The sequence below is a fragment of the Pseudomonas rubra genome (genome assembly GCF_028656935.1).
Lineage (GTDB): Bacteria > Pseudomonadota > Gammaproteobacteria > Pseudomonadales > Pseudomonadaceae > Aquipseudomonas > Aquipseudomonas rubra.
In genome coordinates this window covers 1-57,671 of record NZ_JAMDGZ010000052.1, presented here as the reverse complement: position 1 = coordinate 57,671, position 57,671 = coordinate 1, and the positions used below count along the sequence as shown (strand labels likewise).

Sequence of the window (57,671 nt, the reverse complement as noted above, 5' to 3'; positions counted from 1 at the left end):
ACCCTGCTGCGGATCACCGGGTTGGACGAGGCGCGGTTGCGCCAGTTACACCTGGAGAATGCCCCGGCACCTTCGCGTCTGGGCGATGCCCTGGATCGCTACCAGTTGCATGAGCAGGCCAGTGCGGAACTGTTCGAGCAACGCTATGCAGCCTTGCAAGGCACAGGCGATGCTGCCAGCCAGCTGCTGCGCCGGCACTTTCCGGGGCTTTCAGGGCGCGGCGCGGCGCATTTGGCGGCGTTAGCCGACAGCCAGGAGCGTGCGGTGCTGAGCACGGGCAAGGTGCCCCTGGCGCTGGCCGAGCAGGCGCGTTGGTTACTGCGTGAAGGCCGGCTGGATCGGGCCTGCGCGGGTTTTGAGCAAGCGGCAGCGGTCAATGACGACACTGTCAGGTTGGCGCTGGGGCTGATCGACACGCTTGCGCCCTGGCCGAGCCAGGTCGCCGTCGAGGTGCGAGATGCCTCCCTGGCAGATGCGATCGTCGCGCGCCGGGGGCCGAAGGACGCGAGCGCAAGCAAGGGATTGTCCAGGGGCGTGCAGGGTTACCTGGCCGTTGATGCCAGTGGCAACGCCCTGTCTTCGGCGCGTGCGGACAACAGCCTATTCGAAGCCTTGTTACTGCTGCTGGATGACGGGCAGAAGGCCGCGCTGAGCGATAGTTCATTGACGGCCACCGAGTTGGCGCGCGTGCTTGCGGTTGGTGCAGCCGGGCAGCGTGAAGCGAGTGCCGAGCTGATTGGCCTGGTGCCTCTGCGCGGCGGTTTCCAGCCTCCCATGCGATTGGCTGACGGACGTCTGGGGTATCCATTGGGCGGTGCCGGGGCATGGGAGCACGAATGGGTAAAGGATGCCGTGCGCAATAATTTTCCCGACTTCACCGAGCAGGAGGTCGATGACTATGTCGATCAGTTGGTTCGTTCTGGTGTCGATGTCTGGACGCATTTCTTGCGTCAGCCGCAACTGGCTGCACTCAGGCGTACTCTGCTTGACTGGGTGCCACAAGGCGTGGACACGGCTCAGATTGCCAGTCGCCAACGGGTGGCTGAGGCGCTGATAGAGGCGGTCAGCAGCGGACTGCTCAGGTGGCGTGGCGGCTATGCCGTAGCCATCAGCGCTGAACCCATTGGCAGCCTGCCGTTGCTGCCGTTGCATCAGGTGTTCGGTCATGTCACCTCGCTGAGTTTGCGCAACATGGGGCTGCGGGACATTCCGGATACCTTCTTGTCCTGCTTCCCGGGCCTGCGTCGGGTAGACCTGTCCGATAACCAGCTGACTGAAGTGCCTGCCGATATCTGGCACTTGCCACACCTCAACGAGGTCAACCTGGCGGGTAATCTGCTGTCTGCAGAAAGCCATGCCAGGCTGGCCAGTGCTTTTCCTGAGGATGAGGCAGTGGCGCAGACACAACCCGCTACTCCCACAGAGGAGCAAGTGCCACAGCCAGGCCCGACCCGGGCCACAGCCAGGGAGGCGTGGCTGCAGCAGGTTGACCAGGCCAATCAGGCCCGTCGCCAGGCGCAATGGGACAAGCTGGCAGAGCACGCCAATGCCCAGGACTTCATTCAACTGTTGTCCGACCTGCGCGGCACTGACGACTATGCGGCGCGGCGCGCCTGGCTCGCTCGCCGGGTCTGGCGCATGGTCGAGAGCTGCGAGCAGCATGCCCAGTTGCGCGCAACGGTGTTCGATCTTGCCGCCAGTTCCCGTGGACGCACTGCGTCTTCGCGTTTTGACTGGTTGGAGGTGCAGGTACTGGCGACGGCGGCCGTAGGTGAGCGCCAGGGGGTGGTTGCCGAAACCGAGCTGGTGCGCCTGGGCCGTTCACTGTTTCGCCTGGGGGAGTTGGACAGTATTGCCGAACGCGACATTCTCGAACGCGCGCAAGCAGGCCAGGAACTCAATGCCGCTGCCATACGCCAGACCTATCGTGCGCGTTTGGCCACGGTCCTGGAGTTGCCGGTTTCATTGCTCGATGTGCCAGCGCGGGACGCCGCTGCAGTCACTTCGTTGCAACTGGTCGTTGCCCGAACCCAGGTGCTGGTTGCCGAGCAGGGTGAGCGCTTGGCTGCTTCGCTCAATGAGCGACTGTTCTGGCGCGAGCATCTGCGTCGTACCTACCCCGGGGTCCTGCAACCCGTCGAGCACCAGGCCTCCCTGCATCGCAAGACGCTGGAGCAGCGCTTGCGCAGTGGCAGGATCAACGCCGTGGAGTTTGCTCGTGAAGTGCACCGCGTGCAGCAGCAACAACACGCAGACACCCAGCGGCTTATGTTGCGCCTGAGCCGTGAAGCCCTGGCGCGCTACCTGGGACGATCGAAGCAGGGTTGAAGGTAAATCCCTACTTGAGGAATGGGCATTGCTGAACTTAACTGCTCAGGGTGCAGTGCATTCCCATAACCACTACAAGAGGCAATGCAATGGGAAATTCGACCAAAGCGGGTAAGCCTGACAGCAGTGTCGATGCCTGGGCGATACTCTGTCTGATCATCCTGGTAGTTGTGACCGCCGTGTACTGGGTCAGCCACCAGTGACATCACGCGATGGGTAACAGTGAACCGCCCGCAGAACGGATATCTGCGGGCGGACTGCATTTCAGCGGGCGGTAAGGTGCATAGCCAGTTGCACCAGCCCAACCAGGACGAGAATGAAGATCAAGGTGAATACGGTGCCCAGCGCAATGAAATGGCTGGCCTTGCCGTAGGTAAAGTCGCGGGCGCGGTTTTTGCCGCTCTGCACCCCGAACGCCGCTGCCAGAATGCTTTGCAGCATCTGCCAGAAGGTCGGGGGTTTGCCTTGGGCGGGTTCGTCCATGAGGGGCTCCTGAAAGGCACTCTAGCCTTGAGTGTATACCCTTTGCCAGAAACCGCCGGTGAGGATGTTTCCCGCACGGAAAGTCAAAATGTATTGCGTTCACCTAGGAGCGAACAGGCTGACCGACAGGCTTGGGCTGCGATTTACTGTGCCTCTTACCCAAGGAGCTAGGTCATGTACACGATCGATTACAACAGCTATCGCGCCGTCAAGGGATTCAGCCGACGAGTTCGCACATTGGTTATCCATTACACCGCAGCCAACTTTGCCAGCTCCGTCGCCTCGCTTGCAGGCGCCGGTAAAGTCAGCGCCCACTACCTCATCCCCGACCCCACCGACAGCAGCTACAGTGCAGCGGGGTTCAATGAACTGCGGATCTTCAACCTGGTCGATGAACAGGAGCGCGCCTGGCACGCGGGGCAAAGTGCCTGGGCAAAACGAAGCAACGTGAACGACACCTCGATTGGCATAGAGATCGTCAACCAGGCCAGGGACACACCCACGGGGATTGTCTTCCCAGCGTACCAGCCCGAGCAGATCGAGGCTGTGATCGCCCTGGCCCTGAACATTATCCAGCGCTATCCGGACATGGGGCCTACGCAGATAGTCGGCCACGCGGACATTGCCCCGGGGCGCAAAAGTGATCCCGGCCCCGCGTTCCCATGGCAAACCCTGTACAAGGCTGGTGTCGGCGCCTGGTACGACGACAATACCAAGGCTGGCTACCTTGCAACCTTCAGTCAGAGCTTGCCAACGCGCCAGGATATCGTGGCGAAGCTGGAACAGTACGGTTATGACACTTGCCTTGCGTCAAGCGAAGCGGGGCTGCGCAACCTGCTCAGGGCCTTGCAGATGCACTTTCGGCCATCCTCCTATGATGGAGTGCTGGACCCTGAAACGGCGGCAATCCTGTACGCGTTGGTAGACAAGTACTGCTGATCCGGTGGGAGCTGCTCCCACCTCATGGGGTCAGTTGTCATAGCCGAGGTTGGGCGCCAGCCAGCGCTCGCTCACGCTCAACTCCTGGCCTTTGCGCGCGGTGTAGCTCTGCACCTGGTCCTTGTCGACCTTGCCCACGGCAAAGTATTGCGCCTGTGGGTGGGCGAAGTACCAGCCACTGACCGCCGCCGCCGGGAACATGGCGAAGTGCTCGGTGAGGAACACGCCGCTGGGCCCGGTTTCGCCGATGGCCGTGCCATCGAGCAGGCGGAACAGCGTCTCTTTCTCGGTATGGTCCGGGCAGGCCGGGTAGCCCGGGGCAGGGCGGATACCCGAGTACTGCTCCTTGATCAGCGCCTCGTTGTCCAGGTGCTCGTCCTTGGCGTAACCCCAGTAATCCTTACGCACCTGCTCGTGCAGCCACTCGGCGCAGGCCTCGGCCAGGCGGTCGGCGAGGGCCTTGACCATGATCGAATTGTAGTCGTCGCCCTTGTCCTGGTAGGCCTTGGCCACTTCTTCGGCGCCGATGCCGGCGGTGGTGATGAAGCCACCGACGTAATCGATGATGCCGGACTCTTTTGGCGCGACGAAGTCGGCCAGGGAGAAGTTCGGCTTGTTGTCCGGCTTGATGGTCTGCTGGCGCAGGTGGTGCAGCTGTGCCAGCGGCTGGCCATCAGCACCATAGACGTCGATGTCGTCATGGTTGACCTGGTTGGCCGGCCAGAAGCCGAACACCGCACGGGCGCTGATCAGCTTTTCGTCGATCAGCTTGGCGAGCATTTCCTGCGCGTCCTTGAACAGCGCAGTGGCCGCTTCGCCGACCACTTCGTCGCTGAGGATGCGCGGGTACTTGCCGGCCAGGTCCCAGGAGATGAAGAACGGCGTCCAGTCGATGTATTCGGCCAATACCTTGAGGTCGATGTTTTCCAGCACTTTGACGCCGGTGAAGCTTGGCACCACCGGCTGATAACCGGCCCAGTCGTACTGTGGCTTGGCGGCAATCGCCTGGGCGTAGCTCAGGCGTTCGGTGCGGGCGCTGCGGTTGGCGGTGCGCTCGCGTACCTCGATGTAGTCCAGGCGGGTTTTTTCGACGAAACCGGGTTTGAGTTCCTTGGACAGCAATTGGGTGGCGACCCCCACCGCACGCGAGGCGTCGGTGACGTAGATCACCGCATCGTTGCTGTACTTGGGTTCGATCTTCACCGCCGTGTGGGCCTTGGAGGTGGTGGCGCCGCCGATCATCAATGGCAGGTGAAAGTCCTGGCGCTGCATCTCGCGGGCAACATGTACCATCTCGTCCAGCGACGGGGTGATCAGCCCGGACAAGCCGATGATGTCGCACTTCTGCTCGCGGGCAGTCTGCAAAATCTTCTCGGCCGGGACCATGACGCCGAGGTCGACAATGTCATAGCCGTTGCAACCGAGCACCACACCCACGATGTTCTTGCCGATGTCGTGCACGTCACCCTTGACCGTGGCCATCAGAATCTTGCCCTTGGCCTCGGGCTTGTCGCCTTTTTCCAGTTCGATGAAGGGGATCAGGTGGGCCACCGCCTGCTTCATGACCCGCGCCGACTTGACCACCTGGGGCAGGAACATCTTGCCCGCGCCAAACAGGTCACCGACCACGTTCATGCCGCTCATCAACGGGCCTTCGATGACCTCGATGGGGCGTGCGCACTGCTGGCGGCATTCTTCGGTGTCTTCGACGATAAAGGCCGTGATGCCCTTGACCAGTGCATGTTCCAGGCGCTTGCCAACCGGCAGCGAGCGCCACTCTTCGTTCTCGACTTCCTTGACCGCGCCACCGCCTTTGTAATCGTCGGCAATCGCCAACAGGGCGTCGGTGCCTTCCGGGGTGCGGTTGAGCACCACGTCCTCGACCTTCTCGCGCAGGGCTTGCGGGATCTCGTCGTAGATCTCCAGCTGGCCGGCGTTGACGATACCCATGGTCAGGCCATTCTGGATCGCGTGGTAGAGGAACACCGAGTGAATCGCCTCGCGCACCGGGTTGTTGCCGCGGAACGAGAACGACACGTTGGACACCCCGCCCGAGGTCAGGGCGTAGGGCAGATGATCGCGGATGTAGGCGCAGGCCTCGATGAAGTCGACCGCGTAGTTGTTGTGCTCCTCGATGCCGGTGGCGACGGCGAAGATGTTCGGGTCGAAGATGATGTCTTCGGGCGGGAAGCCCACTTCATTGACCAGAATGTCGTAGCTGCGCTGGCAGATCTCGCGTTTGCGCGCGGCGGTGTCGGCCTGGCCGACCTCGTCGAAGGCCATCACCACCACGGCGGCGCCGTAGCGCTTGCACAGCTTGGCGTGATGCTTGAAGGCTTCGACGCCTTCCTTCATCGAGATCGAGTTGACGATACCCTTGCCCTGGATGCACTTGAGGCCCGCCTCGATCACTTCCCACTTGGAGGAGTCGATCATGATCGGTACACGGGAGATGTCCGGTTCACCGGCGATCAGGTTGAGGAACTTGACCATGGCCGCCTGGGAATCGAGCATCCCTTCGTCCATGTTGATGTCGATCACCTGGGCGCCGGCCTCGACCTGTTGCAGGGCGACTTCCAGGGCTTCGGTGTAGTTCTCTTCGCGGATCAGCCGGGCGAACTTGGCCGAGCCGGTAATGTTGGTGCGCTCACCGACGTTGACGAACAACGAGTTGCGATCGATGGTGAACGGCTCCAGGCCCGACAACCGGCAGGCCTTGGGGATGTCTGGGATGGCCCGTGGCGGGTACTTGGCCACCGCTTCGGCAATCGCCTGGATATGCCCCGGGGTGGTGCCGCAGCAACCACCGATAATGTTCAGAAAACCGCTGGCCGCGAACTCTTCAACCACTGCGGCCATCTCGGCCGGGGTTTCGTCGTATTCACCGAAGGCGTTCGGCAGGCCGGCGTTGGGGTGCGCTGAAACATGAGTACCGGCTTTGGTCGACAGCTCTTCGAGGTATGGACGCAGGTCCTTGGCACCCAGAGCGCAGTTCAGGCCCACCGAGATCGGATTGGCATGGCGCACCGAGTTCCAGAAGGCTTCGGTGGTCTGCCCGGACAGGGTGCGGCCGGAGGCGTCGGTGATGGTTCCGGAAATCATGATCGGCAATTCGACGCTGTCTTCCTCGAACACCTGCTGCACGGCGAAGATCGCCGCCTTGGCATTGAGGGTGTCGAAGATGGTCTCGATCAGGATCAGGTCGGCGCCACCCTCGATCAGGCCACGGGTGGCCTCGATGTAATTTTCTACCAACAGATCGAAGGTGACGTTGCGGTAGCCTGGATCGTTGACGTCAGGGGAAATCGAGCAGGTGCGGCTGGTCGGGCCGAGCACACCGGCGACGAAGCGCGGCTTGTCCGGGGTCTCCAGGGTCTTGGCGTCGGCCACCTGGCGGGCAACGCGCGCGCCTTGCACGTTCAGCTCGTACGCCAGCGATTGCATGCCGTAGTCGGCCTGGGAAATCTGCGTGGCGTTGAAGGTGTTGGTTTCCAGAATGTCGGCGCCAGCGTCCAGGTAGGCCTTTTCGATCGCGGCGATGATGTCGGGGCGCGACAGCAGCAACAGGTCGTTGTTGCCTTTGACATCGCTTGGCCAATCGGCGAAGCGCGTGCCACGATAGTCGTGTTCCTCGAGGCGGTAGCTTTGGATCATAGTACCCATGCCGCCATCGAGAATCAGAATGCGCTCTTTGAGTGCTTGCTGAAGTGCTTGGAAACGAGCGCTGCGGTCAGACATAGGACTACCTGGTCGGGCAAAAACAAAAGTTGCGGAATAATAACAAAGCTGCGCGGTTTTTAGACGTGTTGAAGATTTACATGAATTTCATTCATGTTGACACGCCGTCAGCACCGGTAGAATCGTGAAGCTATCAATACCCAGGACATTCGGCACATGGTGCATCGCTTACTTGCCGGCGCTTTCGCTCTGCTCATCAGCGGCGTGGCGTTGGGGCAAGCCCCTCAACAGAGCTCGGCTATTTCGTATACCCGGGACATCCAACCGATCTTTACCGAAAAATGCGTGGCCTGCCATGCCTGCAACGATGCGGCCTGCCAGCTGAACCTGGGCAGTGCCGAGGGCGCCGCGCGCGGTGCTTCGAAAGTGCCGGTGTACCAGGGCGAGCGCAGTAAGGCGGTAGCGCCGACGCGGCTGTTCTACGACGCCGACAGCGCCCAGGGCTGGCAGCGCAAGGGCTTCTACTCGGTGCTCGACAACCAGGGCAGCCAGGCCGCATTGATGGCGCGGATGCTCGAGCTGGGGCACAAGACCCCGCTGACACCTAACGCCAAGTTGCCAGAAGAGATCGTCCTGGGCCTGAACCGCAATAACCTGTGCCCGCTGCCCGGCGAGTTTGACGCCTATGCCGGCGCTCATCCGAAAGAGGGCATGCCGCTGGCGGTCACCGGCCTCACCGATGCCCAGTACCAGACCCTGCAACGCTGGCTGGCCGCCGGTGCGCCGGTGGAGCACAACCCGATTCAGCCCAGCGCCAGGGAGGCGGCGCAGATCGCCGACTGGGAAGCGCTGCTCAACCGTCCGGGCTCGACCGAAGCGCTGGTTGGCCGCTGGCTGTACGAGCACCTGTTCCTCGCCCACATTCACTTTGTTGGCGGCGAGCAGGGGCACTTCTTCCAGTGGGTGCGTTCGCGCACGCCAAGTGGCCAGCCGATCGACCTGATCGCCACGCGCCGGCCCAACGACCCGCCCGGTACCGACTTCTATTACCGGCTGATGCCGGTGCAGGGCGTGATCGTGCATAAAACCCACATCACCTACCCGATGGGCCCGCAGAAGCTCAAGCGCGTCAAACAGCTGTTCTACAGCGGCGACTGGCATGCCAATGCATTGCCTGGCTACGGTCCGCGCCACCGCGCCAACCCTTTCGAGACGTTCGAGGCGATCCCGGCGCTGGCCCGTTACCAGTTCATGCTTGATAACGCCGAGTACTTCGTGCGCACCTTTATCCGTGGCCCGGTTTGCCGTGGCCAGATCGCCACCGATGTGATCCGCGATAACTTCTGGACGCTGTTCCAGGAGCCGGCTCACGATCGCTACCTGACCGATGCCGAGTACCGCGGCAAGGCCACACCGTTGCTGGCCATGCCCGGGCAGATCGATGACGTCGGCAGCATCCTGAGCCTCTGGCATGCCTACCGCGACAAGCGCAACGAGTACGAAAAACTGCGCCACGATGCCTACGCCGAAGTACCGCCGCCGAGTTGGTCGACCCTGTGGGCCGGCAACGACAATGCGCTGCTGACCATCTTCCGCCACTTCGACAGCGCCTCGGTGACCAAGGGCCTGATTGGTGATGTGCCCAAGACCCTGTGGCTGTTCGACTATCCCCTGTTCGAACGCACTTACTACCAGTTGGCGGTCAACTTCGACGTCTATGGCAACGTCTCGCATCAGGCGCAGACACGGCTTTACTTCGACCTGATCCGCAACGGCGCCGAGGTCAACTTTCTGCGCCTGATGCCGGCCGATGCCCGCAGTGCGATCCTCAGTGACTGGTACCAGAACAGCGGCAAGGTGAAGATGTGGATGGACTACGAGGACATCGACACCGACACCCCGAGCGCGCTGAAGCTGGACCCGCAAGACCCCAAGCGTGACTTTGGCCTCAAGCTGATCCAGCGCACCGGTAGCCTTAACGCTGCGCCAGACCCGATCAACCGCTGCCAGGGCGCGTATTGCTCAAGGCCGCAGATGAACGAGGAGTTCCGTGACGTCGAGCAGTCGCTGAGCCGCCTGGTCTCGCGTCCGGCCGCAGGCCTGAAGGTGATCGGTCAGTTGCCCGAAGCAACCTTGCTGCGCATCGAAGGGCAGGGTGGCCAGCGCCAGGTCTACAGCCTGCTGCGCAACCGCGCCCACAGCAACGTCGCCTTCATGCTCGGCGAGGCCTACCGCTACCAGCCGGGCCTGGACACCCTGACCCTGGTCCCGGGGGTGCTCAGCAGCTACCCCAACTTCATGTTCAACGTGCCGGCCAGCGATGTGCCGGAGTTCGTCGAGGACCTGGAAGCGGCCCGTGACGACACGGCGAAATTCGAGCGCATCGTCATGCGCTGGGGCGTGCGCCGCAGCCACCCGCAGTTTTGGCAGTACTTCCACGACCTCAACAGTTACATCAAGGAGACCGAGCCGCTGGAGTCGGGGGTGCTCGACATGAACCGCTACGAGAACCTTTGAGAAACTATCTTGACAAAAATACTAGGACTTTGTTCGGCGGCCAGGTTGGCGTAAACTGCCGGCAAGTCTGTGAGGAACTTCCATGAGCGCCATAACTATTACCGACGCCGCGCATGATTACCTGGCCGATCTGCTGGAAAAGCAGAACACCCCGGGTATTGGCATTCGCATTTTCATTACCCAGCCGGGCACCACCTACGCTGAAACCTGCATCGCCTATTGCAAGCCGGGCGAAGAGAAGCCGGAAGACGAAGCGGTGGGCCTGAAATCCTTCACCGCCTATCTCGACGCGGTCAGCGTGCCGTTTCTTGAGGACGCCGTGGTCGACTACGCCACCGACCGCATGGGCGGCCAGTTGACCATCAAAGCACCCAACGCCAAGGTGCCGATGGTCAATGAAGACAGCCCGATCAACGAGCGCATCAACTACTACCTGCAAACCGAGATCAACCCGGGGCTGGCCAGCCACGGCGGCCAGGTCAGCCTGATCGAAGTGGTCGAGGACGGCATCGCCGTGCTGCAGTTCGGCGGCGGCTGCCAGGGCTGCGGCCAGGCCGACGTGACCTTGAGGGAAGGCATCGAGCGGACCTTGCTCGAGCGTATCCCGCAGCTCAAGGGTGTGCGTGATGTGACTGACCACAGTCAGAAAGAAAACGCCTACTACTAAAGCCTGATCGCGGGGCGATGCGGCGACCCGACTTGCCCCGCGATTACTTTCCCGCCCACTCAAGCCGACCGCCAGGGCGCACCCTGGGCGAAACGCGCCTCGATCCACTGCTTGAAAGCCAGGGTCGCGGCACTGTTGTAGCGGGCTCCAGGGCGGACGAAATAGATCCCGGCCTCGGCATCCAGTTGCCAGTTGGGCAGCACCCGCACCAGGCGGCCGCTGTCCAGATCCTGCTGCATCAACCAATCCCCACCCGCCAGAATCCCCACTCCGGCGCAGGCGGCGCCAAGCAGTGCCTCATTGTCGTTGCTGACCAGCGAACCTTGTACTTTGACGGAATGCTGCCAGCCCTCGCAGGCCAGGTGCCATTGCGGGTAGGAACGCAGCCCGGTGAAGCCCAGGCAGTTGTGGTTGGCAAGCTCGGCGGGTGTCTGCGGTTCGCCATGGCGTTGCAAGTAGGCGGGCGCTGCGCACAGGATGCGCCGATGCTCGCACAGCTTGCGCGCCACCAGGCGACTGTCGGCCAGTTCGCCAATGCGGATGGCGGCATCGAAGCCTTCAGCGACGATATCGACGAAGCGCTCGGCGTACTCGGCATGCAGCGACACTTGCGGATACGCCAGGGCAAATTCGGCGAGCATCGGGCTCAGCCACAAGCGCCCCATGGACGAGGGCAGGGCGATGCGCAGCCGGCCACGGACCTGGGTCGCCCCTTCGGCGGCTTCGCTGATCAGGCTCGCGGCCTGGCGCAGTTGCTCCACCAGCCGTGCGCCTTCGTCGGTAAAGCGCAACTGGCGGGTGGTGCGCTCGACCAGGCGAATCCCTAAACGCTGTTCCAGCGTCCCCAGGCGTTTGGACAGTACCGAGGGGTGGCGCTGCAGCAGGCGCCCGGCAGCGGCAAACGAGCCGTGTTCGAACAACGCCAACAAGGTGGCAAATTCATCGGCCTGGCGACTGTCGAACGGGTCCATGGGTTACCTCGGTGGGTCAGGGCGTCAGGATGATCGCGCCCTGTGAGTCTCCTGACTGCAGGGCTTGATGCGCCGCAGCGGCATCGGCCAGCGCATAGCGCTGCCAGATTGCGGGGCGGATGATACCTGCCGTCACCGCCCGCAGCACCTCCTGGGCGCGGTGCTGGTACTCGGCAACGGTGGCTGTGTGCGCGGCCAGAGATGGGCGAGTGACAAACAGCGAGCCCTTTGCGTTGAGGGTGCTGAGCTCAAGGGCGGGCGGTGCGCCCGAGGCCATGCCGCAGGACACCAGCAGACCGCGTGGCCGCAGGCTGTCCAGCGATGCCGCAAAGGACGCCCGGCCAATCGGGTCGTAGACCACATCGACCTTCTGCCCTTGGGTCAGCTCCAGGACCTGTGCGGCTAGGGTGGCGGCATCGAACACCAGTACCTCGTCGCAGCCGGCGGCCTTTGCGCGGGCGACGCTTTGCGGCTTCGACACCACGCCGACGACAAACGCACCCAGGTGCTTGGCCCAGGGCACCATCAACTGCCCCAAGGCACCGGCGGCGCCGTAAATCATCACGCGGGTGCCGGGGCCGACCGGGTAAGTGCTGTGCAGCAGGTACTGGGCGGTGATGCCCTTGAACAGCAGCGCTGCGGCGTCGTTCAGGCCGAGGTTATCCGGCAGTTTGACCAGGCGTTCGGCGGGGTACAGCCGGGCGCTGGCATAGGCGCCCAGCGGACCGGTGGCATAGCCGACGCGGTCACCGACTTTGACTCCGTCGACACCCGCGCCGATCGCCGCCACGGTGCCGGCGCCTTCCAGGCCAAGGCCAGAGGGCAAGGGGATTGGCACATCGCCCTTGCGCTGGCTGAGGTCCAGCGGGTTCACGCCGATCGCTGCCTGCTCAAGCCAGACTTCGCCGGGGCCGGGGGCTTGTGCGGTGGTCGGTTGGCAGTGCAAGACCTGCGGGGCGCCGGTGTGTTGGAGGCGGATGTGCATGACCATGATCGGGTTCCTGGATCGCAGTGGGGGTGTGATCGAGGATAGGTATTGGTCATTGGTGCAGCAATTGGGTTTGTTGCAGGAGATTGATGCTTTAGGTGCATCAGTTGTGGAGCATCGCGGGGCAAGCCCGCTCCTACAGAGGGTGTAAGTAGGGTCTGATGCCGGCCGTTTATAACACACGCTCCCATGCGCCATCCTGGCCCGCTATGTGCTTTGCCTCTGCTGTCGATTGCTGATCGATTGGTCAAACCTGCAAGTCGCTGCACTCGTTTGAGCGCGTAGGTTGTTTCTTGCAAATGCGTCTGCCGCCGTATCGGTGCAGCGTTTACTGGAACCTGAGGCATGTCGCTCCCCGAATCCCCCGACCTGGTTACCGCTGATGCCGGCTGGCGCGCCGAGCTGAGGCTACGTTTCGTTCGGGGCGAGACCAGGACCTGTATTGGTGCGCGGCAACATTTCGGTCCTCTTTTGGTGCAGCGACCGTTCTACCCCGAGGGCGCGCCGTGCCATGTCTATGTGCTGCATCCGCCAGGTGGTGTGGTCGGTGGCGACAAACTGGTGCTCGACGTACACCTGGAACCGGGCAGCCATGCGCTGCTGACCATGCCCGGCGCCACCAAGTTCTACCGCAGTGGTGGTCCGACCTCGACCCTCCAGCAGCATTTTTACCTGGCGCAAAACAGCACGCTGGAATGGCTGCCCCAGGGCAACATCTGCTTTGCCGGTGCCAAGGTACGCCTGGAAAACCGCTTTACCCTGACGCCCGGCGCCCGCTTGCTGGCCTGGGAAACCCTGTGCCTGGGGCGCCCGGTGATGGGTGAGACGTTCAGCCACGGCGCGCTCGACAGCCGTCTGCATATCCAGGTGCCCGATGACCCGGGCCTGCATGAGCGCCTGCGTATCGACGGTGGGCAGTTGCACAAGCTCGCAGGCTTGCCCCTGCAAGCAACCTTTTGCGCCTACCCGGCCAGCCCCGAACTGCTTGAACACAGCCGCGCCCTGATCGAAGACCTTGGCACCCCGGCAGGCGCAACCTTGCTCGGTCAACTGCTGGTGGTGCGCCTGCTCGACCACGACAACCAACGCCTGCAATCCACCTTGCAGCGGCTCTGGCATGCCTTGCGACCCGCCGTGGTCGGCCTGGCGCCATGCCCGCCGCGTATCTGGGCCACTTGAGAGAAGACCATGGAGCTGACCCCACGAGAGAAAGACAAATTGCTGCTGTTCACCGCCGCGCTGCTGGCCGAGCGGCGCCTGGCCCGAGGTCTTACGCTCAACTACCCGGAGGCGGTGGCGCTGATCAGCGCCACGGTAATGGAAGGCGCACGTGACGGGCGCACCGTGGCCGAACTGATGAGCCTGGGCCGCGAGGTGCTGCGTCGTGACCAGGTGATGCCAGGGGTCAGTGAAATGATCCCTGATGTGCAGGTGGAAGCGACCTTTCCCGACGGCACCAAGCTGGTCACCGTCCATGAGCCGATCGTCTAGGAGCGCAGGATGATTCCCGGAGAAATACAGGTCGCCGACGGCGACATCGAACTCAATGCAGGCCTTGAGCGGATCAGCGTCACCGTTGCCAACCACGGCGACCGGCCGGTGCAGGTCGGCTCGCACTATCACTTCTATGAAGTGAACACCGCCCTGGTGTTCGAACGTGAGCCGACCCGTGGCTTTCGCCTGGACATCGCCGCCGGCACCGCGGTGCGTTTCGAGCCGGGCCAGGCGCGCACCGTTAACCTGGTGCCCTACCGCGGCAAGCGTGAGGTCTATGGCTTTCAGGCCAAGGTGATGGGCCCGCTGGAGGCGCAGGCATGAGCCGGATCTCGCGCAGGGCCTATGCCGATATGTTCGGCCCGACAGTGGGCGATCGCGTGCGCCTGGCCGACACCGAACTGTGGGTCGAGGTCGAGAAGGACTTCACGGTCTATGGCGAGGAGGTCAAGTTTGGTGGCGGCAAGGTCATCCGCGACGGCATGGGCCAGGGCCAGATGCTCGCCGCGCAAGCACTGGACCTGGTGCTGACCAATGCGCTGATCATCGACCACTGGGGGATCGTCAAGGCCGACATCGGCATCAAGGATGGACGCATTGTCGGCGTCGGCAAGGCCGGCAACCCCGATGTCCAGCCGGGGGTGACCCTGCCAGTGGGGCCGGGCACCGAGGTGATTGCCGCCGAGGGCAAGATCGTCACCGCCGGTGGCATCGACTCGCACATTCACTTCATCTGCCCGCAGCAGGTGGAAGAAGCGCTGACCTCGGGCATCACCACCTTCATTGGCGGCGGCACCGGGCCGGCCACTGGCACCAACGCCACCACCTGCACCTCGGGGACCTGGTACCTGGCGCGCATGCTCCAGGCCGCCGACCAATTGCCAATCAACATCGGCCTGCTGGGCAAGGGCAACGCCTCGCGGCCTGAAGCCCTGCGCGAACAGATCGAGGCGGGTGCGGTGGGGCTGAAGCTGCACGAGGACTGGGGCTCGACCCCGGCGGCCATCGATTGCTGCCTGAGCGTGGCCGAAGCGCTTGACGTGCAGGTGGCAATCCACACCGACACCCTCAACGAGTCCGGCTGCATCGAGGACACCCTGGCGGCCATTGGCGAGCGCACCATTCACACCTTTCATACCGAAGGAGCGGGCGGCGGCCATGCGCCGGACATCATCCGCGCTGCCGCCTTCGCCAACGTGCTGCCGTCCTCGACCAACCCGACCTTGCCCTACACCCGCAACACTGTCGATGAACACCTGGACATGCTCATGGTCTGTCATCACCTGGACCCGGGCATTGCCGAGGACGTGGCCTTCGCCGAATCGCGCATCCGCCGCGAGACGATTGCCGCCGAAGACATCCTCCATGACCTGGGCGCGTTCTCCATGACCTCATCCGACTCTCAGGCCATGGGCCGGGTCGGCGAGGTGGTGCTGCGCACCTGGCAGGTGGCGCACCAGATGAAGCTGCGTCGTGGCCCCTTGGCGCCAGACACTGCCCGCAGCGACAACTTCCGGGTCAAACGCTACATCGCCAAGTACACCATCAACCCGGCCCTGACCCACGGCATTGCTCACGAAGTGGGCTCGGTGGAAGCCGGCAAGCTGGCCGACCTGGTGCTCTGGGCGCCAGCGTTCTTCGGGGTCAAGCCTGCACTGGTGATCAAGGGCGGGATGATCGCCATGGCGCCCATGGGCGATATCAACGGCTCAATCCCGACCCCGCAACCGGTGCACTACCGGTCGATGTTCGGCGCTCTCGGGGCCGCGCGCCATGCCACGCGCATGACCTTCCTGTCCAGGGCTGCGATCGACCGCGGCGTGCACCGGCAATTGGGGCTGCACAGCCTGATCGGCGAGGCCCGCGGCTGCCGCACGGTGCGCAAGGGCGACATGGTCCATAACGGCCTGCTGCCGATGATCGAAGTCGATTCGCAAACCTACCAGGTACGCGCCGACGGTGAGCTGCTGGTGTGTGAGCCGGCCACGGTGCTGCCGATGGCCCAGCGTTATTTTCTGTTTTAAGGAGCGAGCATGATTCTGTTGACCCGTCGCCTGAGCGATGCCTCTACGGTAAGCGGCACTGTCACCCTCACCATCGACACACGGATCAAGAGCCGCGTGCGCGTCACCCTCGACGATGGCCGCGAGGCCGGCCTGATGCTCGAACGCGGCCAGTTGCTGCGCGGTGGCGAATTGCTCGGCGAGGAGCAGGGCGGTGAGGTGATTCGCGTACTGGCGGCAGCCGAGCAGGTGTCCAGTGTGCGCTGCGTCGACCCGCTGCTATTGACCCGCGCCGCCTATCACCTGGGCAACCGCCATGTCCCGCTGCAGGTCGAGGCCGGCTTGCTGCGCTATCAGCACGACCCTGTGCTGGATGAGATGGTCCGCGGCCTGGGCCTTGAGGTGATGCTTGAAAAGGCGCCGTTTGAGCCTGAGGCCGGCGCCTACCAGAGTGCCCCGCACAGCCATGCCCACAGTGACCACCTGTTCGTTCGCGTTGCACACCACTGATTGTTGATAAGGAGATTGCTCGATGAAAAAACTCATGACCCTTGCGTTGCTGCTGATTGCCGTGCCGGCCTTTGCCCACCCAGGCCATGACGCCAACCCGCTGCAGGATGGCTTGTTGCACCCGCTGACGGGCCTTGATCACTTGCTGATGTTGCTCGGCACCGGCGTACTCGCCGCCCTGACCGGGCGTAGCCTGGCGCTGCCGTTGCTGACCCTGGGCGCGATGTTCGGCGGGGCGCTGATGGGCCACCTGTTCGGCGGCGTGATCGGCATGGAAGCAATGATCATCGGCTCGCTGCTGGTGGCCGCCGCCGCGCTGCTGTTGCCCAACCGCCAAGTAGCGTTGGCCCTGGCCATGCCACTGTTCGCCCTGTTCCACGGGTGGGCCCACGGTATTGAAGCCAGTCCGGGCGCGTTCTGGGTGTTCAGCGCAGGCTTTGTCAGCGTCAGTGGCCTGCTGTTGCTGGCAGGCTTTGCTGGCGGTTGCCTGTTGCGTCGCCATAAAGGGCTGCAGAAAGCCTTCGGTGGCGGCCTGCTGGCCGGTGCCGCCTTCGTGCTGGCGGGCTGATGAGCAACGAACTGAAGCTGCTGCGCCTGCTGCAACTGGCCAGCCCTAGCCTGCCGGTGGGTGGTTTTACCTACTCGCAAGGCCTGGAGTGGGCGGTGGAGGCCGGTTGGGTGCAAGGCGCCGAAGGTTTTCGCGCCTGGCAGCGCCAGCAGATCGAGGACACCCTGGGCCACCTCGACTGGCCGTTGTTGGCGCGGCTGTATCAGGCGTGCCTGGAGGGTGACGCCGAAGCGTTTGCGCGCTGGAGCCTTTTCTTGCTGGCCAACCGCGAAACCGCCGAACTGCGCCTGGAAGAGCGCCAGCGCGGCATGGCCCTGACTCGCCTGCTTGACGGCTGGCAACTGGGCCAGGCGCCCGAGTGGCGTGCCTCGCTTGAGCTTACCCAGCTCAGCGGCATGGCCTGGTTGGCCGTGCACTGGGATATCCGCTTGCCTGACCTGGCCCTCGCTCACGGCTATGCCTGGCTTGAGGGCGCGGTGATGGCCGGGGTCAAGCTGGTGCCGTTCGGCCAGCAAGCGGCGCAGACCCTGCTGCGTGACCTGAGCGAAGCCTTGCCCGATGTCCTGGCAGCGGCCCTGACCCTTGGAGATGACCAGCTCGGCGGCGGCCTGCCATTGCTCGCCATCGCCTCGGCATGCCACGAAACCCAATACACCCGATTGTTCCGATCTTGAGGAAGCCCTATGCAAAGTTATCAGCAACCCCTGCGCGTTGGTGTCGGCGGCCCGGTCGGTTCCGGCAAGACCGCGCTGCTTGAAGCCCTGTGCAAGGCCATGCGCGACCAGTATGAAATCGCCGTGGTGACCAACGACATCTACACCAAGGAAGACCAGCGTATCCTCACCGAAGCCGGCGCCCTGGCCGCCGAACGCATCGTCGGCGTGGAAACCGGCGGTTGTCCGCACACTGCGATCCGCGAAGATGCGTCGATGAACCTGGCGGCGGTGGAAGAATTGGCGCGCAAGTTCGGCAACCTGGAAGTGATCTTCGTCGAGAGCGGCGGCGACAACCTGAGCGCCACCTTCAGCCCGGAGTTGGCGGACCTGACCGTCTACGTGATCGATGTTGCCGAAGGTGAGAAGATCCCGCGCAAGGGCGGGCCGGGGATCACCAAGTCGGACTTTCTGGTAATCAACAAGATCGACCTTGCGCCTTACGTGGGGGCTTCGCTGGAGGTGATGGAAAAGGACACCCAGCGCATGCGTCCGGAGCGGCCCTGGACCTTTACCAACCTCAAGACCGGGCAGGGGTTGCAGCGGGTGATCGATTTTATTGTCGAGCGCGGCATGTTGAAGGCGTCGGTGTAACCAAAAAGCATCGCGGGGCTTGCCCCGCGATCAATCTACCTGCGCCGCAGAAACGGCAACAACATTCCTACCCGGCGCTGGTACTGTCGATATTGCTCGCCAAACAGCTGCTGCAGATCTTTTTCCTCCAGCAGCGTGCCAATCAGGATGTACACGGTACTCACTCCGGCAAACAGCAAATGCCCGACCGTCATGTGCGGGGTCGCCCAGAAGGTCATGAGAAAACCCAGGTATAGGGGGTGACGCACCAGTTTGTACAACCACGGCGTCTTGAAGGTGAACGCTTCGCTCCCGTGCGGGCGAAAAGCATCCAGGGCCTGCTTGAGGCCGAACAGTTCGAAGTGGCTGAGCAGGAAGGTGGCCAGCAAGACGATGATCCAGCCGAGCCAGTAGAGGCCATTGATCAGTCCGCGAGCCACAGGCGCCTGGATATCCCACAACGTCAGCGCGATCGGTTGCCAGAGCAGGAACATCAGGCTCAGCGCCAGGCTGCTGAACAGTACATAGGTGGCCCTTTCGATAGGCGCTGCCACCCATTGCAACCAGAATGATTTGAAGCCTTTGCGGGCCATGCCGCTGTGTTGCAGGGCGAACAGGCTGATCAGTGCTACGTCAATCAAAGCGGCAAAATACCAGGTAGTCGTCGGCCCCGAGTTGATGTCCTTGGGCACCTGTGGCGGCCCGATAAAACCGACGAAATACACCAGCACCAGCATCGAAAAGACATAGCAGAACAGGCTGTAGAGTAGTCCGAGGCATTTGTGCAGCAGCGGTTTCTCGTCCATGAGGCATTCCTTTGAGTAAGCACCTGAGCGTCCTGCGCAGGTGGGTTGCAAGGGCTGAACCCTTAACCATAGACCAGAAAAACCGCGGTTAGACGGTTGGGGCAATCAGCCGCAGCTCAACTTTGCCCTGCGAGCCTGATAGAGTCGCCATCCCAAACGACTCGATCTATTGCAGGAGGCAGCTTTGAACACGTGCAGTCAGTGCGGCGCGGACCATGCGCATGACCCAGGGGAACTGGCGTTTCGGCGACCCGATGCGTTGTTCGCGTTAAGCCCCGAGGAACGCGAACACAACGCCAGGCACAACAACGACTGGTGCGTGATCGCCGGCGAACGGTTTTTCCTGCGGGCATTGCTGCCACTGGCTGTGGCGCAGCAAAACGACAACTACTGCATCGGCATCTGGGTCGAACTGCAGGCGCGGGATTTCGAGCGCGTCTGCGAACTGTGGCGTGATGAGCACCAGGCGGGCGAGCCGCCCTTTGCCGTGAGCCTGGCCAACAGCATCCCCAACCTGCCACAGACCCTGGGGCTCGAAGGTCAACTGCAACTCAGCGGCCCGACCTCGCGGCCCAGCGTGACGCTAAGCGCCAGCAGCCACCCGTTGGCGGTGGAGCAAGCCGACGGGATTTCCCTGCACCGTGCCCATGAGTACAGCGTGGTTTTCGCTTGAGTTCCAGCGCCATACTGCCCCCCCCAGCCACACCTCGGCCTGGCTCTCGTCTGGTTACACATTGTGGTTTAAGGTGAGCACCTGCTTCTCATGACAGGGATCGATCATGAAACACCCGCTTTTGCAGCCCCTCGTTGTCGCGCTGTTGCTGGGCGCTGCCCTGCCATCCTTGGCGGCGTTGCCCAGCGCACCGTCCTATATCGACGATAGTGGTTACCTGCCGGCTGCCAAGCAGCGCATTTTGCCGCCGATGTTTGCCCAGACCCTGACCAGCATCCGCTACCTTGCCAAACCGGACAACCCGCTGATCACCCAGGCTGAGGCCAGCGCATTCCGCCAGACCAGCAACTACGACGAAACCCGCGCCTACATGACCCGCCTGGCCGCTGCCTCCGGGGGTAGTATCGTGCTCAATGACCTGCCGGAAAAAAGTGCCGAAGGTCACCCGATGTTGATGGCGATCGCTTCCCTTGAGGTCGACAAATCGCCCGCCGGGCTCAACGAGTCGGGCAAACCGACGATATTCGTCGAGGCTGAAATCCACCCGGGTGAGGCCAATGGCAAGGACGCGATGTTCATGCTCTTGCGTGACATGACCAGCGGTGACAAACCGCTAGCCGCCTTGCTGCAGAAGGTCAACATCCTGTTCATTCCCACCGTTAATGTCGACGGCGACCTGCGCCGCAGCGCCTACGGGCGGATCAACCAGAATGGCCCGGATGAAACCGGCTGGCGGGTCAATGGCCTGAACTACAACCTCAACCGTGATTTCACCAAACTCGACAGTGCCGAGATCCGCAATGTTGCCTGGGTGTTCAACACCTATGACCTGAGTTTCTTTGCCGACACCCATTCCACCGACGGCGCCATGTACCCCTACGACAGCTCCTATTGCCATAACGGCAATGGCTGGTCGCCGGCCAGCAGCGCCTGGATGGACAAGGTCATGCGCGCGCCGGTGTACCAGGCGCTGGAAGCCGACGGTCATGTAGTGCACGAGTGCATCAGCCTCAACAGCAACCAGGACCCCAGCCAGGGTTACTACCCATACCGCACTGACTTGGCGCGTTTTTCCAACCAGTACGGCGACATCCGCAATGTACCCTCGATCCTGATCGAGCAACACGCCTTGCACCCGTACCAGACCCAGGTGCTGGGCAATTACGTGATGCTCAAGAGCATGTTCCAGGTGATCGGCGATCAGGCGCTGTCGCTCAACGAAGCCATCCGTCAGGACCGCGAGCGCCTTGAAGCCCAGGAGCAGGTGACCCTGACCTGGAAACCGGGCAAGGCACAGGCCACGGCATTTACTGTCGGTGATTACCGCTACGAGCAGTCGCCAATCACCGGCGCCAGGACCATTGTCTGGAGCAACACCGCGAAAAAGCTCAATGTGCCAGTCACTGGTAACACCGAGCCGGACCTTATGGTCAAACGGCCCCGCCAGTACGTGGTGCCGGGGCAGTGGCGCGAGGTGATTGCCCGGCTCAAGGCCCATGGCATCCGCATGACCACCCTCGACAAGCCGACGCCGATTGCGGTGACGCTGTATCGCATGGACGAGGTCAAGGTGGCGGGCGGCTTTGAGCCTGATCGCACGCAAAGCAACCAGATCCCGGGGTACGAAGGGCGCTTATTGGTCAGCGGTGTGGCCAAACCGCTGGAGCGTTTGCAGACCTTCCCAGCAGGCTCGGTGCTGATCGATACCGACCAGCCGTTGGGTGTGCTGGCAGTCAACCTGCTGTACCCCGAAAGCCCGGACTCGTTCTGGGCCTGGGGCTTTTTCAACTCAACCCTGGTGGCAGCCGAGGAGCCTGAGGAATACGTGATGGAGCCGATGGCGCGCAAGATGCTCGCCGAAAGCCCGCAGCTCAAGGCCGAATTCGATAAGAAACTCAAGAGCGACAAGGCCTTCGCCGCCAGCCCCAGCGCTCGCCTGCATTGGTTCTATGAGCGCACGCCGTTCTATGACGTCAATGCGTTCGTCTATCCGGTGGGCGCGGTGTACTGATCAGGTATCAATCGGTCTGAAATCGGTATTGGTCATACACAAAAACCGTAATCTATAAAGGCTCTGGTCCTCCCGCCCGAGCCTTGATTGCATGAACATCCGCCGCCGTTCACTGTTTGCCGCCAGCCTGGCCCACGCCGTGCACGATGGCCTCACCGATGTCATCTATGTCTTGCTGCCGCTGTGGCAGGCGCAGTTTGCCCTGAGCTTTACCCAGGTTGGCCTGCTGCGCGGTGCCTATGCCGGGATGATGGCCGGCCTGCAGTTGCTGGCCAGCCGTGCGGCGAAACGCTGGGGGCGCGAGCGCCTGCTGGTCGGCGGTACCGCCCTGGCCGGGCTGGCCTACCTGGTTGCCGGGCAGGCCAGTGGCCTGGGTGTACTGCTGGTCGCGCTGTTGCTGGGCGGCCTGGGCGCCAGTACTCAGCACCCGCTGGCCTCGTCGTTGGTCAGCGATAGCCATGAGGCCGGCGGTGGGGTCAAGCAGGCGCTGGCGCAGTACAACTTTGCTGGCGATATTGGCAAGATGCTGGTGCCTGCCGGTGTCGGCTTGCTGTTGCTGGTGGCCAGTTGGCAAACCAGCGTCACTGTACTGGGCCTGCTTGGCCTGGCTGCTGCCGCCGTGCTCTGGTGGCTGATTGCGCCGCGAGCATCGTCGGTGGCGCGAGCGCAAAAAAGAGTCACTGGCAGTGGCAACGACTCCAGCAGCGGCCTGGTCGCCTTGCTGCTGACCGGCACTCTCGACAGTGCGGTACGCATGGGTTTTCTCACCTTTCTGCCGTTCCTGCTGCAAGGCAAGGGTACAGGCTCTGCCGGTATCGGCCTGGCGTTGATGCTGCTGTTCATTGGTGGCGCCTTCGGCAAGCTGCTGTGTGGCTACCTCGGTGCACGCATCGGCACGATGAAAACCGTTTGGCTCACCGAGTCGCTGACTGCGCTGCTGATCGTGTTGGTGCTGTTTTTGCCGCTGACGCCGATGCTGGCGCTGTTGCCACTGTTGGGCCTGGTGCTCAATGGCACCTCGTCGGTGCTGTACGGTGTAGTGCCGCAGCTGGTGGGGGCGGGCAAGCGTGATCGGGCCTTCGCCTTGTTCTACACCGGTACCATTGGCGGTGGTGCGCTGGCACCGCTGGTGTTCGGGCGAATAGGCGATGGCGCGGGCATCACGGCGGCAGTGATGGGCCTGGCGGCAATCCTGCTATTGACCTTGCCGTTGTCCTGGTGGATAGCGCGACAACTGCAATCCGGCTTGCCTGGGAAATTTGGATCTACCTATAATGAATGAGATTCATTACCAGATAACTTTCCCCAGGCCGTCTCCATGTCCAGCGCTGACCCTTCGCTGCAACTCGCCGTGCATACGCTGTATGAGGAGCATCACCCCTGGTTGTGCGGCTGGCTGCGCAAACGCCTGAGTTGCCGCGAGCATGCCGCGGACCTTGCCCAGGACACCTTCATCCGCGTCCTGACCCTGCGCAAGGCCCCTGAACTGCGTGAGCCGCGGGCGTACCTGAGCACCGTGGCGCGTAGCCTGATGATCGACCTGTTCCGCCGCCGCGCGTTGGAGCAGGCTTACCTGGAAACCCTCGCCGCACGCCCCGAGCTACTCGACATCTCGCCGGAAACCCGTGCCCTGGTGATCGAGGCCCTGATGGAAATCGACGCCATGCTCGACGGTCTGGGCCGCAAGACCCGCGAGATCTTCCTGATGGCCCAGCTCGATGGCCTGAGCTATGTGGAAATCGCCCGGCGCCAGAACCTGGCGGTGAACACGGTGAAGAAGCACGCCGTGCGCGCACTGACCCATTGCCTGCTGCTGGCCGAGGACTGAGCCGTGAACGCCCAGCGCCTGGATCGCGCCACCCTTGAAGCGGCAGCCCACTGGTTTGTCGAACTGCGCTGCGAAGCGCCGGCCCCGGCAACCCGCCTTGCCCACCAGCAATGGCTGGCGGGTGATCCGCGCCACCGCCAGGCTTGGGAGCGCTTGCAGCGGGTGCAAGGCGCCTTTGCCCAGGTCAGCCCGGGTGTCGCCCGGCCGATGTTGGCCAGCGCCCAGGCCAAGCGCCGCGAAGTGCTCAAGGTGCTGTCGATCCTGCTGGCCGCAGGTGGGGCAGGGACCCTGGCCTGGCACAGCACACCCTTACCGACCTTGATGGCCGACCAGCGCACCGGTACCGGCGAGCGTCGCCGCGTGCGTCTGCAGGACGGCAGCCAGTTGCACCTGAACACCGCCACTGCGGTGGATATCCGCTACAGCGATCAGTTGCGCGAACTGCGCCTGCTCAGCGGCGAGATCCTCATCGAGACGGCAAAAGATACCCTGGCTCGGCCCTTCATGGTGCATACCAGCGAAGGCAGCATTCGCGCGTTGGGCACGCGCTTTATCGTCCGTCGCGACGCCGAGCGCACCCAGGTGAGCGTACAGGCGCATGCTGTGGAAGTACGCTGCAGTGCTGATCTGCACAGGCCTGTGCGGGTCGAAGCCGGCCAGCAACTGAGCTTTGATCGCGCCACGATCAGCCCTTTGCAAATGGCCAACCCCGACGCCGATGCCTGGCTGCGCGACCTGCTGGTGGTGCACGACTGGCGCCTGGACGACTTCATCAGCGAACTGCAGCGCTATCGCCCCGGGCACTTGGGCTGTGCCCAGGCGGTGGCCGATCTGAGGATCTCCGGGGCGTTCCAACTGGGCAACAGCGATCACATTCTCGCCAACCTGAGCAGCACCTTGCCGGTGCGCATTCGTCAGTTCAGCCGCTTCTGGGTCCGGGTGGAACCTGCCTGAGCCACAGCGGAGAATTATTTTCACAAGGGGGGTGTTGATTCAGATTCTCATTCGACTTGTAGGTAGAGGCGCCTCAGACGCCACCCACCACTGCCAACGGGCGAAAGGAAACTGCATGTCCCTTTGTAATCCAGACTCCACCCGCAACCTCCGCGCATTCACCCCTTTGCGCCGTGCTGTCCAGGCTGCGCTGTTCGGTTCCGCCCTGGCAGGGGCCGGCGCCACCCTGATGGTCGCGGCACCCGCTTGGGCTGACACCCGGGTTGAAAGCCAGTTCGATATCCCCGCAGGCTCCCTGGAGTCGGTATTGACCCGCTTTGCCGCCAGCGCCGGGGTGACCGTGTCGTTCCAGCCCAATGATACCCGTGGCCGGCAATCGCCAGGCTTGCATGGCCGCTACAGCGTCGAGGCCGGCTTGCGCCAGCTGTTGGCCGGCAGCAACCTGCAACTGGTGCGCCAGGACAGCGGCAGCTACTCGTTGCTGCCAGGTGCCGGCGATGACACCAGCGTGCAACTGGATGCCACCAGCATCAACGGCAAGGCCGTCGAGTCCGCCTACGGGCCGGTCGACGGCTATGTCGCCACCCGCAGTGCCACCGGCACCAAGACCGACACACCGCTCCTGGAAATCCCCCAGGCGGTCAACGTGATCACCGCCGCCCAGGTCGAAACCCAGGGCGCGCGCAACCTGACCCAGGCCCTGCGCTACACCCCGGGCCTGAGCGTCAACGGCTTTACCGACCGCAACAATATTGCCGACGAGATCACCAGCCGCGGCTTCGCCCCGACACCGTTGTACCTGGATGGCGCTTACCTGCCATACGCTGGCAGCCTGGGCGGCGCACCGCAGATCGACCCCTACACCCTCGAGCGCATCGAAGTACTCAAGGGCCCGTCGTCGGTGCTGTACGGGCAGAACCAGCCGGGTGGCCTGATCAATATGGTCTCCAAACGGCCGACCCGCGAGCAACGCAACCAGGTCAAGTTCGGCCTGGGCAGCTACAGCCGGGTCAACGGTGCCATTGATCTCAGCGGCCCGCTGGATGAGGCTGGCACCCTCAGCTACCGCCTGATCGGCGTGGCGAAAAAGGGCAACGACCAGCTCGATCACACCAATAGCCAGCGCATGCTGCTGGCGCCGAGCCTGACTTGGGCGCCGAACGAAGACACGGCGCTGACCCTGTATGCCCAGGTGCAGCGCGATGACGGCCTGGCCGACTACCAGTCCTTGCCGAAAATCGGTTCGCTCGATCGCGGCCCCAACGGCCAGCGCATCGACCGCGACGCGTTTCTGGGCGACTCCCATTACAACGACTACCGGCGCGACCAGTATGTGCTGGGCTACGACTTCAGCCACGCCTTCAGCGACGACCTCAAGTACCGCCAGACCGCGCGTTACATTGACATTCGCGACCGCTACAAGGGCTTCTATCTGCGTGGCTTCGTCAGCGATGCTGCCGGTGTGATCGACCAGACCCACGCCACCCGCACCAAGCTCGACTGGCGCCAGCACAACACCGCCTACACCCTCGATAACAATCTGGAGTACAAGTTCGACACCGGCCGCCTGCAGCACACCACGCTGGTGGGCCTGGACTACCGCCGCTTCAACCGCACCTACACCGGCTACAACGCCTACGGCGTGGCCCCGGTCGATCTGTACAACCCGAGCAACTACCCCACGGACGATGTGGTGCCGGAACTGACCACCAAGTGGGACAACACCATCGGCCAGACTGGCCTGTATGTGCAGGACCAGATCAAGCTTGACCAGTGGATCCTCACCATCGGCGGGCGCCAGGACTGGGCCAAGGTCGAGAACAAAGACCTGCTGGCGCACAGCATCGTCGAACAGAACGACCAGAAGTTCACCGGCCGGGTAGGGCTGACCTATGTGACGGAGTTTGGTCTGGCGCCTTATGTCAGCTACTCGCAGTCGTTCCTGCCGACGATTGGCACCAGCGCACCGCAGCGCGGCGCCAAGGCCTTCGAACCGACCGAGGGCGAGCAGTATGAAATCGGCGTCAAGTACCAGCCGCTGGACAAGACCCTGATCACCGCCTCGGTGTTCGAGCTGACCCAGAAAAACGTCAAGACAGGCGACAAGGTCTACCCCGAGTATGAAAGCCAGGACGGCGAAGTGCGCTCGCGCGGCGTGGAGCTGGAGCTCAAGACTAGCCTGGACAATCTCGACGTATTGGCAGCAGCCACCTACATCGATTCGTTCTACACCAAGAGCAACTATGGCGATGAGGGCAACCGTTCCGAGGCGCAAGCGCCAGTGTCGGCAACCCTGTGGGCGGACTACCACTTCACCCAGGCCGCGCTCAACGGCCTGACCGTCGGTGCGGGAGCGCGCTACACCGGGCGCAAGCCGGGGGATTCGGCCAACTCGTTCGATGTGCCGTCGTTCGTTGTCTACGACACCACCATCAGCTACGACCTGGGCAAGCTCGACCCGAGCCTGCGCGGGCTGCAGACCAGCCTGAATGTGCAGAACCTGTTTGACCGCGAGTATGTCTCGGACTGTAACTACTCGTTTGGTTGCTACTACGGGCAGGAGCGGGTGGCGTCGCTTGAGATGACCTACGACTGGTAATCCATTTCGGGTCAACCCGGCCCCCACAGGTCTGCGCGACCCTGTAGGAGCGGGCTTGACCCGCGATCGTATCCAGCCGCTGGCTCGCCAGTGGCCCGCTCTGCTCAGATAAAGATCGTTCCGCGCATGTACAGCGCAGCCTGACCACTGATGATCACTCGGCCGTTGTCCAGCACTTCACAGTGCAACTGGCCCTTGCGTGCGCCACCTTGCTCGGCGGTGAGCGTGCGCTTGCCCAGGCGCCCGGCCCAGTAAGGTGCCAGCGAGGTGTGGGCAGAGCCGGTTACCGGGTCTTCATTGACGCCCACCCGTGGGCCGAACCAGCGCGAAACGAAGTCGAAGTGCGTGCCGGGGGCGGTGACTGCAATGCCGCGCACGTCAAAGGCGGCCAGCGCTGTAAAGTCCGGCTGCAGGTCGGCGATCAGCGCCGGGTCCTCGACAACCACCAAGTAATCATCGGTACGGTACAACGCCTCGATCCGCTCCAGGCCCAGGGCCTCCAACAAACCGTCTGGCACGGCGACAGGCACGGGCTGCCTGGCCGGGAAATCCATGGCCAGGCGAGCGCCATCACGCCGCACCCGCAGCTCGCCGCTGCGGGTGGCAAAACGCAGTATCTGGCACTGTTCGCCCAGTTGTTCGAACAGCACCCAGGCGCTCGCCAGGGTGGCGTGGCCGCACAGGTCGACTTCTACCGTCGGGGTAAACCAGCGCAGCTCGAACAGCTCGCCATTGCGCACTACGTAAGCGGTTTCCGACAGGTTGTTTTCGGCGGCGATCTGTTGCAACGTCGCGTCGGGCAACCATGCCTCGAGCGGGCACACCGCCGCCGGGTTGCCGCCGAACGCGCTGTCAGAGAAGGCGTCTACCTGGAAGATTTCAAGTTGCATGCTGATCATTCCTGTCCGTTGTCTGTCGCCCGGATCTGCTCCAGGTAGTTGTAGATGGTGTAGCGGGTTACGCCGAGCGAGGCGGCGGCCTTCTCGATACCGCCCTTGACGATGAACAGCCCGCGTTCCTGCATCTGCCGCACGGCGTCCAGTTTCTGCGCTTTCTTCATGCCCAGCACGCCGCCGGGGCAGGCGTCCTGGATGATCTGTGCCATCAGCTGCTCCATGCCCCTGGATTCGTCCGGTACTGGCGCAGGTGTCGCGGCCAGTCCCAGCAGCCCGCCGAGCACTTGATGGGCGGTGGTGATGGCGCTGAGGTCGGCATTGATGCACAGGCTGGCAAACGGCTGCCCGCTGCTGTCGCGATAGACCACGGTTGAGCTGCGCAACGGCCGGCCATCGGGGGCGAGGGTAGGGTAGTTCTCGACCACGATCGGCTCGCTACTGGAACGGTCGCTCATGGCCCGACGCACCGCGGCGAAGCCCAGGTCATGGAGCGGCCCGCCGAGCACGGAGTCACCAACCCTGCGCCCGGTGACATGACCATTGGCGATGGCGAGGATGGAGCGCTGCGGGTTGAGCACGTCATGCAGGACGATTTCAGTATGGGCACCGAGCACCTGGCCGAGCATTTTCAGCGTGCTGTGCAGCATGCCGAGGATCAGTTGGTGTTCGCTGTGCAAGGGGCGGGAAACCTTCATGAGACGCTCGTGAGGCGTTGAGTGATGAATATCAGGCTATCAACGTAAAATTGAATAATCAACAAAGTGTAGATATTTTCTGATTCGTTCCTGCGCAGGAGGGCCCTTGAGGATTGCATCCGTCCGCCCAGGCCACTTAAGATATAACCATTCTCATTTAATGCCCGTACCGATGAAAGCGCCTCCTCCTGCCGACAGTCTCGACACCTTGTACAAGGGCTATCACGGCTGGTTGCTGGGGTGGCTGCGGCGCCGCCTGGAGTGTCCGCACAATGCTGCCGACATGGCCCAGGACACTTTCGTGCGCTTGCTCAGTGCCGGTGCCTACGTAGCACCGCGCGAGCCGCGGGCGTTTCTGGCCACGGTGGCGCGGCGCCTGCTGGTTGACCGCAGCCGCCGGCAAAAGCTCGAACAGGCTTACCGTGAAGAACTCGCGCGGCACGTCGAGCACCTCGATCAGGCGCCGTCGCCCGAACAACTGCTGGCGGCGGTCAATGCTCTTGAACACATTGCCCGCGCCCTTGAGCAGATGAGCTCACGGGTTCGCCAGGTGTTCATCCTGCGTCACCTGGAAGGCCTGAGCCACGCGCAGATCGCCGAGCGCTTTCAGGTCTCGAGCAAAACCGTGCAGAACGATCTGGTCCAGGCCTTGCTGCAGTGCCACGCCGCCCGCGAGTCGGCACTGTGAGCCCGTCACCTAGCGCCGCAGTGCTGCGCGAGGCTGCGCAATGGTTGGTGCGCCTGGACGATGAGCCCAGTGCTGCCGAGCAGCAGGCGTTCAGCGCCTGGCTGGCCGAAGCCGACGAACACCGGGATGCCGTGCAACGCTTGCAAGGCAGCCTTGCGCCGTTGCGCGAACTACCGCGTGCCCCGGCCCGAGCGGCCCTGCAACGGGTGACTGCAGCACAGCCCGGCAAGCGTGCCCTCAAGGCGTTGGCCATCAGCCTGGCGCTAGTGCTGCCCAGCGCTGCCTTGCTCCAGCATTACCCGCCTGCGTATCTGCTGGCCGATCTGCGTACCGGCAGCGGTCAGTGGCGCAGCGAGCAATTGCCTGACGGCAGCCGCATCAGCCTGGATGGCCGTTCGGCGGTCGACTTGCAGTTCGATGCCCATAGCCGCACCTTGCACCTGGTCAGTGGCGAGATTCTGGTGCAGGTGGCCAAGGATGCCGAGCGGCCGTTCCGGGTGGTCACCGAGCACGGCAGCATTCGTGCGCTGGGCACGCGCTTTGTGGTGGAGCGCCTGGGCGATAGCACGCGTCTGATGATGATCGAGTCGAGCACCGAAGTGCGCAGCGGCGCCAGCACCCTTACGGTGCATGCCGGGCAGCAGGTGCAGTTCGGCGCCTCGGGCCTGCAGGCAGTGCAACCGGTGGATGCGCCGGGCCTAGAACAGGCGTGGGGCCGGCAGCAGATGCTGGTGCGCGAACAGCCCTTGAGCGAGGTGCTCGAACGCCTGTCGCGCAATCACCAGGGCTACCTGCTGTACGACGCCAAGGCGCTGGCACACCTGAAGGTCACCGCCGTGCTGCCGGTCGACGACAGCCAGCGGGCCTTGCGTTTGCTGGCGCGCAGTTTCCCGATCCGGGTCGAGCAATACACGCCATGGCTGACCCGTGTCGTCCTCGAATAAAAATTATTATCAAACGCTTCCAGTTCCTGTTGCCCGAGCGTCCTTGTATTAGCCCAATACATCGGAGAGTCGGGAACATGCTTTCACCCAAGCCATTCAAACCTTGCCGCGCGCTGACCCTGGCGGTCCATTTTGCCCTTGGCGGCTTGCCGTTGCTGGTAGCTCAACCCCTGCAAGCACAGCAACAGGTACAGCGTTATGCCATTCCCGGCGGCCCGCTGGGCGATGTGTTGAGCCGCTATGCTCGGGAGTCAGGCCTGGCCATCTCGTTCAATGCCGGGCAGGTGGCGGGCCTGAGCAGCGCCGGTTTGCAGGGCAGTTACGCGGTACAGGAAGGTTTCGCCAAGGTTTTGCAGGGCCATGCGTTGCAGGCCCGGGCGAGCAGCGACGGTTATGTGTTGGTGGACGTGCCCGCCGCCAACGGCGCCCTGGAGTTGGGCGCTACCAGCATCAATGGCGCGGTGCTGGGGAGCATCACCGAAGACAGCGGCTCCTACACCACCGGGCCGATGCAGACCGCGACCAAGCTGGCGCTGACCAACCGCGAGACCCCGCAGTCGGTGACGGTGATCACCCGCCAGCGCATGGACGACCAGAATATGCGCAGCCTTGAAGATGTGCTCAAGAGCACCCCCGGCATGTCGATGACCAAGGACGGCCCGCATCGCCCGACCTTCTATGCGCGCGGGTTCATCGTGGAAAACCTGATGAACGACGGGCTGTCGAGCGATCTGTCGCATTACCTGTCGCGGGACATGAACTCGACCCCCGACATGGCCATCTACGACCACGTCGAAGTGGTCCGCGGTGCCACCGGGTTGATGCAGGGCGCGGGCACGCCGTCGGCGGCCATCAACATGGTGCGCAAGCGCCCGACGGCGGACCCGCGTTTGAGCTTCACCGGCAGCGCCGGCAGTTGGGACAACTACCGCAGCGAAGTGGATGCTTCCGGGCCGCTCAACGACAACGCCACCTTGCGCGGGCGGGTGGTCACGGCCTACCAGACCCGCAACAGCTTCCAGGACGTTACCGACAGCGAGCGTTCGGTGTTCTACGCCATTGGCGAGGCCGACCTCAATGACAACAGCACCCTGACCCTCGGCGTCTCCAACCAGAGCGTCAACAACACCGCGACCTGGGGCGGCTTGCCGACCGCCATCGATGGCAGCGACTTGCACCTGTCGCGCAAGACCTACTTGGGCAATGACTGGGAATACTGGGACCAGGACAACACCACCGTATTTACTCGCCTGGACTACCGCCTGGCCAATGATTGGAAACTGTTGCTGGCGGCCAGCCGTACCTGGTCGGACCTGAAGATGCTCGGCAGCATGACCGAACGCATGGGCGATGAGGGCGAGGTGTTCGGCCAATACCTGGGCCAGTACCACTACGACGATGAGCAGAGCAGCTACGACGCCTATGCCTCGGGGCCGTTCCAGTTGCTCGGGCGGACCCATGAGCTGGTTATCGGTACCAGCCGGCGCGAGCTGACCTTCGAAGGCAAGGGCAACTACAGCGACGACGAAATCGGCATGGATATCTACAACTGGGACCCAGGTTCGCTGCCCAAGCGCGAGCTGGACCTCAGCTACTGGCACCAGGACCGCAAGACCTCGCAGACCGGCACCTACCTGACCACCCGCTTCAACCTGGCCGATGACCTCAAGCTGATCCTGGGCGGGCGCCTGGACTGGTACGACAACGACACCAGCACCCGCAACGGCAATCGTGCGCCAACCGGCAGTGACTATTCGGTAACGCGCCATGTCACCCGTTACGCCGGTGTCATCTACGACCTGGACCAGCACCATTCGCTGTACGTCAGCTACACCGACATCTTCAAACCGCAGTCGGAACTGGATGCTGCGGGCGCTGCAATCGAGCCCATGGAGGGCAAGAACTACGAGCTCGGCATCAAGGGCGAGTACTTTGATGGCAGCCTGAATGCCAGTGCAGCTGTGTTTCGCATCGATCAGCAAAACCGCGCCAAGGCCCTGCAGATCAATGAGTGCTCGGCGTTGGTGCCCAGCTGCTCGGAGGCTGCTGGCAAACTGCGCAGCGAAGGGATCGAACTTGAGGTCAACGGCACCCTGTTACCGGGTTGGGAGCTGGGTGCAGGCTATACCTTTGCCCAGGTCAAATACGTCAAGGACAGCGACCCGGCCAACGAAGGGCGCTTGTTCGCGCCGGAAATTCCGCGGCAAGTGTTCAAGGCTTTCACCACCTATCAACTGCCGGGCGAACTGCAACGCTGGAAGGTCGGTGGTGGTCTTACCCGACAGAGCGAGATCTACTACAAGGGTGACAACTTCTACGCAACCCCGAGCCGTTATCGCATCGAACAGCCGGCCTACACCCTGGTCGATCTGATGCTCAACTACCAGGCTTCCGAACACCTGGACGTACGCTTGAACCTGAACAACGTGTTCGATAAGAAGTACTACCAGAGCATTGCCGGCAATACCGCCTATGGCGGCAACCTGTACGGTGATCCGCGCAACTTCATGCTGACTACGCGCTGGAGCTTTTGATCCAGCTCACCCCAGCGGCAATCCTGCCTCTGCGCAGGATTGCACCGGCATTGAGGAGTCGATAGTATTGCAAATCGTTATCAATTAGCCTGTGTGCCGAACTGACCCTGGCCATCAGGCGCAGGAGAGGCACGTGTTCAGCGCAGAGATCGCATTTCGGCAACAAGTTGAGCAGCTGTACGTCAACCACAGCACCTGGTTGCGCAGCCTGCTGCGGCGCAAACTGGGTAATGCCTTCGATGCCGCAGACCTTGCCCACGACGTCTATTTCCAGCTGATGAAGAAGGGCCAGCTGCCGCCTGCGCAAGACTCCCGACGCCATCTCACGCAGATCGCCAACGGCCTGGTGATCGACCTGTACCGGCGTCGGCACATTGAGACCGCCTACCTACAGGCACTGGCGCTTTTGCCCGAAGCACTGGCGCCCTGTGAAGAAACCCGTGCCCTGGCGATCGAGGCGCTGATCGAGATCGATGCGGTATTGCACAGCCTGTCGAGCAACGCGCGCAAGGCGCTGTTGCTGTGCAAGCTCGATGGCATGAGTTATCGCCAGATTGCCAGCGAACTGCAGGTGTCGGTGTCATCGGTGGAGAAGTACATTGCCGCCGGCCTGTTGGCCTGCTATCAGGCGTTGCACGGCGCGGGGCGTTGAACCGCAGATGCCCAGAGATGAAGTTGCCGTTGAGGTCGTGGAGCAGGCTGCGCTATGGATGGCGCGCCTGTGGGCCGATGATGCCAGCGACGCGGACAAGGCCGCTTGCCTGCGCTGGCGTGCCGAGCACCCCCAGCATGAACTCGCCTGGAGCCGCTTGCAGGCCTTCGAAGACAAGTTGCACTGCGTACCGGGCGAAATTGCCCACCACACCTTGCGCGAACCGATCGCCACCCCGGACCTGAGTCGCCGCCGAGCGGTGCAACTGCTGGGGTTGCTGCTTGGCGCCGGTGGCCTGAGTTACGCGGTCCGCAGTAGCCAGGCCTGGCAACTGGCCAGTGCCGAGTACGGTACGGGCACCGGGGAGATTCGTCCGCTCGTGCTGGCGGATGGCACCCAGGTGGTGCTGGCCTCGGCCTCGGCGATCGATGTGCGTTTTACCGAGCATGAACGACTGCTGATCCTGCGCGCTGGCGAGATCCTGCTGACCAGCGCCCATGACCCGGCCAGCTCGCCCCGGCCGTTACGGGTACAGAGCCCGCACGGCAAGGTACAGGCCCTGGGTACTCGCTTCAGCGTGCGGCTGACGGATGACAGCACCCGAATCTCGGTGTTCGAAGGCGCGGTGCAGGTTAATCCGCAGTGTGCCGACGCCGCCGGCAGGCGCATCGATGCGGGGCAGGGCGCATGCTTCTCGCGTAGCCGGGTCCAGGAGCCGGTTGCAGTAGCCGACAGCGTGGGTGCGTGGGTGAAAGGTGTGCTGGTAGCCGACAACATGCCGTTGGGCGAGCTGATCCAGGAGCTGGCGCGTTACCGCCGCGGCGTGTTGCGCTGCGCCGAGGAGGTCGCCCAACTCAAGGTCAGCGGCGTGTTCCCCTTGCGTGATACCGACCGGGCGTTGCACAACCTGGCCCAGGCGCTGCCGGTGAATGTGCAACGGCGCACCCGCTACTGGGTGACGGTGGGCGGGGTGCGCTGACTGTTGACGGGCCAGGGCAACTCTTTTTTCGAATGCCCTTGAGGTTTTTACCTTCTCGTTCGGAAGACAGGTAAGAGTGACCATCTTCACGGTCCGTCAGGGAGACGCCATGAGTAACCAGGATGCGAGCCTGCCCAATGGAAGGGCAGCGGTTTCGCAAGTCTTGCACCCCATTCGCGGGCGTTTGACGCTTGCCGCTCTGTTGGCCGGGCTGGGCAGCATGCTCGCGCTGGTGCCTTTGGCGGCCATTGCCCACATCGCCAATATTGCCCTCGGTGCGGGCGAGAGTGGCTGGTCGCAGGCACGTGGCGAGGTGGCCTGGGCCGTCGGTGCGAGCCTGGCGTGCCTGCTCCTGGGCTTGCTGTTGATGTCAGTGGGCGAGGCCATTGCCCACCTGGCCGACAACCACATCACCCGCCACCTGCGCCTGGCGATCACTGCGCGCTTGGCCCAGGTGCCGCTGGGCTGGTTCAGCGCGCGGGCATCGGGTGAGGTCAAGCAGGCGATGCAGGACGATATCGGTACCTTGCACAGCTTGACCGCGCATTTCTACACCACGGCCGGGCGCTGCGTTGGCGCGATCCTGATTTCGGCGCTTTACCTGTTTGCCATCGACTGGCGTATGGCGATCATCGCACTGTTGCCGTTCCCTGGGTTTTTCCTGTTCTTTGCCAAGGCGACCAAGGCCAGCGGGGCGAACATGCAGGACTTTGTCAGCCGGCTCACACGGATCAACACTGCGGTGGTCGAATTCGTCCACGGCATTCCCGTGGTCAAGGCCTTTGGCGCCACCGGCAAAGCCCATGACAGCTACCGCGAGGCGGTGGATGAGTTCAGTGCGGCCTTCACCGCGTTCACCCGGCCGCTGGTGGGCACCATGGCCAATGCCAACGCCATGATCGCGCCGGTTGCAGTGCTCGGCGTGGTGCTGGTCTTCGGCACCTTGTTGGTCAGCCTTGGCTGGATCAGCGCGCTGCAAGTATTGCCGTTCGCCATCGTCGCCCCGGGGATCTCGGCGCCGCTGATGCTGCTGAGCTACATCACCCATGATCTCAACAACGCCACCGGCGCCGCCCAGCGGCTCCATGCGCTGCTGGCAACGCCGGTGCTGGAGCAGCCTGCGCCCGAGCAGCAGCAACTGCCCAGCGATGGCCAGGTATACGTGGAGCACCTGAGCTATGGCTATGACCCGCAGCAGCCGGTGCTGATCGATATCAACCTGCGCCTGGCACCGGGCACGGTGACGGCTATTGTCGGCGCCTCGGGCAGTGGCAAGTCGACCCTGGCGCGGCTGTTGCTGCGCTTCTTTGACCCGGATCAGGGCCGCATCACGCTGGGCGGTGTCGACCTGCGCCACCTCGACAGCCGCGAGCTGTACCGACGCATTGGCTTCGTCCTGCAGGAGGTGCGCCTGATTCATGCCAGCATCAGCGAAAACATCGCCCTGGGCCGGCCCGATGCCAGCCAGCAAGAGATCGAGGCCGCTGCCCGCGCCGCCAACATTCACGACTGCATCCTGCGCCTGCCGCGTGGTTACCAGTCGGTGTTCGGCGAAGATGCGCAGTTGTCCGGGGGCGAGCAGCAGCGCGTGAGCATTGCCCGCGCGGTGTTGCTGGATCCGCCGCTGCTGGTACTGGACGAGGCCACCGCAGCGGTCGATGCCTCGAGCGAGCTTGCCATCGCGCAAGCGCTGTCGGCTTTCGCCCAGGGGTGCACGCTGCTGGTGATCGCCCACCGTCTCGACACAGTGATGCACGCCGACCAGATCATTGTCCTTGAGCAGGGCCGGATCATCGAGCAGGGCAAGCACGCCCAATTGCTCGCCCTCGGCGGCCGTTATGCCCGGCTGTGGGCGCTGGGCGCTTACGGACAGACTTCTGAACAGGCGTTGCCGACATGCTGAAGACCTTTATCCGTTTGTTGGGCGATGACGCGCGGGTGTTTCGCCGCTACCTGTCCATGGCCATCGGCTACGGCCTGCTGTGCGGGTTGAGCATTTGCACCCTGGCACCGGTGCTCAGTGCGCTGTTGGCCGGTGATACCGCAGCTGCAGCGCAGTGGTTGGTGCTCCTGGTGCTGAGCATGGCTGTGTGCTGGGCGATGCGCCGGCGCCTGGACAAAGCCGGCGTCGCCGTGGGCGTAGCGGTACTGCAAGGCGGACGTCAGCGCATTGGCGACCATGTGGCGCGCTTGCCGCTGGGCTGGTTCACCCCGGAAAACACCGCGCGCCTCAACCATGTGGTCACCCAAGGCATGATGGCAGTGGCGCAACTGCCTGCGCATGTCTTCACCCCGGTGGTCAGTGGCGCGGTAACGCCGCTGGTGCTGGTGGTGGCGTTATTCATGCTGCACTGGCCCTTGGCTGTGATTGCCCTGTTGGCTCTGCCGTTGCTGGCGTGGGTGCAGGTTTACAGCGCACGCTTGGGCCGGCGCGCCGACCAGGCCTACCAGCGCAGCGCCGCCGAGGCCAGCCAGCGCATGGTCGAGTTCGCCCAGGCCCAGGCGGTGCTGCGGGCGTTTACCGGCGGCAACAGCACGCGCTTCCTGCAGCAGGCGATCGACCAGCAGCACGCAGCGGCCTCGCGCTTGATTCGAATGTCGGCAACCTCGGCAGTGCTCAACCTGTGGCTGGTGCAGGCGGTGTTTGCCGCTTTGTTGATTGCGGCGCTGGTGTGGATGGAGGGCGCGTTGACGCAGGCATCGGTGATTGCCGTGTGCGTTGCGCTGCTGCTGGTCAATCGCTTCATCGAGCCGTTGCTGGAGGTAGCCGGCTATGGCGAAACCCTGCGCGGCGCCGGCGTCCAGCTCGAGGCGGTGGCCGAGATTCTTGCCGCGCAGCCGTTGGCTGAACCCGTTGTCGGGCAAGCACCAGTGGACGCTTCGGTGGAGTTGACCGATGTTCATTTTAGCTACGGCGCGGGTCGGCCCGAGGTGCTGCAAGGCGTCAGCCTGCGGCTGGAACCGGGCAGCATGACGGCGCTGGTCGGTGCCTCGGGCTCCGGTAAAACTACGCTGGTGCGGCTGATCGCGCGGTTCTTTGACGCCAGTGCCGGCAGCGTGCGGGTGGGCGGTGTCGACGTGCGGCAGATGACGGCCGAGCAACTGGCGGCGCAGATCAGCCAGATTTTCCAGGACACCTACCTGTTCCAGGGCAGCATCGCCGACAACATTCGTCTCGGCAAACCAGGCGCGAGCACCGCTCAGGTGCTAGAGGCGGCGTGCCAGGCGGGCGTCGACGAGATCATCGAGCGCCTGCCGCAAGGCTTGTGGACCCCGGTGGGCGAGGGTGGGGCGCGATTGTCGGGCGGTGAACGGCAACGTATCGCCATCGCCCGGGCGCTGATCAAAGATTCCCCGATCCTGCTGGTGGACGAGGCGACCGCGGCACTGGATGCGCAAAACCAGGCAGCCATCAGCCAGACCCTGGCGCATTTGCGCGGCAAGCGTACGCTGATCGTGATTGCCCATCAGTTGTCCACTGTGGTCATGGCCGACCAGGTACTGGTACTCGACCAGGGGCGGATCGTCGAGCAGGGCACACCTGCGCAATTGGCCGAAGCCCAGGGACGATACGCGCACTACCTGGCCCAGCGCCAGGCCGCCAAAGGCTGGCGGATTGCTGCGGCGCAACCGGTTGATGAGCAGGGCCTGACTTGATTCGACGTGCCTTGCCCCTGCTGTTTGTGCTGTTGTGCAGTGTGTCCTTGCTGGTGGGCGTCAAGCAGCTGTCCTGGGCGCAGCTGTTTGCTGGCAGCACGGACGCCTGGTTGACCTTGACTGCAAGCCGCCTGCCGCGCCTGGCCGCGTTGGTGTTGGCCGGGGTCGGGCTGTCGCTGTGCGGGGTGATCCTGCAGCATATCGTGCGCAACAAGTTCGTCGAACCCGCCACCACCGGCGGTCTGGATGCGGCCAAACTGGGCATCCTCCTGGCGCTGACCCTGACGCCCGAGGCGGGCGCCCTGGGCCGTATGCTGTTCGCCCTGGTGTTCTGTTTCGCCTGCAGCTTGCTGTTCGTGGCCATCATCGGCCGCCTGCGTGTACAGCACAGCGTGTTGGTACCGGTTATCGGCCTGATGTACGGCAGCGTGCTCAGCGCCATCGCCGAATTCCACGCCTATCGCCATAACATCCTGCAGAACATGCAGGGCTGGTTGCTGGGAGACTTCTCCAGGGTCGTGCAGGGCAACTACGAGGTGATCTACCTGATCCTGCCGATCGTGCTGCTGACCTACCTCTACGCCCAACGCTTTACCGTACTGGGCATGGGCCAGGACACCGCGCGTAACCTGGGTATCAACTATGTGGCGACTGCCTCGCTGGGTCTGTTGCTGGTGTCGGTGACGGTGTCAGTCACGGTTATTTGCGTGGGGGCGATCCCGTTTGTCGGCCTGGTGATTCCCAACCTGGTCGCCCTGCAGTTCGGTGAAAACCTGCAACGCACGCTGCCGATCATTGCCTTGAGCGGGGCGTCGCTGCTGGTGGCCTGTGACATCCTCGGGCGCGTGCTGATCTACCCCTTCGAGGTGCCCATCGGCCTCACCGCAGGTGGCCTGGGTGGGGTGCTGTTCCTGGCGCTGATCCTCTGGACGCGGCGATGAACAGCGCGATCATCCGACACGCCATCTGGCCGTTGCTCATCGCCCTGGCCCTGGCCTTCGTGCTGGTCGGCTCGGGCCTGGACCTGGCCTATGTGATTCCTCGGCGCTTGTTGCGCCTGGCGGCGATGGTGCTTGGCGGGGTGTGCGTCGCCTGGTCGTCGATTGCTTTCCAGAGCATCACCGGCAACCGCATCCTGACCCCGGCGATCATGGGTTACGAGGCTCTCTATCTACTGCTGCAGGCCCTGTTGATCCTGACCCTGGGCAGCGCCAGCCTGGCCCTGCTTGGCCACCACGGCAACGTGCTGCTGTCGATGCTGTGCATGCTCGGCTACTCCTGGGCCCTGCACCGTTGGCTGCTGGGTAACGGCAAGAACAACCTGTATTTCCTGCTGTTGTTCGGGCTGGTACTGACCCTGGTGCTGACGACCTTCACCCAGTTCATTCAACTGCGTATCAGCCCGGGCGAGTTCTCCGTGCTGCAGGGGTTTGCCTACACCTCGTTCAACCGCGCCGATGGCCAGCAGTTGCTGTACTCGGGCGCACTGGTGCTGGGGGTGGGGGTGGTCGGCTTCAAGACCCTGCCGAGCCTCGATGTGCTTGCCTTGGGCCGCGATCAGGCGCTGTCGCTGGGGGTCGACTACCCGCGCTACGTGCGCCTGTACCTGGCACTGATCGCCATACTGGTGGCGGTGTCCACCAGCCTGCTCGGACCCACGGCGTTCATGGGCATTTTCGTGGCCAACATCACCTATGCGTTGGCGCGAAGCAGCCGCCACCGGCTGACCTTGCCATTGGGCTGCGCCATCGCCATCAGCCTGTTCATCGTCGCCCAGTTTCTGGTGGAGCAGGTGTTCAACTACAAAACCACGGTGGGCATCCTCGTCAACCTGGTGTGCGGCGCGTACTTCCTCGCGCTGATGATTCGTAGCCGGGGGGATGCATGATCACGCTCAAACACATTCACAAGGCGTATGCCGGCAAGACCGTGTTGCACAACGTCAGCGTACAGTTTCCGACGCGCCAGCTGACGTCACTGATCGGTCCCAATGGCGCCGGCAAGAGCACGCTGCTGATGCTGATTGCGCGCCTGCTCAAGCCGTGCAGTGGCGAGATTCTCATCAACGGCCGTAACGCCGCGCACTACCGGGTCAGCGAATACGCCCGGCAGGTTGCGACCTTGCGCCAGCACCCGCAGTTCAGCCTGCGCCTGACCCTTGAGGAACTGGTCGCTTTTGGCCGCTTTCCCCACAGTCGTGGCGCCTTGAATGAGGAGGACCGGCAACAGATCGACACGGCCATCGGCTTTCTTGGCCTCGACCACCTGCGCGGCGCCTACATCGACGAGCTCAGCGGTGGCCAGCGGCAGATGGCGTTCCTGGCCATGACCATTGCCCAGCAAACCGATTACCTGCTGTTGGACGAGCCACTCAACAACCTCGACATGAAGCATGCCGTGCAGATCATGCGTGCCTTGCGAAGGCTGTGTGACGAACAGGGCCGCACGGTGATCCTGGTGGTGCACGACATCAACTTCGCCGCCAACTACTCCGACCATATCCTCGCCCTGCAGGGCGGCGCGGTGCGTTTCTGCGGCCCGGTCGCCGAGGTGGTCACCCGGTCGCGACTGCAGGCGTTGTATGGCCTGGACTTTGAAATCCTGCGCAGCGAGCGGGGTTTTGTTTGCAACTACTTCAACCCATCGGATCAGGAGCGTGAACATGAACAGGGATAAGCCACAGCCGCGCTGGACGCTGGCAGCGATGCTGGCGTTGACCAGCGTCTTGCCCGGTTGCGACCAGCCGCAGGCGGTGCAGGCCCAGGCAGCAGGGCAGTACGCGCCGATCACCATCGAGCATGCGCTGGGCACCACGGTGATCAACAAGCGGCCGGAGCGGGTGGTTGCCTTCGACATGAGCGAACTCGATACCCTCGACCAGTTGGGCGTGCCGGTGGCGGGTATCGCCAAGGATTACGTCGCGCCGTTTCTGCGCCAATACCAGGACGACCCGAAGGTGGTGGACGTCGGCGCCACGGTGCAGCCCAACCTTGAGCGCGTGCACAGGCTCAAGCCCGACCTGATTCTGATCTCACCGATTCAGGCGCACAGTTATGCGCAACTGGCCGAGATTGCCCCGACCCTGCACTTTGATGTCGACCTGAGCAACCAGCAGGGCAATGTCATCGCCGTGGCCCGCGAACACCTGTTGACCCTCGGCCGGGTGTTCGGCAAAGAACAGTTGGCAAAGCAAAAGGCCGATGCCCTCGACGCCAAGGTAGCGCAGGCCCGGCAGGTGACGGCGGGGCGGTCGGAGAAGGCCCTGATCGTGATGCATAACAATGGCGCCTTCACCGCCTATGGGGTCAAGTCTCGCTACGGCTTTGTCTTCGACACCCTGGGCGTCAAGCCTGCTGGCGGCGAGATCGAGGCCGGCCTGCACGGCCAGCCGATTTCCAACGAGTTCATCCAGCAGGCCGACCCCGACATTCTCTATGTGGTCGACCGCACGGCGGTGATGGAGCGTCGCCCGGCCCTAAACAGCAGCAGCCTGGACAACCCCTTGCTGCGCCAGACCAAAGCCTGGAAAAACGGCCGCGTGGTGTTTGTCGATGCCCAGACCTGGTACCTGTGCACGGCGAGCGTGACCTGCCTGGGCAATGTCATCGACGAGGTTGCTCGAGGGTATTTGCAATAGTTTTAAAATGATTATTGTTTCGATTGAGGCTTTGGCGTTCTGGTTCGGAAGACACAGTGAGCGTCACTTATCCTTCCGAGCGCACAGGAGTCCAGCATGCCGGAACGCCGTTCTCAATACCTTGTCCCTTTCAGTGTTCAGCATCCAGAAGCGGCCGTGAGCCGTGCACGCAACCTTGTAGCCTGGCGGCTGGCGCTGTGCCTGGGACTGGGCGCCGGATCCCTTGGCCTGGTGCCGGTAACGGCACAGGCGCAAACGGCTGGGACTGCGGCGGATACACGTCACGGCTTCAGTGTGGCGGCAGGCTCGCTGTCCCAGGCCCTGAACGCCTTTGCCGCCAGTGCCGGGATTGAACTGACCGTCGATGCCGTGCTGCTGCAGGGCAAGCAGAGCCCGGGGCTGGCGGGTAGCTACAGCATCGACGAAGGTTTTGCTGCGTTGTTGCAGGGCCATGGCCTGCTGGCGGTGCGCCAGGCCAATGGCAGCTACACCCTGGTTGTCAGCGGCGACGGCGAAGCAGATGTCGCCCTGCCGCAAACCATGATCCAGAGCAGCGTGGCTGCCACCGGCAACCTGCCGCCGGCCTATGCTGGCGGCCAGGTGGCCTCCGGCAGCCGCGTCGGCCTGCTGGGCAACAAGGACTTCATGGAGACGCCGTTCAACACGGTCGCCTACACCGAGGAGTACGTGCAAAACCGTCAGGCCCAGGACATCGGTGCGGTGATCGGCGCAACCGACCCGTCGGTGTATGTACCGAGCAAGCGCAGCAACTACGAGACGTTCTTCATTCGCGGCTTCTCCACCACCGCCAACGACATCACCTTCAATGGCCTGATCGGCATGGCGCCGAACATGCGTGGTTCCACCGAACTTGCCGAGCGGGTCGAGGTGCTCAAGGGGCCTTCGGCGCTGCTCAATGGCATGCCGCCGGACGGCAGTGTCGCCGGCAGTATCAATATCGTGCCCAAGCGTGCGGGCGACGAGCCACTGGCACGTTTGACCACAACCTATGAGTCGCGTGGCCTTGGTGGCGTGCATGCCGATGTCGGGCAACGCTTCGGCGAGCAGAAGCAGTTCGGTGTGCGCTTCAACGGTGTGTACCGTGACGGTGATACGGCGGTGGACGACCAGCAACACAAGATGGAACTGTCATCCCTGGCCATGGATTGGCGAGGTGAGCGCGCCCGGTTGTCCGCCGACCTCTACAAGCAGCGCGAGCGCATGGATGGCGTCAACTACTTTGGCATATCCTCGATTGCCAACACGGTCAACCGGGTGCCGACGCCGAAGAAGGGTAATCATTCTCTGGCACCGGAGTGGGGCTACACCGTCAATGACACCGAGACCCTGGTGTTGCGTGGCGAGTTCGACCTCAGCGAGGCCATCACAGCATACGGCGCCTGGGGTCAGCGCGACGGCGGTTATGACGCCCTGATGACCCGCGACATGCTGCTCAACGATGCCGGCGACATCGATGCCACGGCCATTCGTTCGGCCCGCGACGGCACGCAGAAGTCTGGCGAAATCGGCCTCAAGGGCCACTTCGCCACCGGCCCGGTCAACCATGCCTGGAGCCTGGCCGCGAGCCGCTTCAGTTCCAAGAATAGCTTCAAGGATGCGGCGTTTTTCGGTCACGCCCGCACCAACTACTACAACCTGGATTTCGGCCCTGCGCCGGATTTGAGCGGTTTTGGTGCGACCACCTCGAAAACCGAAGCCAAGCTTGGCAGCTACGCCCTGGTCGACACCCTGTCGTTTGCCGAAGACCGCGTGCAATGGACCGTCGGCGCGCGTCAGCAGAATGTGCAGAGCAGCAACTACGGCCGCACCGGGGCCAAGACCGCAAGTTACGATGAAAGCCGGTTGTCCCCGGCCACTGCCTTGCTGGTCAAGGTCACGGATAACGTCTCGGTGTACGCCAACTACATCGAAGGCCTCAGCCAGGGCGCCTCGGCCCCCGACACTGCGGCCAACGCCGGCGACATCATGAAGCCGTTCCAGACCAAGCAGTACGAAGTGGGCAGCAAGCTTGACCTGGGCTATCTGGCCACCACCCTGAGCCTGTTCCAGATCGAAAAACCCAGCGCCTACACTGACCCTGTGACCAATCTGTTCGGCGTCTACGGTGAGCAGCGCAACCGTGGCGTTGAGTGGAATTTCTTCGGTGAAGTACAACCGGGCTTGCGCCTGCTGGGCGGCGCCTCCTACACCAAGGCCGAGCTGACCAAGGCACGCATTGCCGACAATGAGGGCAATCAGGTTACCGGCGTGCCCAAGGTGCTGGCCAAGCTGGGCACTGAATACGACCTCGACAGCATTACCGGCCTGACCCTGACCGGTAACCTCAGCTACACCGGCGAGCGATACGTCACCGATGATCATCGCTTGTCGCTGCCGTCGTACACCACCTTCGACCTCGGCACCCGCTACACCACCCGCATAGCTACCAAGCCTGTGACCTTGCGCGCCACGTTGCAGAACGTTGCCAACAAGGCCTACTGGCTGGGCTCCTGGAGCGGCGGTGATGGCAGCGGCCTGTCGGGCGGGTTGGGCGCGCCGCGCACGCTGCTGATGTCGGCGTCGGTGGACTTCTGAACCTGCGCCTCAAGTTTCCCCGGCCTGCGCCGAAGCGCTCTGGCACTACGCGCCAAATAAGGACATTCCATGCTCAGAAAGCTGCTTCAGGCTAGCGCCGTCATCGCCACCCTGGCGATGACCGGCTGCGTCTCCTACAACGTCACCGGCCCCCTGGCCGCCCCGCAACATCCTGCTGCCAACACCAGCCCACGCACGGCGCAAGTCGCCGATGTAGCCGTCACCTCGCCGGGTATCGACGAGGCCACGCGCAAGGCCATCAGCCGCTCGCTGACCGTGCAGCTTGATCAGTACGTCGCGGCTGGCAAGTACTTCAAACAGGTCAGTCAGTACCCGACCCGTCTGGATGAGCAGGATGTGCTGCTCAAGTTCAACATGACCTCGCTCAAGGGCCATCGCGGGCCCCACCCAGGCTACGTGCTCGGTGCCTTGCTGACCCTGACCGTGTGGATCTGGGTCAACGGGCCAATCTACGTAGACACCTTTGATGTTGCCGGTGACCTGGTGATCGAGGACCGCAACGGCAAGGCCCTGGCCAGCTCGCACCAGGTGCTCAAGCTGGAGCGCAATGTCGGCCTGTACCGTCGCGAATACTGGGCGCCAACCCTGGGTGCGCCGCAACTGAACGAGGTGGTCGCCAAGCTGCTCGACGACGCCACGCTGAAACTGGCTAAACAATGATTTCAAGGAACCACCCCATGCTGCGTATCATCAAGGCCAATCTGCTGCTCGGCGCTGTGCTGCTGACCGGTTGTGTCTCCTATTCGCAACACGAACTGGCGCCGGTGCAGAGCTGGCCGCCACAAGCGCAGGCACAGGCGGTAAAGCCCACTGCCTATGTGCGCACCACCGCGCAATACCAGGTCAACCGTGGCCAGGCCAATGCCATCGCCGGCAAACCGGCCGAGGCGTGGGAGCGCGCATTGGTCGAAACCTACAATCAGTCCGGGCGCTTTGCCCGGGTGAGCACCGACAAGGTCGCGGCGGACATCTACGCTGAATCGACCTTGACCAACCATGAACAGTTCAGCATGGCCTCGGCGATCATCACCGGCGTGACCTTCCTCGTCATCCCGACCACGGCGCGCAACACCTTCACCCTCGACACCGTGTTCAAGGACAAGGATGGCAAGGAGCTGGGGCGCATTCGCAAGAGTGAGTCGGTACGCACCTGGATGCACCTGGTGCTGATCGTCGGGATTCCGTTCCAGCAGGACACCAGCGCGCTGGTCCGGCAACTGACCCAAAGCACGCTGGATGAGGCGGTCAAGCGCCAGTTGCTGTAATCAGGCTGACAACGCCGCTCTCACAGGCCATGGCACGTTGCAACAAGTGTGGGAGCCGGCCTTGCCGGCGATGCGCCGCGCGGGCGGGCACGGGCTGCGCCCGTGTTCGCGGGGCAAGCCCGCTCCCACAGAGATCGCGCAAGCTTTTTAGATTTTCATCAAGACAGTTGCTCCCACCCGGTCAGCGCGGGTCTCGGTGGGAGCGGGCTTGCCCCGCGATGAGGCCAGTGCAGTCTCGATCGCTGCCCAGGCTTGATCTGCCGCAGCCAAGTGCGTAGCGTCCGCGCCCTGGCCTTTTGAGTAATCGCTATGACCTTGATGGAACGACTTTTCACCTGCGCCTTTGGATTGAGCGCAATGGCCCCGGTCCTGGCGGCCGACAACCTGGCCATTGAACACTGGACCCAGCCCAACGGCGCGCGGGTCTACCTGTTGCCACAAAGCGAGGCAAGTGACCTGCAGATCCAGGTCGATTTCGATGCCGGCAGCCGCCGCGACCCGGTCGAGCAACCGGGCCTGGCGGTGCTCGGCGCAGCATTGGCCACAGCGGGGATTCGCGCCCAGGGCGATGATCCGGCATTGAACGTCAATGCCGTGCAAATGGCCTGGATGCGCGTGAACAGCGAGTTGAACACCCAGGTCGATGCCGATCGCTTCAGCTACCTCCTCAGGATCACCGACGCCGACGCCCAACGTCAAACCGAAGCTGCGGGCCTGCTGGGCCGGCAGATTGCCGAGCCGGCCTTTGCCGGTAGCGTCTGGTTGCAGGCCAAGCCGTACTTCATTCGCCAGGTCAACGGCGAAAGCACCCGGCGCTTTGCAGGCGTAGGGGAGCGCTTTGCCCAGGCGCTGTATGGCGAGCACCCCTATGGCCGCGAAGTGACCCGCCCGGGGTTGCAGCGCAGTAAACAGGTCAACCTCTATGAGTACGCGCTGCCGTTCGGCTATGCCCTGACGCCGGCCATGGTCGAGCGCACTGGCATGAGCGATCTGCGTGCCCACTACAGCGCCATGATGTTGCCTTGCCGGGCCACGGTCAGCCTGGTTGGCAACCTGGACCGGGCGCAAGCCGATGCCGTGGCCAGCGCAGCGCTTGGACGTTTGCCACAAGCCGGCTGCAAGGCTTTACCAGCGCTGCCCACGGTGCAGGCGCTGAGCCAGGCCAGCCGCCAACAACTGCAGCCGCAACAAGGCACGATCTGGATTCAGATCGGCCAACCGGCAGTGTCTCGGACAACGCCGGACTTTTTCCCGTTGCTGCTGGGCAGCGACATTCTCGGTGGCGAGCACTGGCCGACGCGGCTCAACCGTGCGCTGGGGGAGAAACTGGGCGGGGATGTGAGTTGGCAATCGTCCAGCTATTTCGACATGGGCCAACAGGGCGGGGCGTTGGTGATGTCCCTGGAGGTCCCCGCCGGGTACCAGCAGCAGGCTGAAGAGGCGGCTCGCGAGGCCTTGGCGCGCTTTGTCAGCGAGGGCCCGAGCGCAGAGGAACTGGCTCAGGCCAAGGCCCGTCAATTGGAGTATTTTGCCGCTACCCGCCGCGAGCGCGTGCTTGAACATGTCGCGCAGATTGCCTTGAATCAGCTGCCGGACGATACCCTGGTGAGGTGGCAGCAACAGCTTGAGGCGGTGACACCTGCACAGGTGCAGGCGGCGTTCGCCCGGGTGGTGCAGCCACAAAGGCTGGCAACGGTGGTGGCGGGGCAGGATCAGTAGGCGCGGCGATAGGGGATTGTGCAATCACCTCAGCATCATGATAATGAGAGTAATTACCATTAATGTGTGATCACTCTCGTGCCGAGCTCTGTCGACTCCAAGGCCATCGTCGCCCACCTCTACAGTGACCATCATCGCTGGTTGCGCGCCTGGCTGTACCGTCGGCTGAACTGCCCACACGATGCGGCGGACCTGGCCCAGGACACCTTCGTCCGGGCCATGGGCAGCAGCGCCTTGCCCGCCCTGGAAGAGCCCCGTGCGTTCCTCGCCACCGTCGCCCGTCGGCTGCTGAGCAACCTGTTTCGCCGCCGGGCGCTGGAGCAGGCCTACCTCGATGAGCTGGCGTGCCTGCCCGAATACTGCATGCCGTCGGCCGAAGACGTGCTGCTGGTGCGCGAAGCCCTGGCCGAGATCGACCGCCTGCTCGATGGCTTGCCGGTGCGCGTGCGGCATGCATTCATCCTCCACCGCCTGGAAGGCATGGGCCAGCCGGCCATCGCCGAGCAGTTGGGGGTGTCACTGGCCACGGTCGAACGCGACTTGCGCCGGGCCTTCCTGCATTGCCTGAGTGCGAGGCCCGAATGAGCAATATGCAACTGGACCGCGCCACCCACGAAGCGGTGGACTGGCTGCTCAAGCTGGAGAACGCTCCTGCCTGCAGCCCGTTGCTGCTGGCGTTCAACACCTGGCTCAAGCAGTCGCCCGGCCATCAAGCCGCCTGGCAGCGGGTCAACGCCTTGCTCGGTGAACCCCTGGCCGACTTGCAGCAGGCCGAGCAGCGCAACCCCGGCCAACTGGCCATGGCCAGCCGCAGCTTGCGCGCCTTGCCTTCGCCGTCGCGGCGCAAGGCATTGGGCGGCGGTCTGGCGATGGTGCTGCTGGGGTTGGGCGCCGGCGCGATCGGCAATCGCTTGACGCCGCTGGGCGATCTGCTTGCCGACCTGCGTACCGGCACCGGTGAGCGCCGCACCTTCACCCTGACCGATGGTTCGCGTTTGTGCCTGAACGCGCGCAGTGCGGTAGATGTGCGCTTTAGCGCCGGGCAGCGGCTGGTGCTGCTGCGCGAGGGTGAGCTGCAAGCCGATGTCCGTGCAGAACCGGGGCGGCCCTTTATCGTCGCTACCCGTGAAGGCCAGGTTCAAGCCCTGGGCACACGCTTTAGCGTGCGCCAGGAAGAGCGCCAGAGCCTGGTCGCGGTGCAGCAGCACAGCGTCCTGCTCAGAAGCGGCAGCGCACCCGCCCAGCGCGTGGAGGAGGGCCAGGCCTTTGCTTTTGACGGTCATGCCAGCCATCTGCTGGCTGCATCGCTACGAACCCGTGCGAACTGGACCGAGGGCCGCCTGGATGTGCGTGACGAACCCCTGGGCGAGCTGATCGAGGCCTTGCGCCCGTACCGCGCCGGGCTACTGCGCATCAGCCCGCAAGCTGCGCAGGTGCGCGTCTACGGCAGCTTTCCGCTGGACGACAGTGAGCGCACCTTGCGTTCCCTGGCCGAGACCCTGCCGATCCGTGTCGACAACTTTGGCGGCTGGCTGACCCGTATCGACGTGATCTAAATAAAAATAATTTCGATTTCCCTGAGGGGGTTCGATCACTGGCGTGTCCTCGTTATGGACAACAACCTCCAACGAGCCAACACTTCCATGCCCGACTCCATGATCCGACCCAGCCTGCTGGCCCTTGCCATTGCCCTGGGCAGCAGCGCGCCGCTGCTGGCCCTGGCGCAAACCGACAGCAGCATCAGCGCCAGCCAACGCTTTGATATCCCGGCCGGTGACCTGGGCGAAGCCCTCAGTCGCATCGCCCGCCAGTCTGGCCGGGTGCTGTCGGTCAAGCCTACGCTGCTGCAGGGCAAGCAATCGGCGGCGGTCAACGGCCAGTTCACGCCCGAGCAAGCGGCAACCCAGGCCTTGAATGGCACCGGCCTTAACCTCAACATTACCGCCGGCGGCACCTGGAACCTGCTGCCCGCCGAGCAGAGCGGGGCGCTGGAACTGGGCCTGACGCAGATCGTCTCCACTGCCGGTGAAACGGCCTGGGGCCCGGTCCAGGGTTATGTGGCCAAGCGCACCGGCACGGCAACCAAGACCGATACCTCGGTGCTGGAAGTGCCGCAGACCATCAACGTCATCACCCAGGACGAAATCACGTCGCTGGGCTCGCAGACGGTCACCCAGGCCCTGCGCTACACCCCGGGGATCACCGGTGGCGGTTTCTCCGACCGCGTGGGGGTTTTCGACGAACCCACCTCCCGAGGCTTCAGCCCGACGCCGCTGTACCTGGACGGCCTGCACCTGCCGTACGGCGGTGGCAGTACCGGGGGTGCGCTGCAGATCGACCCCTATGCCCTGGAGCGCATCGAGGTGATGAAGGGCCCGGCTTCGGTGCTCTATGGGCAGAACCAGCCCGGCGGTTTGATCAACATGGTCTCCAAGCGCCCGACCGCCACGCCGCTGCATGAAGTCAAGCTTGGTGGCGGCAGCCAGGACCGGCGTTACGGCGCTTTCGACTTTGCCGGCCCAGTGGATGACCAGGGTGAGTACCAGTACCGCGTGACTGGCATGGGCCTGGATAAGAACGGCGAGATCGACTACGTCGAGCAGCAGCGCTACATGATTGCCCCGAGCCTGACCTGGAGCCCCAACGAGCAGACCCGCCTGACCGTATACGGCCACTACCAGCGCGACAACGGCGTACCTGAAGCCCAGGGCCTGCCTGCGGTGGGCACGGTGTTCGCCAGCCCCAACGGGCGAATCAAGCGCAGCCGATTCATCGGTGAGCCGGGGGTCAATTCCTACGATCGCGAGCAATACACCTTCGGCTATGAAATCAGCCATGAACTGGACGACGTCTGGACCCTCAAACAAAACACCCGCTACGCCTACGTCGACGACAAATTCCGGGCGCCGCTGCACGGTTACGCCTTCGTGCCCAACCCGGTTACCGGGGCCGACGACCAGAGCGCCATGACCCGCTATGGCGTGGACTGGGCGCAACGCAACAAGGTGTTCGGCATCGACAACATGGCCCAGGCCAAATTCAACACCTTCGACCTCGCCCATACCCTGTTGATCGGCGTTGATTACTACCACTCCAACTCGCAGTTCCTCGGCAGATACGACCGCAATCCGCCAATCATCGATCTGTACAAACCGGTGTACGGTCAGGCGCTGAACTTCGCTCAGCCGTACAAGTGGGATCGCACCATTCGCCAGACCGGCCTGTACGTGCAGGATCAGCTCAAATGGGATCAGTGGTTCCTGACCCTGGGGGGACGTTACGACTGGGCTGAGGCGGTCAACAAGGAGCCCCTGTCGAATGAGCGTCCGAGCAGCTCCAAGGATGAGAAATTCACCGGCCGAGCCGGCCTTGGTTACGCCTTTGACAACGGTGTCACGCCGTACCTGAGCTATTCCGAGTCCTTCCTGCCGCTTGCCGGTGCCGACTACGCGCACAAACCCTTCGAGCCGTCCACCGGCAAGCAGGTCGAGGCCGGTATCAAGTATCAACCGCCGGGCCAGGATAGCTTCATCCAGCTATCGGTCTACGAGATCAAACAGCAGAACGTGCTCACCAGCGATGTTGCCAACCCCGGCAGTAACAGCCAGGTCGGCGAACTGCGTTCACGCGGGGTCGAGCTTGAAGGCAAGGCCAACCTGACCGACAACCTGGGCCTGATCGCATCGGTGTCGCGTAACGATGTGGTCTACACCAAGGACAACGATGGCCGCGAGGGCCGCCACCCTTCCGGTACGCCGCCGATGACCGCATCGTTGTGGCTGGATTATCACTTTACCGGCGACACGCCGCTTGCAGGCCTCGGCATGGGCCTGGGTGCGCGTTACGTGCGTGGCAGTGACGGTACCGACTGGGCCGAGGATCACTTCAGCATTCCGTCCTACACCGTGTACGACGGCATGCTCTCCTACGACTTGCAGCAGTCGCCGTTGCGTCTGAAGGGCGTGAAACTGCAGGTCAACCTGCAGAACCTCGAAGACAAGGTCTATGTCAGCCGTTGCACCAGTGATGTGGATTGCTACTACGGCGAAGGGCGGACCATTACCACTGACCTGACCTATAACTGGTAAGACCGACTTGCCCGGCGATGGGCTGCAAAGCAATCCCTGCTAGCGACAAGCCAGCAACCACTGACGAAACCCGGCCACCTGCGGCCGTTCCAGTGCCGTCGCCGGGTACACCAGGTAATACGCCAGCTCACTGGCGATGCCCTGTGCAAAGGGCGTCACCAGCATGCCTTCATCCAGCTCCCGCTGCACAAAGCCGCGGCGCACCAGCGCCACGCCGAGCCCCGCCTTGGCCGCTTCAATCGTGCCGTTGCTGTCTACGAACAAGGTACCGCCACTGGCCTGCACCTGTGGCGCCCTGGCTGCATCCAGCCACATCCGCCAGTCGTGGCGGTGCTCATCGTGCAGCAGGTGCACGCTGGCAAGGTCGTTGGGTTGGTGCAGGGCGTGGATGTTGCGCAAGTGCGGGCTGCACACCGGCACCAGATCATCGTCCAGCAAGCGTTCGGCGACCAGCCCGTCATAGCGGCCATAGCCATGACGCACCGCCAGGTCGATGCCGTCGCGGGCGAAATCCACCAGGCGCTTGCAGGCGCTGATGCGTACATCGACACCGCTCTGCTGCGCCTCGAAACCGCCTAGCCGTGGCAGCAGCCACTGTACGGCAAACCCGGGTGTGCAACTCAGCGTCAGTACCTGTTGCCTGGCGCGAGTAGTGAGGGCACTGGTGGCCTCACGAATCATGCGAAAGGCGCTGCGCAGGGTCGCGAAATAGTCCTCGCCCTCCGGGGTGAGGCTGAGGCTGCGCGGGCGGCGGACGAACAACCGCACGCCCAGGGCCGCTTCCAGTTCCTTGATCTGCAGGCTGACCGCACCGGGGGTGACGCACAACTCGCGGGCGGCAAGGGTGATACTGACATGCCGGGCGGCGGCTTCGAAGGCGCGCAAGGCGCTGAGTGAGGGTAGGGTCATGATGCTTTAATTCACCTCAATCATCTGGCGAAAAATGCTCGTTTGTCGTGGTGCTGGTGCCCTTGAATACTGGCATTGAAGAGCTCCAGAGGCTGCCGATTGACCTTAGCAGAGCTCAATCTCGATCGCCCGTTTGAGGAGTTAGCCACGATGAACAAAGTCATGAGCCTGAGGGAGTGGGGCCTGTTGACTGCCCTGTCGATACTGTGGGGCGGTTCGTTCTTCTTCAATGGTATTGCCGTGAAGGAACTGCCGCCTTTGACCCTGGTGATGCTGCGCGTGGGGCTGGCGGCGCTGGTACTGCTTGCGCTGGTACGGCTACTGGGGCTGTACATGCCGCGAGAGTGGCGGATCTGGCGGGCGTTTTTGGTCATGGGGCTGCTCAACAACCTGCTGCCATTCTGCCTGATCGTCTGGGGCCAGGCCCGCATCGGCAGCGGCCTGGCCTCGATCCTCAATGCCACCACGCCGCTGTTTGCGGTGATCGTTGCGCACCTGCTGACCGAGGACGAAAACATCAGCGTCAACAAGCTGGCCGGTGTTGCGCTGGGCTTTGTCGGAGTGGCGATCATGATTGGCTCGGCGGCTTGGTCCGGCTTGGACGGCAACCTGTGGGCACAATTGGCGGTGTTGGCGGCGGCCTTGTCATACGCCGTGGCCGGGGTTTACGGGCGGCGCTTCAAGGTCATGGGGGTGGCGCCGCTGATCACTGCCACCGGACAGATCAGTGCGTCGGCCATCTTGTTGGTGCCGCTGGCGTTGCTGATCGACCTACCCTGGAGGCTGACCGCGCCAAGCCTGACAACCTGGGCGGCGGTGGCCGGTTTGGTGTTGCTTTCCACCGCGCTGGCCTATGTGGTGTTCTTTCGTATCCTGGCCACGGCCGGGGCGACCAACCTGATGCTGGTGACCTTCCTGATTCCGCTCAGTGCCATCGTGCTTGGCGTGCTGGTGCTGGGGGAGCGTCTGGAGACCAGGCACTTTATCGGTATGGGGCTGATTGCCCTGGGGTTGGCGGCGATCGACGGGCGCTTGCTGAAGTGGCGGCGGGTGGCGGTGGAGGATCCGGACAGTTTTATCGGCCGGGATATTTAGGTCGCAGTCAGCTTGCCCCGCGCTGCTGTGTCAGGCATCGCGCAACAGGTCATGGGCATCGAGCAGCCGGTAGGCAATCTCCGGCTGCTTCTCCAATGCCCGGCGGATCGCCGCCGGAATGCTCTGCCGGGTCTTGCGGCACAAGCCCGGCAGATCCTCAATCTGGATACTGATACCGCGCATGGTCCGCACCTCATTGAAGCTTGGGGTGATCTGCACACGAATCCCCAACTGCTCATACAAACGCTGCTGCATGTGCTCCAGGTCCGCCAGGCTCTGCACATTTTCCAGGCGCTGCAGCAGGCGTTTTTCTTCCTCGCGGGTCAGCCGCAGGATGCGCGGATCCTGCAGCGTTTCGCGGCCGCAGTCACAGGCGCCGGGCGGGCAGGGGGTGCGAGTAGGGAGGCTGGCGTTCATGACCTCCAGCATAGCGAGGCCGTTGATTGTTTGCCTAGCGTGCGCTACCAATCGCCTTGGTATTGAACCGCTTTGACCTGGTGCTGGCACAATCGGTCGTCGAAGGCAACGGGAAAGACCGGCTCCCATTCGGCAACAGCTTGCCCGGATGATTCTGCTCTCTCTGCGAACAGCACAATGTTCACCCCTCCTGCGTTTTGCGAAGAACTGAACTTGATGCCGTCAAAAGCTTCCTCGTGTTTGTGGTTGAGGTACTCGGCCATCGCCTGGGTAACAATATAGTGGGAGCTGTCCCGGCGAACGGGGCGGGCGATCAGCCGGTGCAGGTCATTGAGCAAGGCTTGCAGTATGCGGCGCTCTTCGTAATTGCTGCTGAAGTCGCTGACGCGTTGGTGCTCGCGGGGTCGGTCAAGGCCGGTGAAGTCGAACAGTTTGAGTGGGCGTGTGGTCCTGAACCTGGCCAGCGCAATCCGATCGCCAACAGAGGGGCGAATTTCGGCAATGCTGGTGGCGATGTCCTGCGCCGCATAGAACAACGATATCCCGGCGCAGTTCATGCGATTGTCGCCTGCTCTTTGCTTGGGTGGAGCGCCCAGGTGCAACCCCGGGTCTTTCTGAAAGTTCGTGAAGTCTGTGTCATGGTCAAAGCGACGCGCGCGATACAGTTGTTTACCCTGTTTTAGCAGGGTGGTGACGGCGGGGTTTCGATCGAACAACGACTGACGGATGGCTTGCGTGGCCTCTTCGAACAATTTCGCAAAGAACGTCTGCGCGCGGTCGTTGAAAAAGCGTTGGCGATGAGTCAACTCATCGGCAATGGATTGCCAGCGGTTTGCCAGAAACACGCTGCGGTCTGATGCTGTGTCCAGTTCGCCGGGAATCCTGCAATACGATGCGCCTTCATGGAAAAAACTGCCGTCATGCTCGATCAGCATTGCAGCCATTTCTTCAGAAAGCGCGGTACCAGGGCAGGCGATGACGCATTCGACAACCTGCGCAAGCGACTGTCCTGACTGCTCGCCTTGGGTGATTTGCACGTGGGCGAAGCGTTCAGGGATAACTCGCAACAAGCTGGTTACCAGGCGTTGCACGCGAACCGCAGGATACTCAGAGTGTTGGCATACCCTGCATGGCTTGTTGGGTTGATTGCTGAACATTGATTTGAGAAGGGAATCGTCCAGGCAGTCGATACAGATGTAACCGCGGGAGTCTTCGTCCTCAAAAAGTTGCATAAGCTTCGTGCGACTCAAGGCAGATTCTCGTGTATAGCCAATAGCGACAACACGGGGTGAGAGCGCTATCGGCTTATCGATGGAGATCCGCGAAGGCTAGCAAAATGCCAGCCTTTTGCCCACGGTACGATTAGCGGTTCTCCTGTTGTTCACTGCTGCTTGAGCTTCCAGGTGCCCGGCAGCGACAGGTCGCCGGAGCTGATGTCCCACACGCTGCTGACGCACAACAGCGGGTTGTGCAGGTCGGCATTGACCTTCAGCGCTGCGGTCACGCCGTCGTAGTTGAAACTCTGCGGGAAGCCCACGGCGGCCAACGGCACGCTGATGCGCGCGGCATTCTGGTTGACGCGCAGGTCATAGCCGGGTGAGTCGATGTAGATCGGTGCACCGGGCCAGGTAGCGGGCAGCTTGGGCTTCGCCCCCTCGGGAATGTCGCGCACCTTGAGCCCGCCCGGGCCGCAACTGTCGTCCTTGCTCAATACCACCCAGTGCGAATGCCAGAGGCCACCGTCGTTGTCTTTCTTGCCATCGCGGTTTTCATCCAGTTGCGGGGTATCGTCGAAGTCCGGGTGCGAGGTCAGGGCCAGGGCGAGAATCCCGGCCTTGGCCTCAAAGCCGACACTGCTGCTGTCCAGGCTGGTAGGCCAGACATAACTGTAGACCTCGGCGCCGGCAAAGCTGCCCTTGGCCGTGGGCAGGCGGCTGCCGGCCTGGCCGTCGACCAGTTGCTCGAATACAAGGTTGTCGCCTTGTTTGAAGACCCGGGTCTGGACCAGGTCGAAGGCGGCCTCGGCATTGCCTTTGGCGCTGCTGATGCCGGGCGTTTCATGGGCCCAGGCCTGGGCGGCGATCAGGCTCAAGGTAAAGGCGAGGGTAAGTTTCATGGTCATCTCCTGTTGGTGTCGGATCGATACCGTTTATCCTATGCCGCTCCTGCCCTTTGTCAATATAGTTTCTATCCGATACTATTTATCAACGTCATTGATCGAGGCTCAAGCGTGCTATTCGACCTGTTGGAACGGCTCTCCAGCCTGACCCGCGTCTGGTTTCGCCAGCACCCGCTGCTGGCCGACCTGCAACCGATACAGCTCAGTGCCTTGCTCTACCTGGCGCGCTGCAATCGCTACTCCAACACACCGTTGGCCGTCACCGAGTACCTGGGGTTGACCAAGGGCACGGTCTCGCAATCGCTCAAGGCCCTGGAGGCCAAGGGCTTGCTGGTCAAGACCCAGGACGTGCGGGACAAGCGCAGCGTGCACCTGGCGCTGACACCAGCGGCCCGGGAGCTGCTGGCTTCGGTGATGCCACCGGACTTTCTCGCCGCGGCAGCTCAGCGCATGGGCGCACAGGCGCAGGCCCTCGAAGGCCTGCTCAGCGACTTGCTGCGCAACATCCAACGCCATGAAAATGTGCCGGGCTTTGGCCTGTGCAAAACCTGCCGTTTCCATCGCACCACCACCAAAGGCGGCTTCTGTGAACTGACCCAGGAGCCGCTGACCGCGCCAGAGCGCGAGCTGATTTGCCGAGAGCATCAGCTGGCCGAACCTGTAGAGGAGTGAATCACCCATGCTGGGACAGCACCTGCAACTGCAAAGCGTATTGACCGGCCGCGCCGTGCCCTTTACCCGCCCAGGCTCCTCCAGCGCCATCGCCAAGACCCCGCGTGACGGCGAGGTCGCAGTCACCGAACTGGGCCTGGCTGGCGACGAGCAGGGTGACTTGCGCGTGCATGGCGGGATCGAAAAGGCCATCCATCACTACCCGCGCGAACACTACGCGGCCTGGGCGGCAGAGCTGGGTGAGCTTGCACTGTTGCAAGCGCCGGGTGCCTTCGGTGAAAACCTCAGCACCCTTGGCCTGACCGAACAGAACGTGTGCCTGGGCGATCGCTTTCGTGCAGGCACTGCTCTGCTGGAAATCTCCCAAGGGCGCATGCCGTGCTGGAAACTCAACGATCGCTTTGGGGTAAAGGACATGTCGCTGCGTGTCCAGCAGAGCGGCCGCACCGGCTGGTACTACCGGGTGCTGGAAGAGGGCGTGCTGGCGGCAGGGAAGAACATCGAACTGATCGAACGGCCACACCCGCAATGGTCGGTGGCGCGCTTGTCGTCGGTGTTGTTCGACAAGCAGGTCGACCTTGAGGTGATTCGCCAGTGTTTGGAGCTGCCGTTGGTTGAGTCCTGGCGCAGGACCTTGTCACGACGCCTGGAGAAGGTTGAGGTGGAGGACTGGGCGCCGCGTTTGCAGGGGCCTGGGCGGTTATGAGGTCTTAGTCTATCGCGGCATAGGTTCGCCTTACACAAAGGCTAACAACGCCGCTCCCATAGGCCATGGCACGTTGCAAC

Annotated in this window: 50 protein-coding genes (1 of these 50 running past the window's edge); 39 read left to right on the top strand and 11 right to left on the bottom strand. The window is 63.1% G+C overall.

Translation table 11 applies throughout. From position 1 onward, the window contains the following. A protein-coding gene (locus M5G17_RS22355) for a dermonecrotic toxin domain-containing protein (protein ID WP_273895066.1) crosses the window boundary here: on the top strand, positions 1 to 2,328 show its 3' portion. 1,743 nt of this gene lie to the left of the window's left edge; the window shows 2,328 of its 4,071 coding nt (coding positions 1,744-4,071); its start codon lies off the left edge, out of view; its stop codon occupies positions 2,326 to 2,328. A gap of 264 nt (positions 2,329 to 2,592) precedes the next feature. Here M5G17_RS22355 and M5G17_RS22350 read toward each other — a convergent pair whose 3' ends face one another. After that, entirely contained in the window at positions 2,593 to 2,811 is a 219-nt protein-coding gene (locus M5G17_RS22350) for a DUF2970 domain-containing protein (RefSeq protein ID WP_273895065.1), read from the bottom strand. 174 nt (positions 2,812 to 2,985) lie between these two features. Between M5G17_RS22350 and M5G17_RS22345 the strand changes: the two genes are divergently transcribed. Further along, positions 2,986 to 3,750, top strand: coding sequence for an N-acetylmuramoyl-L-alanine amidase (locus tag M5G17_RS22345; RefSeq protein ID WP_273895064.1), 765 nt, complete (start codon positions 2,986 to 2,988; stop codon positions 3,748 to 3,750). Positions 3,751 to 3,780: 30 nt separating this feature from the next. Here the strand turns inward: M5G17_RS22345 and metH are convergent, their stop codons facing one another. Further along, positions 3,781 to 7,488, bottom strand: coding sequence for a methionine synthase (gene metH, locus M5G17_RS22340; protein ID WP_273895063.1), 3,708 nt, complete (start codon positions 7,486 to 7,488; stop codon positions 3,781 to 3,783). 156 nt (positions 7,489 to 7,644) lie between these two features. On the opposite strand from metH, the gene M5G17_RS22335 reads away from it, so the two are divergent. Together M5G17_RS22335 and nfuA are read left to right on the top strand one after the other, a co-directional pair. Next, positions 7,645 to 9,945: a fatty acid cis/trans isomerase gene (locus M5G17_RS22335; protein WP_273895062.1), complete on the top strand. Its 2,301-nt coding sequence runs from the start codon at positions 7,645 to 7,647 to the stop codon at positions 9,943 to 9,945. A gap of 82 nt (positions 9,946 to 10,027) precedes the next feature. Continuing rightward, the gene (nfuA, locus tag M5G17_RS22330) at positions 10,028 to 10,612 is read left to right on the top strand and encodes a Fe-S biogenesis protein NfuA (RefSeq protein WP_273895061.1); all 585 of its coding nucleotides are present in this window, start codon (positions 10,028 to 10,030) and stop codon (positions 10,610 to 10,612) included. Between the two features lie 59 nt (positions 10,613 to 10,671). Here nfuA and M5G17_RS22325 read toward each other — a convergent pair whose 3' ends face one another. Together M5G17_RS22325 and M5G17_RS22320 are read right to left on the bottom strand one after the other, a co-directional pair. Further along, positions 10,672 to 11,583 (bottom strand): LysR family transcriptional regulator, encoded by a 912-nt coding sequence (locus M5G17_RS22325; RefSeq protein WP_273895060.1) that lies wholly within the window; start codon positions 11,581 to 11,583, stop codon positions 10,672 to 10,674. Between the two features lie 16 nt (positions 11,584 to 11,599). After that, a complete protein-coding gene (locus tag M5G17_RS22320) occupies positions 11,600 to 12,574 on the bottom strand; it encodes a quinone oxidoreductase family protein (RefSeq protein ID WP_420793326.1) in 975 nt (324 codons plus the stop codon). Between the two features lie 342 nt (positions 12,575 to 12,916). On the opposite strand from M5G17_RS22320, the gene M5G17_RS22315 reads away from it, so the two are divergent. From M5G17_RS22315 to ureG, 8 genes are read left to right on the top strand one after another with little or no spacing between them, the layout of a single operon-like run. After that, a complete protein-coding gene (locus M5G17_RS22315) occupies positions 12,917 to 13,750 on the top strand; it encodes an urease accessory protein UreD (protein WP_273895059.1) in 834 nt (277 codons plus the stop codon). A gap of 9 nt (positions 13,751 to 13,759) precedes the next feature. Further along, positions 13,760 to 14,062 (top strand): urease subunit gamma, encoded by a 303-nt coding sequence (locus tag M5G17_RS22310; protein ID WP_273895058.1) that lies wholly within the window; start codon positions 13,760 to 13,762, stop codon positions 14,060 to 14,062. 9 nt (positions 14,063 to 14,071) lie between these two features. Beyond that, complete coding sequence (locus tag M5G17_RS22305) at positions 14,072 to 14,389, top strand: urease subunit beta (protein WP_273895057.1); 318 nt, start codon at positions 14,072 to 14,074, stop codon at positions 14,387 to 14,389. Beyond that, positions 14,386 to 16,089, top strand: coding sequence for an urease subunit alpha (gene ureC, locus M5G17_RS22300; protein WP_273895056.1), 1,704 nt, complete (start codon positions 14,386 to 14,388; stop codon positions 16,087 to 16,089). Before M5G17_RS22305 ends, ureC begins: the two co-directional genes overlap by 4 nt. A gap of 9 nt (positions 16,090 to 16,098) precedes the next feature. Further along, on the top strand, positions 16,099 to 16,578 hold the full coding sequence (gene ureE, locus M5G17_RS22295; RefSeq protein ID WP_273895055.1) for an urease accessory protein UreE: 480 nt from the start codon (positions 16,099 to 16,101) through the stop codon (positions 16,576 to 16,578). Positions 16,579 to 16,600: 22 nt separating this feature from the next. After that, positions 16,601 to 17,146, top strand: coding sequence for a HupE/UreJ family protein (locus tag M5G17_RS22290; protein ID WP_273895054.1), 546 nt, complete (start codon positions 16,601 to 16,603; stop codon positions 17,144 to 17,146). Continuing rightward, positions 17,146 to 17,820, top strand: a complete 675-nt coding sequence (locus tag M5G17_RS22285) for an urease accessory protein UreF (protein ID WP_273895053.1) — start codon at positions 17,146 to 17,148, stop codon at positions 17,818 to 17,820. The genes M5G17_RS22290 and M5G17_RS22285 overlap by 1 nt, the downstream gene beginning before the upstream one ends. 9 nt (positions 17,821 to 17,829) lie before the next feature. Then, positions 17,830 to 18,453: an urease accessory protein UreG gene (ureG, locus tag M5G17_RS22280; RefSeq protein WP_273895052.1), complete on the top strand. Its 624-nt coding sequence runs from the start codon at positions 17,830 to 17,832 to the stop codon at positions 18,451 to 18,453. Positions 18,454 to 18,488: 35 nt separating this feature from the next. Here ureG and mddA read toward each other — a convergent pair whose 3' ends face one another. Further along, a complete protein-coding gene (mddA, locus tag M5G17_RS22275; RefSeq protein WP_273895051.1) occupies positions 18,489 to 19,238 on the bottom strand; it encodes a methanethiol S-methyltransferase in 750 nt (249 codons plus the stop codon). Positions 19,239 to 19,422: 184 nt separating this feature from the next. Between mddA and M5G17_RS22270 the strand changes: the two genes are divergently transcribed. The 6 genes from M5G17_RS22270 (at position 19,423) to M5G17_RS22245 (ending at position 27,303) form a co-directional block, all read left to right on the top strand. Further along, positions 19,423 to 19,911 (top strand): DUF2199 domain-containing protein, encoded by a 489-nt coding sequence (locus tag M5G17_RS22270; protein ID WP_273895050.1) that lies wholly within the window; start codon positions 19,423 to 19,425, stop codon positions 19,909 to 19,911. Positions 19,912 to 20,017: 106 nt separating this feature from the next. Next, positions 20,018 to 21,922 (top strand): M14 family metallopeptidase, encoded by a 1,905-nt coding sequence (locus M5G17_RS22265; protein WP_273895049.1) that lies wholly within the window; start codon positions 20,018 to 20,020, stop codon positions 21,920 to 21,922. Positions 21,923 to 22,013: 91 nt separating this feature from the next. Next, the gene (locus M5G17_RS22260; protein ID WP_273895048.1) at positions 22,014 to 23,204 is read left to right on the top strand and encodes an MFS transporter; all 1,191 of its coding nucleotides are present in this window, start codon (positions 22,014 to 22,016) and stop codon (positions 23,202 to 23,204) included. 36 nt (positions 23,205 to 23,240) lie between these two features. Further along, a complete protein-coding gene (locus M5G17_RS22255; RefSeq protein WP_273895047.1) occupies positions 23,241 to 23,750 on the top strand; it encodes a sigma-70 family RNA polymerase sigma factor in 510 nt (169 codons plus the stop codon). Positions 23,751 to 23,753: 3 nt separating this feature from the next. Further along, a complete protein-coding gene (locus M5G17_RS22250) occupies positions 23,754 to 24,704 on the top strand; it encodes a FecR domain-containing protein (protein WP_273895046.1) in 951 nt (316 codons plus the stop codon). Positions 24,705 to 24,819: 115 nt separating this feature from the next. Beyond that, the gene (locus M5G17_RS22245) at positions 24,820 to 27,303 is read left to right on the top strand and encodes a TonB-dependent siderophore receptor (protein WP_273895045.1); all 2,484 of its coding nucleotides are present in this window, start codon (positions 24,820 to 24,822) and stop codon (positions 27,301 to 27,303) included. 104 nt (positions 27,304 to 27,407) lie between these two features. Here M5G17_RS22245 and M5G17_RS22240 read toward each other — a convergent pair whose 3' ends face one another. Next, positions 27,408 to 28,193, bottom strand: coding sequence for a PhzF family phenazine biosynthesis protein (locus M5G17_RS22240; RefSeq protein WP_273895044.1), 786 nt, complete (start codon positions 28,191 to 28,193; stop codon positions 27,408 to 27,410). 5 nt (positions 28,194 to 28,198) lie between these two features. After that, positions 28,199 to 28,894 carry a helix-turn-helix transcriptional regulator gene (locus tag M5G17_RS22235; RefSeq protein WP_273895043.1) on the bottom strand — a complete coding sequence of 232 codons (696 nt, stop codon included), beginning with the start codon at positions 28,892 to 28,894 and terminating at the stop codon, positions 28,199 to 28,201. Between the two features lie 172 nt (positions 28,895 to 29,066). Between M5G17_RS22235 and M5G17_RS22230 the strand changes: the two genes are divergently transcribed. The 18 genes from M5G17_RS22230 to M5G17_RS22145 all read left to right on the top strand — a co-directional run bounded on the left by M5G17_RS22230 (position 29,067) and on the right by M5G17_RS22145 (position 51,673). After that, the gene (locus M5G17_RS22230) at positions 29,067 to 29,582 is read left to right on the top strand and encodes a sigma-70 family RNA polymerase sigma factor (protein WP_273895042.1); all 516 of its coding nucleotides are present in this window, start codon (positions 29,067 to 29,069) and stop codon (positions 29,580 to 29,582) included. Continuing rightward, positions 29,579 to 30,526 carry a FecR family protein gene (locus M5G17_RS22225; protein WP_273895041.1) on the top strand — a complete coding sequence of 316 codons (948 nt, stop codon included), beginning with the start codon at positions 29,579 to 29,581 and terminating at the stop codon, positions 30,524 to 30,526. The genes M5G17_RS22230 and M5G17_RS22225 overlap by 4 nt, the downstream gene beginning before the upstream one ends. Before the next feature lie 77 nt (positions 30,527 to 30,603). Beyond that, positions 30,604 to 33,060 (top strand): TonB-dependent siderophore receptor, encoded by a 2,457-nt coding sequence (locus tag M5G17_RS22220; protein ID WP_273895040.1) that lies wholly within the window; start codon positions 30,604 to 30,606, stop codon positions 33,058 to 33,060. Between the two features lie 133 nt (positions 33,061 to 33,193). Next, positions 33,194 to 33,712, top strand: a complete 519-nt coding sequence (locus M5G17_RS22215) for a sigma-70 family RNA polymerase sigma factor (RefSeq protein WP_273895039.1) — start codon at positions 33,194 to 33,196, stop codon at positions 33,710 to 33,712. A 7-nt stretch (positions 33,713 to 33,719) separates the two neighbouring features. Then, positions 33,720 to 34,691 (top strand): FecR domain-containing protein, encoded by a 972-nt coding sequence (locus M5G17_RS22210; protein WP_273895038.1) that lies wholly within the window; start codon positions 33,720 to 33,722, stop codon positions 34,689 to 34,691. 109 nt (positions 34,692 to 34,800) lie between these two features. After that, entirely contained in the window at positions 34,801 to 36,594 is a 1,794-nt protein-coding gene (locus M5G17_RS22205; protein WP_273895036.1) for an ABC transporter ATP-binding protein, read from the top strand. Next, positions 36,588 to 38,348 (top strand): ABC transporter ATP-binding protein, encoded by a 1,761-nt coding sequence (locus tag M5G17_RS22200; protein WP_273895034.1) that lies wholly within the window; start codon positions 36,588 to 36,590, stop codon positions 38,346 to 38,348. Before M5G17_RS22205 ends, M5G17_RS22200 begins: the two co-directional genes overlap by 7 nt. Continuing rightward, positions 38,345 to 39,289: an ABC transporter permease gene (locus M5G17_RS22195; protein WP_420793325.1), complete on the top strand. Its 945-nt coding sequence runs from the start codon at positions 38,345 to 38,347 to the stop codon at positions 39,287 to 39,289. The genes M5G17_RS22200 and M5G17_RS22195 overlap by 4 nt, the downstream gene beginning before the upstream one ends. Next, entirely contained in the window at positions 39,286 to 40,236 is a 951-nt protein-coding gene (locus M5G17_RS22190; RefSeq protein WP_273895033.1) for an iron chelate uptake ABC transporter family permease subunit, read from the top strand. The genes M5G17_RS22195 and M5G17_RS22190 overlap by 4 nt, the downstream gene beginning before the upstream one ends. Next, positions 40,233 to 41,024, top strand: coding sequence for an iron ABC transporter ATP-binding protein (locus M5G17_RS22185; protein WP_273895032.1), 792 nt, complete (start codon positions 40,233 to 40,235; stop codon positions 41,022 to 41,024). The genes M5G17_RS22190 and M5G17_RS22185 overlap by 4 nt, the downstream gene beginning before the upstream one ends. A 28-nt stretch (positions 41,025 to 41,052) precedes the next feature. Then, a complete protein-coding gene (locus M5G17_RS22180; protein WP_420793330.1) occupies positions 41,053 to 41,985 on the top strand; it encodes a siderophore ABC transporter substrate-binding protein in 933 nt (310 codons plus the stop codon). A gap of 156 nt (positions 41,986 to 42,141) precedes the next feature. Continuing rightward, on the top strand, positions 42,142 to 44,580 hold the full coding sequence (locus M5G17_RS22175; protein ID WP_273895030.1) for a TonB-dependent receptor: 2,439 nt from the start codon (positions 42,142 to 42,144) through the stop codon (positions 44,578 to 44,580). Between the two features lie 69 nt (positions 44,581 to 44,649). After that, on the top strand, positions 44,650 to 45,261 hold the full coding sequence (locus M5G17_RS22170) for a hypothetical protein (protein WP_273895029.1): 612 nt from the start codon (positions 44,650 to 44,652) through the stop codon (positions 45,259 to 45,261). Positions 45,262 to 45,278: 17 nt separating this feature from the next. Beyond that, complete coding sequence (locus tag M5G17_RS22165) at positions 45,279 to 45,866, top strand: hypothetical protein (protein WP_273895027.1); 588 nt, start codon at positions 45,279 to 45,281, stop codon at positions 45,864 to 45,866. 357 nt (positions 45,867 to 46,223) lie between these two features. After that, positions 46,224 to 47,585, top strand: coding sequence for a M16 family metallopeptidase (locus M5G17_RS22160; RefSeq protein WP_273895025.1), 1,362 nt, complete (start codon positions 46,224 to 46,226; stop codon positions 47,583 to 47,585). Positions 47,586 to 47,663: 78 nt separating this feature from the next. Next, a complete protein-coding gene (locus tag M5G17_RS22155) occupies positions 47,664 to 48,170 on the top strand; it encodes a sigma-70 family RNA polymerase sigma factor (protein ID WP_273895023.1) in 507 nt (168 codons plus the stop codon). Next, on the top strand, positions 48,167 to 49,141 hold the full coding sequence (locus tag M5G17_RS22150; protein WP_273895021.1) for a FecR domain-containing protein: 975 nt from the start codon (positions 48,167 to 48,169) through the stop codon (positions 49,139 to 49,141). The genes M5G17_RS22155 and M5G17_RS22150 overlap by 4 nt, the downstream gene beginning before the upstream one ends. Positions 49,142 to 49,228: 87 nt before the next feature. Continuing rightward, on the top strand, positions 49,229 to 51,673 hold the full coding sequence (locus M5G17_RS22145) for a TonB-dependent siderophore receptor (protein WP_273895019.1): 2,445 nt from the start codon (positions 49,229 to 49,231) through the stop codon (positions 51,671 to 51,673). Between the two features lie 39 nt (positions 51,674 to 51,712). On the opposite strand, the gene gcvA is transcribed toward M5G17_RS22145, so the two are convergent. Then, positions 51,713 to 52,582, bottom strand: coding sequence for a transcriptional regulator GcvA (gene gcvA, locus M5G17_RS22140; protein WP_273895017.1), 870 nt, complete (start codon positions 52,580 to 52,582; stop codon positions 51,713 to 51,715). Positions 52,583 to 52,732: 150 nt separating this feature from the next. Between gcvA and M5G17_RS22135 the strand changes: the two genes are divergently transcribed. Beyond that, positions 52,733 to 53,677, top strand: coding sequence for a DMT family transporter (locus tag M5G17_RS22135; protein WP_273895016.1), 945 nt, complete (start codon positions 52,733 to 52,735; stop codon positions 53,675 to 53,677). A 30-nt stretch (positions 53,678 to 53,707) separates the two neighbouring features. Here the strand turns inward: M5G17_RS22135 and M5G17_RS22130 are convergent, their stop codons facing one another. The 3 genes from M5G17_RS22130 to M5G17_RS22120 all read right to left on the bottom strand — a co-directional run bounded on the left by M5G17_RS22130 (position 53,708) and on the right by M5G17_RS22120 (position 56,210). Continuing rightward, a complete protein-coding gene (locus M5G17_RS22130; protein ID WP_273895015.1) occupies positions 53,708 to 54,094 on the bottom strand; it encodes a hypothetical protein in 387 nt (128 codons plus the stop codon). A gap of 44 nt (positions 54,095 to 54,138) precedes the next feature. Next, entirely contained in the window at positions 54,139 to 55,326 is a 1,188-nt protein-coding gene (locus M5G17_RS22125; RefSeq protein ID WP_273895014.1) for an RES family NAD+ phosphorylase, read from the bottom strand. A 149-nt stretch (positions 55,327 to 55,475) separates the two neighbouring features. Further along, the gene (locus M5G17_RS22120) at positions 55,476 to 56,210 is read right to left on the bottom strand and encodes a hypothetical protein (RefSeq protein WP_273895012.1); all 735 of its coding nucleotides are present in this window, start codon (positions 56,208 to 56,210) and stop codon (positions 55,476 to 55,478) included. Between the two features lie 114 nt (positions 56,211 to 56,324). Here M5G17_RS22120 and M5G17_RS22115 point away from each other — a divergent pair, with 114 nt between their 5' ends. Together M5G17_RS22115 and M5G17_RS22110 are read left to right on the top strand one after the other, a co-directional pair. Next, on the top strand, positions 56,325 to 56,885 hold the full coding sequence (locus M5G17_RS22115; RefSeq protein WP_273895011.1) for a MarR family winged helix-turn-helix transcriptional regulator: 561 nt from the start codon (positions 56,325 to 56,327) through the stop codon (positions 56,883 to 56,885). A 7-nt stretch (positions 56,886 to 56,892) separates the two neighbouring features. Further along, positions 56,893 to 57,591 carry an MOSC domain-containing protein gene (locus M5G17_RS22110; RefSeq protein ID WP_273895010.1) on the top strand — a complete coding sequence of 233 codons (699 nt, stop codon included), beginning with the start codon at positions 56,893 to 56,895 and terminating at the stop codon, positions 57,589 to 57,591. Positions 57,592 to 57,671: the final 80 nt, after the last annotated feature.

Bases quoted from the DNA above. Each gene is read 5' to 3' on its own strand.
- M5G17_RS22110 (WP_273895010.1), top strand. From the start codon at position 56,893: ATGCTGGGACAGCACCTGCAACTGCAAAGCGTATTGACCGGCCGCGCC.
- M5G17_RS22150 (WP_273895021.1), top strand. From the start codon at position 48,167: ATGAGCAATATGCAACTGGACCGCGCCACCCACGAAGCGGTGGACTGG.
- M5G17_RS22170 (WP_273895029.1), top strand. From the start codon at position 44,650: ATGCTCAGAAAGCTGCTTCAGGCTAGCGCCGTCATCGCCACCCTGGCG.
- M5G17_RS22235 (WP_273895043.1), bottom strand. From the start codon at position 28,894: ATGAAGGTTTCCCGCCCCTTGCACAGCGAACACCAACTGATCCTCGGC.
- M5G17_RS22265 (WP_273895049.1), top strand. From the start codon at position 20,018: ATGAAACACCCGCTTTTGCAGCCCCTCGTTGTCGCGCTGTTGCTGGGC.
- M5G17_RS22145 (WP_273895019.1), top strand. From the start codon at position 49,229: ATGCCCGACTCCATGATCCGACCCAGCCTGCTGGCCCTTGCCATTGCC.
- M5G17_RS22315 (WP_273895059.1), top strand. From the start codon at position 12,917: ATGTCGCTCCCCGAATCCCCCGACCTGGTTACCGCTGATGCCGGCTGG.
- M5G17_RS22335 (WP_273895062.1), top strand. From the start codon at position 7,645: ATGGTGCATCGCTTACTTGCCGGCGCTTTCGCTCTGCTCATCAGCGGC.
- M5G17_RS22220 (WP_273895040.1), top strand. From the start codon at position 30,604: ATGCTTTCACCCAAGCCATTCAAACCTTGCCGCGCGCTGACCCTGGCG.
- M5G17_RS22260 (WP_273895048.1), top strand. From the start codon at position 22,014: ATGAACATCCGCCGCCGTTCACTGTTTGCCGCCAGCCTGGCCCACGCC.
- nfuA (WP_273895061.1), top strand. From the start codon at position 10,028: ATGAGCGCCATAACTATTACCGACGCCGCGCATGATTACCTGGCCGAT.
- ureC (WP_273895056.1), top strand. From the start codon at position 14,386: ATGAGCCGGATCTCGCGCAGGGCCTATGCCGATATGTTCGGCCCGACA.
- M5G17_RS22290 (WP_273895054.1), top strand. From the start codon at position 16,601: ATGAAAAAACTCATGACCCTTGCGTTGCTGCTGATTGCCGTGCCGGCC.
- M5G17_RS22120 (WP_273895012.1), bottom strand. From the start codon at position 56,210: ATGAAACTTACCCTCGCCTTTACCTTGAGCCTGATCGCCGCCCAGGCC.
- M5G17_RS22200 (WP_273895034.1), top strand. From the start codon at position 36,588: ATGCTGAAGACCTTTATCCGTTTGTTGGGCGATGACGCGCGGGTGTTT.
- M5G17_RS22125 (WP_273895014.1), bottom strand. From the start codon at position 55,326: ATGCAACTTTTTGAGGACGAAGACTCCCGCGGTTACATCTGTATCGAC.
- M5G17_RS22135 (WP_273895016.1), top strand. From the start codon at position 52,733: ATGAACAAAGTCATGAGCCTGAGGGAGTGGGGCCTGTTGACTGCCCTG.
- M5G17_RS22325 (WP_273895060.1), bottom strand. From the start codon at position 11,583: ATGGACCCGTTCGACAGTCGCCAGGCCGATGAATTTGCCACCTTGTTG.
- metH (WP_273895063.1), bottom strand. From the start codon at position 7,488: ATGTCTGACCGCAGCGCTCGTTTCCAAGCACTTCAGCAAGCACTCAAA.
- M5G17_RS22305 (WP_273895057.1), top strand. From the start codon at position 14,072: ATGATTCCCGGAGAAATACAGGTCGCCGACGGCGACATCGAACTCAAT.
- M5G17_RS22160 (WP_273895025.1), top strand. From the start codon at position 46,224: ATGGCCCCGGTCCTGGCGGCCGACAACCTGGCCATTGAACACTGGACC.
- M5G17_RS22245 (WP_273895045.1), top strand. From the start codon at position 24,820: ATGTCCCTTTGTAATCCAGACTCCACCCGCAACCTCCGCGCATTCACC.
- gcvA (WP_273895017.1), bottom strand. From the start codon at position 52,582: ATGACCCTACCCTCACTCAGCGCCTTGCGCGCCTTCGAAGCCGCCGCC.
- M5G17_RS22165 (WP_273895027.1), top strand. From the start codon at position 45,279: ATGCTGCGTATCATCAAGGCCAATCTGCTGCTCGGCGCTGTGCTGCTG.
- M5G17_RS22310 (WP_273895058.1), top strand. From the start codon at position 13,760: ATGGAGCTGACCCCACGAGAGAAAGACAAATTGCTGCTGTTCACCGCC.
- M5G17_RS22255 (WP_273895047.1), top strand. From the start codon at position 23,241: ATGTCCAGCGCTGACCCTTCGCTGCAACTCGCCGTGCATACGCTGTAT.
- M5G17_RS22130 (WP_273895015.1), bottom strand. From the start codon at position 54,094: ATGAACGCCAGCCTCCCTACTCGCACCCCCTGCCCGCCCGGCGCCTGT.
- M5G17_RS22320 (WP_420793326.1), bottom strand. From the start codon at position 12,574: ATGGTCATGCACATCCGCCTCCAACACACCGGCGCCCCGCAGGTCTTG.
- ureE (WP_273895055.1), top strand. From the start codon at position 16,099: ATGATTCTGTTGACCCGTCGCCTGAGCGATGCCTCTACGGTAAGCGGC.
- M5G17_RS22205 (WP_273895036.1), top strand. From the start codon at position 34,801: ATGAGTAACCAGGATGCGAGCCTGCCCAATGGAAGGGCAGCGGTTTCG.
- M5G17_RS22185 (WP_273895032.1), top strand. From the start codon at position 40,233: ATGATCACGCTCAAACACATTCACAAGGCGTATGCCGGCAAGACCGTG.
- M5G17_RS22230 (WP_273895042.1), top strand. From the start codon at position 29,067: ATGAAAGCGCCTCCTCCTGCCGACAGTCTCGACACCTTGTACAAGGGC.
- M5G17_RS22180 (WP_420793330.1), top strand. From the start codon at position 41,053: ATGCTGGCGTTGACCAGCGTCTTGCCCGGTTGCGACCAGCCGCAGGCG.
- M5G17_RS22240 (WP_273895044.1), bottom strand. From the start codon at position 28,193: ATGCAACTTGAAATCTTCCAGGTAGACGCCTTCTCTGACAGCGCGTTC.
- ureG (WP_273895052.1), top strand. From the start codon at position 17,830: ATGCAAAGTTATCAGCAACCCCTGCGCGTTGGTGTCGGCGGCCCGGTC.
- M5G17_RS22190 (WP_273895033.1), top strand. From the start codon at position 39,286: ATGAACAGCGCGATCATCCGACACGCCATCTGGCCGTTGCTCATCGCC.
- M5G17_RS22350 (WP_273895065.1), bottom strand. From the start codon at position 2,811: ATGGACGAACCCGCCCAAGGCAAACCCCCGACCTTCTGGCAGATGCTG.
- M5G17_RS22210 (WP_273895038.1), top strand. From the start codon at position 33,720: ATGCCCAGAGATGAAGTTGCCGTTGAGGTCGTGGAGCAGGCTGCGCTA.
- M5G17_RS22345 (WP_273895064.1), top strand. From the start codon at position 2,986: ATGTACACGATCGATTACAACAGCTATCGCGCCGTCAAGGGATTCAGC.
- mddA (WP_273895051.1), bottom strand. From the start codon at position 19,238: ATGGACGAGAAACCGCTGCTGCACAAATGCCTCGGACTACTCTACAGC.
- M5G17_RS22285 (WP_273895053.1), top strand. From the start codon at position 17,146: ATGAGCAACGAACTGAAGCTGCTGCGCCTGCTGCAACTGGCCAGCCCT.